Source organism: Variovorax sp. FG153 (genome assembly GCF_057809595.1).
The window spans coordinates 1-53,104 of record NZ_JBMDKG010000020.1 but is presented as its reverse complement, the minus strand read 5'-3'; the positions used below and the strand labels follow the sequence as shown (position 1 = coordinate 53,104).

63 protein-coding genes and 1 tRNA gene (1 of these 64 cut by a window edge) are annotated in these 53,104 nt (G+C 70.0%); 20 read left to right on the top strand and 44 right to left on the bottom strand.

The window, feature by feature from the left end; all coding sequences use genetic code 11:
* The 4 genes in view from ACODT0_RS21575 to ACODT0_RS21560 are tightly spaced (at most 4 nt apart) and all read left to right on the top strand, a layout consistent with a single transcriptional unit that may run on beyond the window.
* Positions 1–44: the 3' end of an enoyl-CoA hydratase family protein gene (locus tag ACODT0_RS21575; RefSeq protein ID WP_057593158.1), read on the top strand. 811 nt of this gene lie to the left of the window's left edge; only the last 44 of its 855 coding nucleotides appear in the window; its start codon lies beyond the left edge, outside the window; it ends in the stop codon at positions 42–44.
* A gap of 4 nt (positions 45–48) precedes the next feature.
* The gene (locus tag ACODT0_RS21570) at positions 49–1,239 is read left to right on the top strand and encodes an acyl-CoA dehydrogenase family protein (protein WP_489042230.1); all 1,191 of its coding nucleotides are present in this window, start codon (positions 49–51) and stop codon (positions 1,237–1,239) included.
* Positions 1,236–2,888 carry an AMP-binding protein gene (locus ACODT0_RS21565; protein WP_057593156.1) on the top strand — a complete coding sequence of 551 codons (1,653 nt, stop codon included), beginning with the start codon at positions 1,236–1,238 and terminating at the stop codon, positions 2,886–2,888. Before ACODT0_RS21570 ends, ACODT0_RS21565 begins: the two co-directional genes overlap by 4 nt.
* On the top strand, positions 2,882–3,280 hold the full coding sequence (locus ACODT0_RS21560; protein ID WP_057593191.1) for a RidA family protein: 399 nt from the start codon (positions 2,882–2,884) through the stop codon (positions 3,278–3,280). The genes ACODT0_RS21565 and ACODT0_RS21560 overlap by 7 nt, the downstream gene beginning before the upstream one ends.
* Before the next feature lie 145 nt (positions 3,281–3,425).
* Here the strand turns inward: ACODT0_RS21560 and ACODT0_RS21555 are convergent.
* The 18 genes from ACODT0_RS21555 to rplN all read right to left on the bottom strand — a co-directional run bounded on the left by ACODT0_RS21555 (position 3,426) and on the right by rplN (position 12,353).
* Positions 3,426–3,502, bottom strand: a tRNA-Met gene (locus tag ACODT0_RS21555).
* Positions 3,503–3,523: 21 nt separating this feature from the next.
* A complete protein-coding gene (gene rplQ, locus ACODT0_RS21550) occupies positions 3,524–3,925 on the bottom strand; it encodes a 50S ribosomal protein L17 (RefSeq protein ID WP_057593155.1) in 402 nt (133 codons plus the stop codon).
* 86 nt (positions 3,926–4,011) lie between these two features.
* Complete coding sequence (locus ACODT0_RS21545) at positions 4,012–5,001, bottom strand: DNA-directed RNA polymerase subunit alpha (RefSeq protein WP_057593154.1); 990 nt, start codon at positions 4,999–5,001, stop codon at positions 4,012–4,014.
* A 145-nt stretch (positions 5,002–5,146) separates the two neighbouring features.
* Complete coding sequence (gene rpsD / locus ACODT0_RS21540; protein ID WP_057593153.1) at positions 5,147–5,770, bottom strand: 30S ribosomal protein S4; 624 nt, start codon at positions 5,768–5,770, stop codon at positions 5,147–5,149.
* Positions 5,771–5,900: 130 nt separating this feature from the next.
* Positions 5,901–6,305, bottom strand: a complete 405-nt coding sequence (rpsK, locus tag ACODT0_RS21535; protein WP_009124825.1) for a 30S ribosomal protein S11 — start codon at positions 6,303–6,305, stop codon at positions 5,901–5,903.
* Between the two features lie 13 nt (positions 6,306–6,318).
* Complete coding sequence (rpsM, locus tag ACODT0_RS21530; RefSeq protein ID WP_013544105.1) at positions 6,319–6,684, bottom strand: 30S ribosomal protein S13; 366 nt, start codon at positions 6,682–6,684, stop codon at positions 6,319–6,321.
* Positions 6,685–6,707: 23 nt separating this feature from the next.
* Complete coding sequence (rpmJ, locus tag ACODT0_RS21525) at positions 6,708–6,821, bottom strand: 50S ribosomal protein L36 (protein ID WP_038201958.1); 114 nt, start codon at positions 6,819–6,821, stop codon at positions 6,708–6,710.
* Positions 6,822–6,872: 51 nt separating this feature from the next.
* The gene (gene secY / locus ACODT0_RS21520) at positions 6,873–8,186 is read right to left on the bottom strand and encodes a preprotein translocase subunit SecY (RefSeq protein ID WP_057593152.1); all 1,314 of its coding nucleotides are present in this window, start codon (positions 8,184–8,186) and stop codon (positions 6,873–6,875) included.
* Between the two features lie 32 nt (positions 8,187–8,218).
* The gene (gene rplO / locus ACODT0_RS21515) at positions 8,219–8,650 is read right to left on the bottom strand and encodes a 50S ribosomal protein L15 (protein ID WP_057593151.1); all 432 of its coding nucleotides are present in this window, start codon (positions 8,648–8,650) and stop codon (positions 8,219–8,221) included.
* Positions 8,651–8,661: 11 nt separating this feature from the next.
* Positions 8,662–8,847: a 50S ribosomal protein L30 gene (gene rpmD, locus ACODT0_RS21510; protein WP_057593150.1), complete on the bottom strand. Its 186-nt coding sequence runs from the start codon at positions 8,845–8,847 to the stop codon at positions 8,662–8,664.
* Positions 8,848–8,882: 35 nt separating this feature from the next.
* Positions 8,883–9,401: a 30S ribosomal protein S5 gene (rpsE, locus tag ACODT0_RS21505; RefSeq protein WP_057593149.1), complete on the bottom strand. Its 519-nt coding sequence runs from the start codon at positions 9,399–9,401 to the stop codon at positions 8,883–8,885.
* A gap of 18 nt (positions 9,402–9,419) precedes the next feature.
* A complete protein-coding gene (gene rplR, locus ACODT0_RS21500) occupies positions 9,420–9,785 on the bottom strand; it encodes a 50S ribosomal protein L18 (RefSeq protein WP_057593190.1) in 366 nt (121 codons plus the stop codon).
* A 14-nt stretch (positions 9,786–9,799) separates the two neighbouring features.
* Positions 9,800–10,333, bottom strand: coding sequence for a 50S ribosomal protein L6 (rplF, locus tag ACODT0_RS21495; RefSeq protein WP_057593148.1), 534 nt, complete (start codon positions 10,331–10,333; stop codon positions 9,800–9,802).
* A gap of 24 nt (positions 10,334–10,357) precedes the next feature.
* Positions 10,358–10,753, bottom strand: coding sequence for a 30S ribosomal protein S8 (gene rpsH, locus ACODT0_RS21490; RefSeq protein WP_057593147.1), 396 nt, complete (start codon positions 10,751–10,753; stop codon positions 10,358–10,360).
* 20 nt (positions 10,754–10,773) lie between these two features.
* Entirely contained in the window at positions 10,774–11,079 is a 306-nt protein-coding gene (rpsN, locus tag ACODT0_RS21485; protein ID WP_057593146.1) for a 30S ribosomal protein S14, read from the bottom strand.
* Positions 11,080–11,087: 8 nt separating this feature from the next.
* Positions 11,088–11,627 carry a 50S ribosomal protein L5 gene (rplE, locus tag ACODT0_RS21480; protein ID WP_057593145.1) on the bottom strand — a complete coding sequence of 180 codons (540 nt, stop codon included), beginning with the start codon at positions 11,625–11,627 and terminating at the stop codon, positions 11,088–11,090.
* 11 nt (positions 11,628–11,638) lie between these two features.
* The gene (rplX, locus tag ACODT0_RS21475; RefSeq protein WP_057593144.1) at positions 11,639–11,971 is read right to left on the bottom strand and encodes a 50S ribosomal protein L24; all 333 of its coding nucleotides are present in this window, start codon (positions 11,969–11,971) and stop codon (positions 11,639–11,641) included.
* A 13-nt stretch (positions 11,972–11,984) separates the two neighbouring features.
* Positions 11,985–12,353: a 50S ribosomal protein L14 gene (rplN, locus tag ACODT0_RS21470; protein WP_057593143.1), complete on the bottom strand. Its 369-nt coding sequence runs from the start codon at positions 12,351–12,353 to the stop codon at positions 11,985–11,987.
* A 225-nt stretch (positions 12,354–12,578) separates the two neighbouring features.
* Here rplN and ACODT0_RS21465 point away from each other — a divergent pair, with 225 nt between their 5' ends.
* Together ACODT0_RS21465 and proC are read left to right on the top strand one after the other, a co-directional pair.
* Positions 12,579–13,763 (top strand): esterase-like activity of phytase family protein, encoded by a 1,185-nt coding sequence (locus ACODT0_RS21465; protein WP_489042229.1) that lies wholly within the window; start codon positions 12,579–12,581, stop codon positions 13,761–13,763.
* Positions 13,760–14,617 (top strand): pyrroline-5-carboxylate reductase, encoded by an 858-nt coding sequence (gene proC / locus ACODT0_RS21460; protein WP_489042228.1) that lies wholly within the window; start codon positions 13,760–13,762, stop codon positions 14,615–14,617. Before ACODT0_RS21465 ends, proC begins: the two co-directional genes overlap by 4 nt.
* 6 nt (positions 14,618–14,623) lie before the next feature.
* Here proC and ACODT0_RS21455 read toward each other — a convergent pair whose 3' ends face one another.
* The 6 genes from ACODT0_RS21455 to ACODT0_RS21430 form a co-directional block, all read right to left on the bottom strand.
* Positions 14,624–15,139, bottom strand: a complete 516-nt coding sequence (locus tag ACODT0_RS21455) for a MaoC/PaaZ C-terminal domain-containing protein (protein WP_479671058.1) — start codon at positions 15,137–15,139, stop codon at positions 14,624–14,626.
* Positions 15,140–15,164: 25 nt separating this feature from the next.
* Positions 15,165–16,064 carry a 4-hydroxybenzoate octaprenyltransferase gene (gene ubiA / locus ACODT0_RS21450; protein WP_489042227.1) on the bottom strand — a complete coding sequence of 300 codons (900 nt, stop codon included), beginning with the start codon at positions 16,062–16,064 and terminating at the stop codon, positions 15,165–15,167.
* Entirely contained in the window at positions 16,061–16,642 is a 582-nt protein-coding gene (locus ACODT0_RS21445; protein WP_057593138.1) for a Dps family protein, read from the bottom strand. The genes ubiA and ACODT0_RS21445 overlap by 4 nt, the downstream gene beginning before the upstream one ends.
* Positions 16,643–16,800: 158 nt before the next feature.
* Positions 16,801–17,766 carry a LysR substrate-binding domain-containing protein gene (locus tag ACODT0_RS21440; RefSeq protein ID WP_057593137.1) on the bottom strand — a complete coding sequence of 322 codons (966 nt, stop codon included), beginning with the start codon at positions 17,764–17,766 and terminating at the stop codon, positions 16,801–16,803.
* A gap of 74 nt (positions 17,767–17,840) precedes the next feature.
* A complete protein-coding gene (locus ACODT0_RS21435) occupies positions 17,841–18,236 on the bottom strand; it encodes a tautomerase family protein (RefSeq protein ID WP_489042226.1) in 396 nt (131 codons plus the stop codon).
* A 30-nt stretch (positions 18,237–18,266) separates the two neighbouring features.
* Complete coding sequence (locus ACODT0_RS21430; protein WP_489042225.1) at positions 18,267–19,070, bottom strand: SDR family NAD(P)-dependent oxidoreductase; 804 nt, start codon at positions 19,068–19,070, stop codon at positions 18,267–18,269.
* Positions 19,071–19,260: 190 nt separating this feature from the next.
* Here ACODT0_RS21430 and ACODT0_RS21425 point away from each other — a divergent pair, with 190 nt between their 5' ends.
* Positions 19,261–20,205, top strand: coding sequence for a GlxA family transcriptional regulator (locus ACODT0_RS21425; RefSeq protein WP_489042224.1), 945 nt, complete (start codon positions 19,261–19,263; stop codon positions 20,203–20,205).
* 9 nt (positions 20,206–20,214) lie between these two features.
* On the opposite strand, the gene ACODT0_RS21420 is transcribed toward ACODT0_RS21425, so the two are convergent.
* A complete protein-coding gene (locus ACODT0_RS21420; protein ID WP_489042223.1) occupies positions 20,215–21,147 on the bottom strand; it encodes a LysR substrate-binding domain-containing protein in 933 nt (310 codons plus the stop codon).
* Between the two features lie 70 nt (positions 21,148–21,217).
* Here ACODT0_RS21420 and ACODT0_RS21415 point away from each other — a divergent pair, with 70 nt between their 5' ends.
* The 4 genes from ACODT0_RS21415 to ACODT0_RS21400 all read left to right on the top strand — a co-directional run bounded on the left by ACODT0_RS21415 (position 21,218) and on the right by ACODT0_RS21400 (position 24,114).
* The gene (locus ACODT0_RS21415) at positions 21,218–22,285 is read left to right on the top strand and encodes a GntG family PLP-dependent aldolase (protein WP_489042222.1); all 1,068 of its coding nucleotides are present in this window, start codon (positions 21,218–21,220) and stop codon (positions 22,283–22,285) included.
* A gap of 25 nt (positions 22,286–22,310) precedes the next feature.
* Entirely contained in the window at positions 22,311–23,291 is a 981-nt protein-coding gene (locus tag ACODT0_RS21410; protein WP_489042221.1) for a tripartite tricarboxylate transporter substrate binding protein, read from the top strand.
* Positions 23,292–23,426: 135 nt separating this feature from the next.
* Positions 23,427–23,984, top strand: coding sequence for a thioredoxin family protein (locus ACODT0_RS21405; protein WP_489042220.1), 558 nt, complete (start codon positions 23,427–23,429; stop codon positions 23,982–23,984).
* A 1-nt stretch (position 23,985) separates the two neighbouring features.
* Positions 23,986–24,114 (top strand): hypothetical protein, encoded by a 129-nt coding sequence (locus ACODT0_RS21400; protein WP_261212911.1) that lies wholly within the window; start codon positions 23,986–23,988, stop codon positions 24,112–24,114.
* Here ACODT0_RS21400 and ACODT0_RS21395 read toward each other — a convergent pair.
* Positions 24,111–24,851, bottom strand: coding sequence for a response regulator (locus ACODT0_RS21395; RefSeq protein WP_057597879.1), 741 nt, complete (start codon positions 24,849–24,851; stop codon positions 24,111–24,113). The genes ACODT0_RS21400 and ACODT0_RS21395 overlap by 4 nt on opposite strands.
* Before the next feature lie 266 nt (positions 24,852–25,117).
* Between ACODT0_RS21395 and ACODT0_RS21390 the strand changes: the two genes are divergently transcribed.
* The 3 genes from ACODT0_RS21390 to ACODT0_RS21380 all read left to right on the top strand — a co-directional run bounded on the left by ACODT0_RS21390 (position 25,118) and on the right by ACODT0_RS21380 (position 28,851).
* A complete protein-coding gene (locus ACODT0_RS21390) occupies positions 25,118–25,537 on the top strand; it encodes an organic hydroperoxide resistance protein (protein ID WP_413762066.1) in 420 nt (139 codons plus the stop codon).
* Between the two features lie 41 nt (positions 25,538–25,578).
* Complete coding sequence (locus ACODT0_RS21385) at positions 25,579–26,952, top strand: ATP-binding protein (RefSeq protein ID WP_489042219.1); 1,374 nt, start codon at positions 25,579–25,581, stop codon at positions 26,950–26,952.
* A gap of 114 nt (positions 26,953–27,066) precedes the next feature.
* Positions 27,067–28,851, top strand: a complete 1,785-nt coding sequence (locus tag ACODT0_RS21380) for a cytochrome c biogenesis protein DipZ (RefSeq protein WP_489042218.1) — start codon at positions 27,067–27,069, stop codon at positions 28,849–28,851.
* Positions 28,852–28,866: 15 nt separating this feature from the next.
* Here ACODT0_RS21380 and ACODT0_RS21375 read toward each other — a convergent pair whose 3' ends face one another.
* Genes ACODT0_RS21375 through ACODT0_RS21350 form a run of 6 tightly spaced genes read right to left on the bottom strand, consistent with a single transcriptional unit; the run spans position 28,867 to position 34,764 of the window.
* Positions 28,867–30,318, bottom strand: a complete 1,452-nt coding sequence (locus tag ACODT0_RS21375) for an aldehyde dehydrogenase (RefSeq protein WP_489042217.1) — start codon at positions 30,316–30,318, stop codon at positions 28,867–28,869.
* 30 nt (positions 30,319–30,348) lie between these two features.
* Positions 30,349–31,074, bottom strand: a complete 726-nt coding sequence (locus ACODT0_RS21370; RefSeq protein WP_489042216.1) for an ABC transporter ATP-binding protein — start codon at positions 31,072–31,074, stop codon at positions 30,349–30,351.
* Positions 31,071–31,829 (bottom strand): ABC transporter ATP-binding protein, encoded by a 759-nt coding sequence (locus ACODT0_RS21365; RefSeq protein WP_489042215.1) that lies wholly within the window; start codon positions 31,827–31,829, stop codon positions 31,071–31,073. The genes ACODT0_RS21370 and ACODT0_RS21365 overlap by 4 nt, the downstream gene beginning before the upstream one ends.
* On the bottom strand, positions 31,822–32,754 hold the full coding sequence (locus ACODT0_RS21360) for a branched-chain amino acid ABC transporter permease (RefSeq protein ID WP_398501664.1): 933 nt from the start codon (positions 32,752–32,754) through the stop codon (positions 31,822–31,824). Before ACODT0_RS21360 ends, ACODT0_RS21365 begins: the two co-directional genes overlap by 8 nt.
* Positions 32,751–33,626 (bottom strand): branched-chain amino acid ABC transporter permease, encoded by an 876-nt coding sequence (locus ACODT0_RS21355; RefSeq protein WP_261212896.1) that lies wholly within the window; start codon positions 33,624–33,626, stop codon positions 32,751–32,753. The genes ACODT0_RS21360 and ACODT0_RS21355 overlap by 4 nt, the downstream gene beginning before the upstream one ends.
* Positions 33,627–33,630: 4 nt before the next feature.
* The gene (locus ACODT0_RS21350; protein ID WP_261213089.1) at positions 33,631–34,764 is read right to left on the bottom strand and encodes an amino acid ABC transporter substrate-binding protein; all 1,134 of its coding nucleotides are present in this window, start codon (positions 34,762–34,764) and stop codon (positions 33,631–33,633) included.
* 270 nt (positions 34,765–35,034) lie between these two features.
* On the opposite strand from ACODT0_RS21350, the gene ACODT0_RS21345 reads away from it, so the two are divergent.
* Complete coding sequence (locus ACODT0_RS21345) at positions 35,035–35,991, top strand: AraC-like ligand-binding domain-containing protein (RefSeq protein ID WP_489042214.1); 957 nt, start codon at positions 35,035–35,037, stop codon at positions 35,989–35,991.
* A gap of 59 nt (positions 35,992–36,050) precedes the next feature.
* Positions 36,051–36,680: a LysE family translocator gene (locus ACODT0_RS21340; protein ID WP_208509744.1), complete on the top strand. Its 630-nt coding sequence runs from the start codon at positions 36,051–36,053 to the stop codon at positions 36,678–36,680.
* Positions 36,681–36,705: 25 nt separating this feature from the next.
* On the opposite strand, the gene recG is transcribed toward ACODT0_RS21340, so the two are convergent.
* The 3 genes from recG to ACODT0_RS21325 are packed head-to-tail and all read right to left on the bottom strand — an operon-like array spanning position 36,706 to position 41,032.
* Positions 36,706–38,862 (bottom strand): ATP-dependent DNA helicase RecG, encoded by a 2,157-nt coding sequence (gene recG, locus ACODT0_RS21335; protein WP_489042213.1) that lies wholly within the window; start codon positions 38,860–38,862, stop codon positions 36,706–36,708.
* A gap of 11 nt (positions 38,863–38,873) precedes the next feature.
* On the bottom strand, positions 38,874–40,364 hold the full coding sequence (locus ACODT0_RS21330) for a TIGR01777 family oxidoreductase (protein WP_489042212.1): 1,491 nt from the start codon (positions 40,362–40,364) through the stop codon (positions 38,874–38,876).
* On the bottom strand, positions 40,361–41,032 hold the full coding sequence (locus tag ACODT0_RS21325; RefSeq protein WP_489042211.1) for a DUF4166 domain-containing protein: 672 nt from the start codon (positions 41,030–41,032) through the stop codon (positions 40,361–40,363). Before ACODT0_RS21325 ends, ACODT0_RS21330 begins: the two co-directional genes overlap by 4 nt.
* A 141-nt stretch (positions 41,033–41,173) precedes the next feature.
* Between ACODT0_RS21325 and queA the strand changes: the two genes are divergently transcribed.
* From queA to ACODT0_RS21310, 3 genes are read left to right on the top strand one after another with little or no spacing between them, the layout of a single operon-like run.
* Positions 41,174–42,226 (top strand): tRNA preQ1(34) S-adenosylmethionine ribosyltransferase-isomerase QueA, encoded by a 1,053-nt coding sequence (queA, locus tag ACODT0_RS21320; RefSeq protein WP_057596193.1) that lies wholly within the window; start codon positions 41,174–41,176, stop codon positions 42,224–42,226.
* A gap of 5 nt (positions 42,227–42,231) precedes the next feature.
* A complete protein-coding gene (tgt, locus tag ACODT0_RS21315) occupies positions 42,232–43,404 on the top strand; it encodes a tRNA guanosine(34) transglycosylase Tgt (protein ID WP_489042210.1) in 1,173 nt (390 codons plus the stop codon).
* Positions 43,405–43,463: 59 nt separating this feature from the next.
* Complete coding sequence (locus ACODT0_RS21310) at positions 43,464–44,240, top strand: SDR family NAD(P)-dependent oxidoreductase (RefSeq protein WP_489042209.1); 777 nt, start codon at positions 43,464–43,466, stop codon at positions 44,238–44,240.
* A 75-nt stretch (positions 44,241–44,315) separates the two neighbouring features.
* Here ACODT0_RS21310 and ACODT0_RS21305 read toward each other — a convergent pair whose 3' ends face one another.
* The 7 genes from ACODT0_RS21305 to ACODT0_RS21275 form a co-directional block, all read right to left on the bottom strand.
* Complete coding sequence (locus ACODT0_RS21305; protein WP_057596196.1) at positions 44,316–44,708, bottom strand: DUF3597 domain-containing protein; 393 nt, start codon at positions 44,706–44,708, stop codon at positions 44,316–44,318.
* Positions 44,709–44,807: 99 nt separating this feature from the next.
* Positions 44,808–45,899: a zinc ribbon domain-containing protein gene (locus ACODT0_RS21300; RefSeq protein WP_057596197.1), complete on the bottom strand. Its 1,092-nt coding sequence runs from the start codon at positions 45,897–45,899 to the stop codon at positions 44,808–44,810.
* A 37-nt stretch (positions 45,900–45,936) separates the two neighbouring features.
* Positions 45,937–46,731 (bottom strand): DUF2145 domain-containing protein, encoded by a 795-nt coding sequence (locus ACODT0_RS21295; protein ID WP_057596198.1) that lies wholly within the window; start codon positions 46,729–46,731, stop codon positions 45,937–45,939.
* Positions 46,728–47,207: a hypothetical protein gene (locus ACODT0_RS21290; protein WP_172705682.1), complete on the bottom strand. Its 480-nt coding sequence runs from the start codon at positions 47,205–47,207 to the stop codon at positions 46,728–46,730. The genes ACODT0_RS21295 and ACODT0_RS21290 overlap by 4 nt, the downstream gene beginning before the upstream one ends.
* Before the next feature lie 32 nt (positions 47,208–47,239).
* Positions 47,240–47,737, bottom strand: a complete 498-nt coding sequence (locus ACODT0_RS21285; protein ID WP_479671072.1) for a YiaA/YiaB family inner membrane protein — start codon at positions 47,735–47,737, stop codon at positions 47,240–47,242.
* A 187-nt stretch (positions 47,738–47,924) separates the two neighbouring features.
* Positions 47,925–49,865: an MFS transporter gene (locus tag ACODT0_RS21280; RefSeq protein ID WP_489042208.1), complete on the bottom strand. Its 1,941-nt coding sequence runs from the start codon at positions 49,863–49,865 to the stop codon at positions 47,925–47,927.
* A gap of 71 nt (positions 49,866–49,936) precedes the next feature.
* Entirely contained in the window at positions 49,937–50,794 is an 858-nt protein-coding gene (locus ACODT0_RS21275; protein WP_057596202.1) for a hypothetical protein, read from the bottom strand.
* Positions 50,795–50,951: 157 nt separating this feature from the next.
* Between ACODT0_RS21275 and ACODT0_RS21270 the strand changes: the two genes are divergently transcribed.
* Positions 50,952–51,686, top strand: a complete 735-nt coding sequence (locus tag ACODT0_RS21270; protein WP_057596203.1) for a helix-turn-helix domain-containing protein — start codon at positions 50,952–50,954, stop codon at positions 51,684–51,686.
* A 16-nt stretch (positions 51,687–51,702) separates the two neighbouring features.
* On the opposite strand, the gene pyrF is transcribed toward ACODT0_RS21270, so the two are convergent.
* Both pyrF and ACODT0_RS21260 read right to left on the bottom strand, forming a co-directional pair.
* Positions 51,703–52,527: an orotidine-5'-phosphate decarboxylase gene (pyrF, locus tag ACODT0_RS21265; RefSeq protein ID WP_413762052.1), complete on the bottom strand. Its 825-nt coding sequence runs from the start codon at positions 52,525–52,527 to the stop codon at positions 51,703–51,705.
* Between the two features lie 33 nt (positions 52,528–52,560).
* Positions 52,561–53,104: uracil-DNA glycosylase family protein (locus ACODT0_RS21260; RefSeq protein WP_489042207.1), on the bottom strand; the 544-nt coding region annotated here is incomplete at its 5' end.

Here is a 53,104-nt window from a genome sequence, read left to right as displayed (position 1 = left end):
AGGCCTTCGCGGCCAAGCGCAAGCCGGTGTTCGGCGGGGACTGAGGTCATGGCGAAGATCCCGGCTCCTCCTTCCACCGCGCACCTGGCGCTGCCCTTCTTCGACGAGGCGCATCGCGCGCTCGCGAGCGACCTGCTGCCCTGGTGCGCCGCGCAGGAGGTCGACGAGCGCGACGACCGCGCGGCCTGCCGCGAATGGGTGCGCCGCCTCGGCGACGGCGGCTGGCTGCGCTACGCGGTGCCCGGCAGCGCCGGCGGCGCGCTCGAGCGCCTCGATTCGCGCGCACTGGTGCTGCTGCGCGAAACCCTCGGCTACCACTCGCCGCTGGCCGACTTCGCCTTCGCGATGCAGGGCCTGGGCAGCGGCGCGATCACGCTCGCCGGCACGCCCGGGCAGCAGTCGCGCTACCTCGGCGCGGTCGGCAAGGGCGAGAAGATCGCGGCCTTCGCGCTGAGCGAGCCCGAGGCCGGTTCCGACGTGGCCGCCATGGCCATGCGCGCCGAGCCCACGGCCGACGGCTGGCGCCTCCACGGCAGCAAGACCTGGATCAGCAACGGCGGCATCGCCGACTTCTACTGCGTGTTCGCCAAGACCGATCCCGCGGGCGGCACGCGCGGCATCACGGTGTTCATCGTCGATGCGACCACGCCCGGCCTCGACACCTCCGAGCACATCGACGTGATGGCGCCGCATCCGCTGGCCACCCTGCGCTTCGACGACTGCGTGGTGCCGCGCGACGCGCAGCTCGGCGAGCTCAACGGCGGCTTCAAGCTCGCGATGCGCACGCTCGACATCTTCCGCGCCTCCGTGGCCGGCGCCGCGCTCGGCATGGGCCGGCGCGCGCTGGCCGAGGCGATCTCGCACGCGAAGAACCGCCGCATGTTCGGCCAGACGCTGGCCGACTTCCAGCTCACTCAGGCCAGGCTCGGCGAGATGGCGGCGCTGATCGACGGCGCGGCGCTGCTGACCTACCGCGCGGCCTGGATGCGCGACGAGGCCGAGCAGCGCGGCGGCGCGCCGGTGGGCGACGTGTCGGCCGCGGCCGCGATGGCCAAGATGGCCGCGACCGAGAACGCCAGCCGCGTCATCGACATGGCGCTGCAGATGCATGGCGGCCTCGGCGTCAAGGTCGGCACCAAGATCGAGGCCCTCTACCGCGACATCCGTTCGCTACGCATCTACGAGGGCGCGACGGAAGTGCAGCAACTGATCATCGGCAAATCCGTACTGCGGGGATGAACACCGTGACCGCTCCATCCGCCCAAGTCGACCGCTTCGTGCACGACCGGCTGCCGCCGGCGGCGCAGTTGCCGGTCTTCCGCTACGACCGGCCCGAACTGCAACTGCCCGACCAGCTCAACCTGGTCGAGGAACTGCTCGACAAGGCCCCCGCCAAGGGCTTCGGCGACCGGCCGCTGCTGCGCTCGCCGCAAGGCACGCTCAGCTATTCGCAGGCCGCCATCCAGGTCAACCGCATCGCGCAGGTGCTGACCGAGGACCTGGGCCTGGTGCCCGGCAACCGCGTGCTGCTGCGCGGCGGCAACTCGGTGGCGATGGCGCTGGCCTGGCTCGCGGTGGTGAAGGCCGGACTGATCGCCGTCGCGACCATGCCGCTGCTGCGCGCCAAGGAGCTCGGCGACATCATCGAAAAGTCGCAGCCGGTGGCCGCGCTGTGCGACGGCCGGCTGCTCGACGAGCTGGTGGCCGCGCAGCAGGCGCACCCGGTGCTCGCCGACATCATCGCCTTCAACCGGCCCGACGCGCCCGATTCGCTGTCCGCGCGCGCGGCCGCCAAGAGCGGCATCTTCGAGGCCTGCCCCACGGCGGCCGACGACATCGCGCTCCTGGCCTTCACCTCGGGCACCACGGGCAAGCCGAAGGCGCCCGTGACCACGCACCGCGACGTGCTCGCCATGTGCGAGACCTGGCCGCGCCACGTGCTGCGGGCGCGCCCCGAGGACGTGGTGGTGGGCTCGCCGCCGCTGGCCTTCACCTTCGGGCTCGGCGGGCTGCTGGTGTTCCCGATGTACGCGGGTGCCTCGATCTACTTCCCCGACGCGCCCTTCACGCCCGAAGGCCTGGTGAAGCTGATCAACGAGGTCGGCGCGACCATCTGCTACACCGCCCCGACCTTCTACCGCCAGATGGCGCCGTTCGTGAAGCAGCACGGCGCGCCCACGCTGCGCATCAGCGTGAGCGCGGGCGAAGCCCTGCCCGATGCCACGCGCCAGCTCTGGAAGGAGGCCACCGGCCTCGAGATGCTCGACGGCATCGGCGGCACCGAGGTGTTCCACATCTACATCTCGGCCGCGGGCGACGAGGTGCGCCGCGGTGCCGTCGGCAAGGCCGTGCCGGGCTTCATCGCCAAGGTGGTCGATGCCGAGGGCAACGAGGTGCCGCGCGGCACGGTCGGCAAGCTGGCGCTGCAGGGACCGGTGGGCTGCCGCTACCTCGACGACGCGCGGCAGGCCGACTACGTGAAGAACGGCTGGAACTATCCGGGCGATTCCTTCGTCCAGGACGACGACGGCTATTTCTTCTACCAGGCGCGCGCCGACGACATGATCATCACCGCCGGCTACAACGTCGGCGGCCCCGAGGTCGAGGATGCGCTGCTCAAGCATCCGGCCGTGGCCGAGTGCGGCGTGATCGGCAAGCCCGATGCCGACCGCGGCATGATCGTCAAGGCCTTCTGCGTGCTGAAGCCCGGGCAGACCGGCGATGCCGGCCTCGTGAAGGCGCTGCAGGACCACGTGAAGGCCACGATCGCGCCGTTCAAGTACCCGCGCGAGATCGAGTTCGTGTCCGTGCTGCCACGCACCGAAACGGGCAAGCTGCAACGCTTCAAACTGAGACAAACCGAAGACAACAGGTCCACCACATCATGATCAAACTCTTGCAGCCTCCAGGCTGGTTGCCCCCCAAGGGCTATGCGAATGGCGTCGCGGCGCGCGGCACCATGGTGTTCGTCGGCGGACAGATCGGCTGGAATGCCCAGCAGCAGTTCGAGTCGGACGACTTCATCGACCAATGCGGCCTGGCGCTGCGCAACATCGTCGAGGTACTGCGCGAGGCCGGTGCCGGCCCCGAGCACATGGTGCGCATGACCTGGTACGTGGTCGACCGCGACGAGTACAGCAGTCGGCTCGCCGAGCTCGGCCCGGTGTACCGCGATGCGATGGGCCGCAACTTCCCGGCGATGACCTGCGTGCAGGTCGCGGCGCTGGTGGAGCCGCGCGCGAAGATCGAGATCGAGGTCACGGCGGTGGTGCCGGACTGACGAAGGCATTTCGCCCCATCAACGACAAAGCCCTCTCGCGAGGGCTTTTCTTTTGGGCGTGCGCTTTGCGTTGTTGCAACGCGATTGCGAATCCGCAGCGGGAAAAGAAAAAGGGTCTTTCGTTTCCGAAAGACCCTTCTCAATGTGGTTGCGCGAGCAAGATTTGAACTTGCGACCTTTGGGTTATGAGCCCAACGAGCTACCAGGCTGCTCCATCGCGCGGCAAGAGATAAATTATAGCACTTATTCCGCGGCGTTCTGCTCGGTGGCAGCAACTTCGCTCACTTCAGGGCGATCGACGAGTTCGACCAGCGCCATCGGCGCGTTGTCGCCCACGCGGAAACCCATCTTGAGGATGCGGGTGTAGCCACCGGGACGCGCGGCGAAGCGCGGGCCCAGTTCGCCGAACAGCTTCACGACGGAGTCGCGGCTGCGCAGGCGGTCGAAGGCCAGGCGCTTGTTGGCGACGGTGGGCTTCTTGGCGAGCGTGATCATCGGCTCGATGACGCGGCGCAGTTCCTTGGCCTTGGGGACCGTGGTCTTGATGACTTCGTGCTCGATGAGCGAGTTCATCATGTTCTGCAGCATCGCGAGGCGGTGCGAGCTGGTGCGGTTGAGTTTGCGGAGTCCGTGTCCGTGACGCATGGTGCTTTCCTTTGCTTTTTGAAGAACGGGCAGCCGTGTCAGGTACTGCCCGGTGCACTGGCCCTTTTCAGAGGGCCGTTAAAAAATCAACGCTTGTCGAGGCCGGCCGGCGGCCAGCTTTCGAGCTTCATACCCAGGGTCAGGCCGCGCGAGGCGAGCACTTCCTTGATTTCGTTGAGCGACTTGCGACCCAGGTTCGGGGTCTTGAGCAGCTCGTTCTCGGTACGCTGGATCAGGTCGCCGATGTAGTAGATGTTTTCGGCCTTCAGGCAGTTGGCCGAACGCACGGTGAGCTCGAGCTCGTCGACCGGGCGCAGCAGGATCGGGTCGAACTGCTGTGCGCTGCGCGGTGCCGGGGCATCGAACGCGGCCAGTTCGCCGCCTTCGAGCTGCGCGAACACGGCGAGCTGCTCGACCAGGATCTTGGCCGAGGCGCGCACGGCGTCTTCGGCGGTGATCGCGCCGTTGGTCTCGATTTCGACCAGCAGCTTGTCGAGGTCGGTGCGCTGTTCGACGCGGGCGCTTTCGACGGTGTAGCTCACGCGCTTCACGGGCGAGAACGAAGCATCGAGAACGATGCGGCCGATCGACTTGGTCGGCTCGTCCGCATAGCGGCGCATCGTGCCGGGCACGTAGCCGCGGCCCTTCTCGACCTTGATCTGCATGTCGAGCTTGCCGCCTTGCGACAGGTGGGCGATCACGTGGTCGGGATTGATGATCTCGACGTCGTGCGGGGTCTGGATGTCCGATGCCAGGACCGCGCCTTCGCCGTCCTTGCGCAGGCTCAGCGTGACTTCATCGCGGTTGTGGAGCTTGAACACCACGCCCTTGAGGTTCAGCAGGATGTTGACGACGTCTTCCTGCACGCCATCGATCGACGAGTACTCGTGCAGAACGCCGGCGATCGTGACTTCGGTGGCCGAATAACCGACCATGGACGACAGCAGCACGCGACGCAGCGCGTTGCCGAGCGTGTGGCCGTAGCCGCGCTCGAAAGGCTCGAGCGTCACCTTGGCCTTGTTGGCCGCGAGTTGCTCGACCTGGATGGTCTTGGGTTTCAGCAGGGTGGTTTGCATGCAGACTTCCTCTCAATACCCCCGGCTCGTTACACCGGTAAGGCTGGTGAAGCGCCTGGCCCGCAGCGCGCATGCGGCACGAACCAGGAACGGGAACAACAAAAACAGGACTCCCGCCGCCGCTTGCGCGGTGCGGGAGTGGAAATCAACGCGAATACAGTTCGACGATCAGCGATTCGTTGATGTCCGCGGCGAACTCGTCGCGATCCGGGACCTTCTTGAAGGTGCCTTCGGCCTTGTCGGCATTCACGTCGACCCAGCCAGGGATACCGACTTGCTGGGCGAGTTGCAGCGCTTCGACGACGCGGTTCTGCTTCTTCGACTTCTCGCGCACGGCGATCACGTCGCCGGTCTTCACCAGGTACGACGGGATGTTGACCGACTGGCCGTTCACCGTGATGGCCTTGTGCGACACGAGCTGGCGCGCTTCGGCGCGGGTCGAGCCGAAGCCCATGCGGTAGACGACGTTGTCCAGGCGCGACTCGAGCAGGAACAGCAGGTTGGCGCCGGTGTTGCCACGGCGGCGATCGGCTTCTTCGAAGTAGCGGCGGAACTGCTTCTCGAGCACGCCGTACATGCGCTTGACCTTCTGCTTCTCACGCAGCTGCAGACCGTAGTCCGAGGTGCGCTGACCCGAGGTGCGGCCATGCTGGCCGGGCTTGGAGTCGAACTTGGCCTTGTCCTGGATCGAGCGGCGGGCGCTCTTCAGGAACAGGTCGGTGCCTTCGCGGCGGGAGAGTTTGGCCTTGGGGCCGAGGTAGCGTGCCACGTCTTTTCCTTTGTTTGCTGCCGCAGTCGCCTGCGGGAGCCATCGACAACAGAGTGCCGATGGCGGTGGGCTTAGTTAAAAAACAAATGCGCAGCCGCTTTGAAACGGCTGCGCCTGAGGGGGCTGACGCTCAGATGCGACGACGCTTCTGGGGGCGGCAGCCGTTGTGCGGAACGGGCGTCACGTCGGCAATGGAATTGATCCGGATGCCGAGCGCAGCCAGTGCGCGCACCGACGATTCGCGACCGGGGCCGGGGCCCTTGATCTCGACGTCGAGGTTCTTGATGCCTTGTTCGACAGCAGCACGGCCGGCCACTTCCGAAGCGACCTGCGCGGCGAACGGGGTCGACTTGCGCGAGCCCTTGAAGCCCTGGCCACCCGACGAAGCCCACGACAGGGCGTTGCCCTGGCGATCGGTGATCGTGATGATGGTGTTGTTGAACGAGGCGTGCACGTGGGCGATGCCGTCCGCAACGTTCTTGCGAACCTTCTTGCGAACGCGCTGTGCGGCGTTGTTGGCAGGAGCTTTAGCCATGCTGTTTCAATCCTTACTTCTTCAGGGACTGCGCTGCCTTGCGCGGACCCTTGCGGGTGCGGGCATTGGTGCGCGTGCGCTGGCCGCGCATCGGCAGGCCGCGACGATGACGGAAGCCGCGGTAGCAGCCGATGTCCATCAAGCGCTTGATGTTCATCGTCGTCTCGCGGCGCAGGTCGCCTTCGATCGTGAACAAGGCGATCTGGTCGCGGATCTTCTCGAGATCGGCGTCGGTCAGATCCTTGATCTTCTTCGAATATTCGATGCCGCTCGCTTCGCAGATCTGACGGGCGCGGGTGCGACCGATACCGAAGATGGCGGTCAGGCCGATCTCAGCGTGCTTGTGCGGCGGAATGTTGATGCCAGCAATACGTGCCATGTGCGTCCTCTAATACTCTTTGATCAACCCTGGCGCTGCTTGTGGCGCGGGTCGGTACAGATCACGCGCACCACACCCTTGCGGCGGATGATCTTGCAATTACGGCAGATGGTTTTGACCGAAGCCGAAACTCTCATTTCACTCTCCTAAATCTCTGTTCAACCGGCGGGGGGACGGTGCCCTGTGCCTTACGAAGTCTTGAAATTGGCCTTCTTCAGCAGCGACTCGTACTGCTGGGACATCATGTAGTTCTGCACCTGGGCCATGAAGTCCATCGTGACGACCACGATGATCAACAGGGAGGTACCGCCGAAGTAGAACGGAACGTTGTACTTCAGGATCAGGAACTCGGGCAGCAGGCAGACGAAGGTGATGTACACCGCGCCGGCCAACGTCAGGCGAACCAGGATCTTGTCGATGTAGCGCGCCGTCTGATCACCCGGGCGGATGCCCGGAATGAACGCACCGCTCTTCTTCAGGTTGTCGGCGGTCTCGCGGCTGTTGAACACGAGGGCCGTATAGAAGAAGCAGAAGAACACGATCGCGGCGGCGTACAGCAGCACGTAGATCGGCTCGCCCGGGCGCAATGCGCTCGCCACGTCCTTGATCCAGCGGAACCCGCCTTCGCCGGTGCTGAACCAGCCCACCACCGTCGCCGGCAGCAGAATGATCGAGGACGCGAAGATCGGCGGAATCACGCCGGCCATGTTCAGCTTCAGCGGCAGGTGCGACGACTGACCGCCATACACCTTGTTGCCGACCTGGCGCCGCGCATAGTTCACGAGGATCTTGCGCTGGCCGCGTTCGACGAACACCACGAAGTAGGTGACCAGCACCACCACCGCGACGATGAACAGCGCGATGATCACGTTCATGGCGCCGGTACGCACCAGCTCCAGCAGACCGCCGATGGCGTTCGGCAGGCCGGCCGCGATACCCGCGAAGATCAGGATCGAGATGCCGTTGCCCAGGCCGCGTTCGGTGATCTGCTCGCCGAGCCACATCAGGAACATCGAACCGGCCGTCAGGCTCACCATGGCGGTGATGCGGAAGCCGAAGCCGGGCGAGATCACCAGGCCGGCCGACGACTCAAGCGCCACCGCGATGCTGAACGACTGGAACAGCGCCAGACCCAGTGCACCGTAGCGGGTGTACTGCGTGATCTTGCGACGGCCCGCCTCGCCTTCCTTCTTCAATTGCTCGAAGCTCGGAAGCACGTAGGTCATCAGCTGCATGATGATCGACGCCGAGATGTACGGCATGATCCCCAGCGCAAACACCGTGAAACGCGACAGCGCGCCACCCGAGAACATGTTGAACAGGCTCAGGATGCCGCCCTGCTGCCCCTGGAACAACGCCGCGAGCTGGTCGGGGTTGATGCCGGGCACGGGAATGTGCGCGCCGATCCGGTAGACCACGAGCGCGAGCAGCAAGAAGACCAGCCGGCGACGCAGGTCGCCGAACTTGCCCGTCTTTGCGATCGTTGCCGCGTTAGTTGCCACGAGGAGCTTCTTTCAGTCCGAAGGTCTGTCGATCAGGCGACGCTGCCGCCGGCCGCTTCGATCGCGGCCTTGGCACCAGCGGTGGCACCGACGCCCGTCAGCTTGACGGCCTTGGTGAGTTCACCGGTCTTGATGACCTTCACCACCTTGGCGAGCTGGCCCACGAGGCCGGCTTGCTTCAGGGCGAGCACGTCCACTTCGGCCAGGCCGAGCTGCTCGAGAGCGGCCAGCGTGACTTCGGCGTTGAACTTGAGCGATTGCGACTTGAAGCCACGCTTCGGCAGGCGGCGCTGCAGCGGCATTTGACCGCCTTCGAAGCCGACCTTGTGGAAACCGCCTGCGCGCGACTTCTGACCCTTGTGGCCGCGACCCGAGGTCTTGCCCAGGCCGGAACCGATACCGCGGCCGACACGGCGCTTGGCGTGCTTGGCGCCATCCGCCGGCTTGATGCCATTGAGTTCCATGTCAGTCTCTCTTACAGAACTTTGACCAGATAACTGATCTTGTTGATCATGCCGCGCACCGCGGGGGTGTCCTGCAGCTCGCTCACGCTGTTGAGCTTGCGCAGACCCAGGCCACGAACGGTGTCCCGGTGCGATTGCTTGGTGCCGATCGGGCTCTTGACCAGTTGCACCTTCAGGGTTTGTTGTTGCGTCGTCATTTGAATGCTTCCTTCAGCCTTGCAAGAGCTCGCGCTCAGGCGAAGAGTTCTTCGACGGTGAGGCCGCGCTTGGCAGCCACTTCGGACGCGGTCGTCGAGTTCTTCAACCCGTCGAGCGTGGCACGAACCATGTTGTAGGGATTCGACGAACCATGGCTCTTGGCCACGATGTCGGTGATGCCCATGACTTCGAACACGGCGCGCATCGGGCCGCCGGCGATGATGCCGGTACCCTTGGGAGCCGGGTACATCACGACCGTCGAGGCACCGTGGTGGCCCTGCACCTGGTGATGCAGCGTGCCGTTCTTGATCGGCGCCTTGAACAGGTTGCGACGGGCTTCTTCCATCGCCTTCTGCACGGCGGCGGGCACTTCCTTCGACTTGCCCTTGCCCATGCCGACGCGGCCATCGCCGTCACCGACCACGGTCAGCGCCGCGAAACCGAGGATACGACCACCCTTCACCACCTTGGTGACGCGGTTGATCGCGATCATCTTCTCGCGCAGACCGTCCTCGGGGCCTTCGTTCTGCGTTCTTGCCTGAATCTTTGCCATTTTGAATCTCGTGTCCGGTTAGAACTGCAGGCCGGCTTCGCGGGCCGCATCGGCCAGCGCCTTGACGCGGCCGTGGTACGCGAAACCTGCGCGGTCGAAGGCAACCTTCTCGACGCCGGCAGCCTTCGCCTTTTCGGCGATGCGCTTGCCGATGGCCGTGGCCGCAGCGGTGTTGCCGCCCTTGCCCGAGCCGCCGAGCGCGGTGCGCACTTCGGCTTCGGCGGTGGAGGCCGTGGCCAGCACCTTCGAGCCGTCGCCGGAGATGACGGTCGCGTAGATGTGCAGGTTGGTGCGGTTCACCGTCAGGCGAGCCACGCCCTGCGTCGCGATGCGGATGCGGGTCTGGCGCGAACGGCGGAGACGCTGTGCTTTTTTGGTCAACATCATTTTGCTGCCCCTTACTTCTTCTTGGTCTCTTTGATCACGATCTTCTCGTCCGCATAACGGATACCCTTGCCCTTGTAGGGCTCGGGCGGACGAACGGCACGGATCTCAGCGGCCACTTGGCCGACGCGCTGGCGGTCGGCACCCTTGATCACGATTTCGGTCGGGGTCGCGGTGGCCACCGTGATGCCTTGCGGCATATCGATGTTGACCGGGTGCGAGTAACCGACTTGCAGATTCAGCTTGGAACCCTGGGCGGCGGCCTTGTAGCCCACGCCGATCAGGTTGAGCTTCTTCTCGAAGCCCTTGGTCACACCGACCACCATGTTGTTCACCAGCTGGCGGATCGTGCCGCTCATCGCATTCGCTTCGCGCGAATCGTTGGCGGGCTCGAAGTTCAGCTTGCCGTCCTTGCTGACGACGTTGACCAGCGCGTTGCGCGCGAGGCTGAGCGAACCGCCCGTGCCCTTGACGCTGATCTGGTCTTCCTTGATCTGCACATCCACGCCTTGGGGGATGGCGACCGGCGATTTTCCTACTCGGGACATTTCAGTTTCTCCTCGATGTCTCGGTCAGGCGACGTAGCACAGCACTTCGCCACCGACACCGGAGGCGCGCGCCTTGCGGTCGGTCATCACGCCCTGGGGGGTCGTGACGATCGCAACGCCGAGGCCGTTCTGGACTTGCGGAATGGCCGAGCTGGCCTTGTAGACGCGCAGGCCGGGGCGGCTCACGCGTTCGATGCGCTCGATCACCGGACGACCGGCGTAGTACTTCAGCGAAATCTCGAGCTCGCTCTTGCCGGCTTCGGTCTTGACCTGGAAGCCGTCGATGTAGCCCTCGTCCTTCAGGACTTGTGCGATCGCGATCTTCACCTTGGAAGACGGGACCGACACGGTGGGCTTCGCCACCATCTGCGCGTTGCGGATACGCGTCAGCAGGTCGGCAATGGGATCACTCATGCTCATGTTGTTTGCTCCTGCCTGGCTTACCAGCTGGCCTTGATGACACCGGGGATGTCACCGTTGAATGCCAGTTCGCGGATCTTGGCGCGGGCCAGACCGAATTGACGGAAGGTGCCGCGCGGACGACCGGTGATTTCGCAACGGTTGCGTTGACGCGTGGGGTTCGCGTTGCGCGGGAGCTTTTGCAGTGCCAGGCGGGCGGCTGCGCGCTCTTCTTCGGTCTTCTTGAGGTCGTTCGAGGCGGCCTTCAGTTCGGCGTGCTTGGCGGCGAACTTGGCAACCAGCTTGTCGCGCTTGAGTTCGCGCTGGATCAAAGATGCTTTAGCCACGGATCACCTCAGTTCTTGAACGGGAAACGGAAGCCGGCGAGCAGCGCCTTGGCTTCTTCATCGGTCTTGGCCGTCGTCGTGATGCTGATGTTCAGACCACGCAGGGCGTCGACCTTGTCGTACTCGATCTCGGGGAAGATGATCTGCTCTTTCACGCCGATGTTGTAGTTGCCACGACCGTCGAATGCACGACCCGAGATACCGCGGAAGTCGCGCACGCGGGGCAGGGCCACGGTGACGAAGCGGTCCAGGAATTCGTACATGTGCACGCCGCGCAGCGTGACCATGCAGCCGATGGGCTGGTTCTCGCGGATCTTGAAACCGGCGATGGCCTTCTTCGACTTGGTGACCACGGGCTTCTGGCCGGCGATCTTGGTCAGGTCGGCGACGGCGTTGTCGAGGACCTTCTTGTCGGCGACGGCTTCACCCACGCCCATGTTGAGCGTGATCTTGGTGAGGCGGGGGACCTGCATCGGCGAGGTGTAGCCGAACTTCTCGGTCAGGTCTTTCGCGATCTTTTCGCGATAGTGTTGTTGGAGACGTGCCATCTGAGTACCTCTTAGGCGATCTTGATTTCTTCGCCGCTGGACTTGAAGACACGCACTGCGACGCGCTTGCCTTCGGCATCCTGGCTCACCTTGATGCCCACGCGATCGGCCTTGCCGGTCGCGGCATTGAAGATCGCCACGTTGGATTGGTGAATCGGCATGGCCTTCTCGACGATGCCACCGGTCGTGCCCTTGAGCGGGTTCGGCTTGGTGTGCTTCTTGACGAGGTTGATGCCTTCGACGAGCACGTGCGAGTCGTCCTTGCGCAGCGTGACGACGCCACGCTTGCCCTTGTCGCGGCCGGCCAACACGATGACCTGGTCGCCTTTGCGAATCTTGTTCATGGCGTTGTTGTCCTCAGAGAACTTCGGGGGCCAGCGACACGATCTTCATGAACTTCTCGGTGCGCAGTTCGCGCGTCACCGGTCCGAAGATGCGGGTGCCGATCGGCTCCAGCTTGGCGTTGAGCAGCACGGCGGCATTGCCGTCGAACTTGACGAGCGAGCCGTCGCCGCGGCGGATGCCCTTGGCGGTGCGCACGACCACGGCGCTGTAGATCTCGCCCTTCTTGACGCGACCACGCGGAGCGGCTTCCTTGACGCTGACCTTGATGACGTCGCCCACGCTGGCATAACGCCGCTTGGAGCCACCGAGCACCTTGATACACAGGACGGACTTCGCGCCTGTGTTGTCGGCCACTTCGAGCCGGGATTCAGTTTGGATCATTTCTTGATATTCCCAACTTGTACCAATGCGCGGCCCGGAGGGATTCGCGTGTCTCGCATCGGTCAGTCTTGGGCCCGCCGTCCGCGCCTCGAACCACTCGAAGCGCTTCCCGTTTGGGCTGAAATCTTCGCCTTTTTGAAGCGAAGCCCGCGATTGTGGCACCCGGCTGCGTCGATGTCAACTGCCTTCTTCGGGCCACCCGCCAAGACACTAGACTCGGGCCCCGTGCGCCCTCCAGCCTCCACCCCCTCCTTCTCGACCACCCGCCGCCTCGTGCTGGGCGGCCTCGCGGGGGCGGCCGGCGCCCTGGCGCTGGGCACGGCCGGCTGCGGCAGCCCGGCAGCCATGCCCGCCTCCGGCCGGCTGCGCCGCCTCGCGGAAGCGCGCTGGCCGCACCGGCTCTCCATCGGCGGCACGCCGGCGGGCGGACTCTCGGGCATCGACTTCGACGCCCGCACAGGTGAGTACCTGCTGCTGAGCGACGACCGGTCGGATCTGGCACCCGTGCGCTTCTATATGGCGCGCTGGCCCGCGCCCTGGAGCGCCGCGCCCGAAGCCACCGGTGTCGTCGAACTGCAACGCCCGGGCGGAGGCCCCTGGCCTTCGCGCCGCCAGGCCATCGCCGGCCTGCCGGTGCCCGACCCCGAATCGCTGCGCCTGCGGCCCGACACCGGCACCGTGCTGTGGAGCAGCGAGGGCGACCTCGCGCGCGGCTTCGGGCCCGCGCTCTACGAATCGGCGCGCGATGGCCGCTTCCTGCGCGAGTTCGAACTACCCGCCATGTTCCGCCCCGACCCGACCCAGCGCCGCGGCCCGCGCGACAACCTCGCCTTCGAGGGCCTCGCGCTCACGCCCGACGGCCGCACGGCCTGGCTGGCGATGGAGAACGCGCTGATCCAGGACGGCCCCGTGCCCACGATCGACGCCACCGGCGGCCCCTGCCGCTTCACGCGCATCGACCTGGCCAGCGGCCGGGCGACCGGCCAGATCGCCTACGTGCCCGACGCGATCCCCCTGCGTCCGCTGCTGCCGGGCACCTATGCCGACAACGGCGTGAGCGAGGTGCTGATGATCGACGCGCACCGCATGCTGGTGCTCGAGCGCGCCTACGCGGCCGGCACCGGGAACTCGCTGCGCCTCTATGAAATAGACACCCGCGGCAGCGGCGACGTGCTGGGCCTGGAGGCGCTGACGCCGGGCAACCACCGCCCGGTCGCCAAGACCCTGGTCGCCGATTTCTCCCGGCTCGGGGCCGACAACGGCCTCTCGCGCCTCGACAACAGCGAGGGCATGTGCTGGGGCCCGCCGCTGCCCGGTGGCGGGCGGACGCTGATGATCGTCAGCGACGACAATTTCAACCCGCTGCAGATCACGCAGTTCGCCGCCTTCGAATTCATCGACCGACCATGACCATCGCCGCCACCGTCCTGCCCCGCAACGCCCCCGCGCCGCTGCCGCCCGTCGCCTTCATCGGCGGCGGCAACATGGCCAGCGCCATCATCGGCGGGCTGATCCAGCAAGGCACGCCGGCCGCCTCGTTCGAGGTGGTCGAACCCTTCGAGGAGGCGCGCGCCCGGCTGTCCAACACCTTCGGCATCGCGGCCCAGCCGGCCGCCAGCGAGGCGCTCGCGCGCTGCGCGGTGGTGGTCTGGGCGGTCAAGCCTCAGACCTTCGCCGAGGCCACGCGCCCGGTGCGCGCCTTCGCCGGGAACGCGCTGCACCTGAGCGTGGCCGCGGGCATCCCGTCCGACAGCATCGCCCGCTGGCTGGGCACCGAGCGCGTGGTGCGCGCCATGCCGAACACGCCGGCGCTGGTCGGCCAGGGCATGACCGGGCTGTTCGCGCGCCCCGGTGCCGACGGCGCCGACCGCGCGCTGGTCGGCCAGCTGCTGGCGCCCACCGGCGAGCTGATCTGGGTCGACCAGGAGCCCGCGCTCGACGCCGTGACCGCGATGTCGGGCTCGGGCCCGGCCTACGTGTTCTATTTCATCGAGGCCATGACCGAGGCCGGCATCGAGATGGGCCTCGCGCCCGAGCAGGCGCAGCGGCTGGCGATCGGCACCTTCACCGGCGCCTCGGCGCTGGCCGACAGCGCGCACGAGCCGCCCGCGGTGCTGCGCGAGCGCGTGACTTCCAAGGGCGGCACCACCTACGCGGCGATCAGCGCGCTGCAGCAGGCCGACGTCAAGGGCCAGTTCAAGACCGCGATTCGCGCGGCGCAGAAGCGCGCGGCCGAGCTCGGCGAGGAATTCGGCCGCGGCTGAGAGCCGTCAGGCCGGCGGCGCGTCGAAGGTGCCCGCCAGCGCGCGCGGGCCGAGGAAGAACAGCCAGTCGGCCGCCAGCGTGACGGTGCCGTCCTCCAGCTCGAGCTGCAGCGCTTCCTTCAGCAGGAAGCTGTCGCCGGGCTTGGGCGTGACCTCCGCGATGCGCACGCGCGCCCGGAAGCGCGCGCCCACCGGCATCGGCCGCACGAAGCGCAGGCGGTCGAAGCCGTAGTTCAGCGCATGGTTGGTGTCGAAGGGCAGCAGGCTGCGCATCGCCTCGCCGCTGAGCTTGATCAGGTGCGAGACCTGGAAGAAGCCCTGCACGATGGCGCCGCCGTAGCCGGCCTCGCGCGCGGCGCGCTCCGGATCGAGATGGATCCACTCGCCCTCGCCGTCGCCCGAGAGTTCGGCATAGCGCGCCACCATGTCCTGCGTGATGCGGTGCCACTCCGAATGGGCCTCCCGGCCGATCCGGGCGCGCAGCTGCGCCAGCGTGGCCTGGGTGTCGGGCGCGGGCTGCATGCGGTCTCGTTTCCGGGGCCGCGGATCAGCGCAGGCCGTAGCCGGCCACCACGCCGGCGAAGACCGCGAAGCCCAGCCAGTGGTTGAGCCGGAAGGCCTGGAAGCAGCCTTCGCGCGTGCGATCGCGGATCAGCCGCCAGTGCCAGGCCGCCTGCCCCGCCGCGATCGCGATCGCGAGGTAGAACGCGACGCCGAGCCCGCGGCTCGCGCCGGCCCAGGTCCACACGGCGAGAAAGACCGCATAGCTCGCCATCACCGCAGCCACGTCGAAGCGGCCGAAGGTGATGGCCGAGGTCTTCATGCCGATCTTGAGATCGTCGTCGCGGTCGACCATCGCGTACTCGGTGTCGTAGGCCAGCACCCAGAACAGGTTGCCCGCCAGCAGCCACCACGCGAAGGACGGCACCGTGGCCTGCACGGCCGCGAAGGCCATCGGAATGCCGAAGCTGAACGCGATGCCGAGCACCGCCTGCGGGATCGACACGAAGCGCTTCGCATAGGGATAGACCAGCGTGACCGCGAGCGCGGCGAACGACCAGTACACCGTGACCCGGTTGGTCGTGAGCACCAGGCCGAAGGCCACCAGCGCGAGCACCGCGCCGAGCAGCAGCGCCTCGCGCACCGAGATCTCGCCGCTGGTCACGGGCCGCTGCGCGGTGCGCTTCACGTGGCGGTCGAAGTCGCGGTCGGCCACGTCGTTGACGCAGCAGCCCGCGCTGCGCATGAGGATCGTGCCGAGCACGAACACCGCGACCAGGTGCCAGCCCGGCCAGCCGTCGGCCGCGAACCAGAGCGCGCCGAGGCTGGGCCACAGCAGCAGCAGCCAGCCCGCGGGACGGTTCCAGCGGATCAGGTCGAGGTACACGGCAAAACGCCCGCGGCGTGGCGCGGGCGTGAGGCCGTGGGGAGCGGTGCCGGGGTTCAATCCTCGAGCAGCGAACGCAGCATCCAGGCGGTCTGGTCGTGCACCGTGCAGCGCGCGGTCAGCATGTCGGCCGTCGGATCGTCGCCGGCTTCCTCGGCCACGGGGATGAATTCGCGCGCGATGCGCGACACGGTCTCGTGGCCCTTCACGAGGATGCGCACCATCTCCATCGCCTTGGGCGGGTCCTGCGGCACGTCGGGCACGGTGGCGATCTTGCTGAACTCGGCATACGAGCCCGGCGCGTAGTGGCCCAGCGCGCGGATGCGCTCGGCGATCACGTCGGTCGAGTTCCACAGCTCGGTGTACTGCGCCATGAACATCGCGTGCAGCGAGTTGAAGTGCGGACCCGTCACGTTCCAGTGGAAGTTGTGGGTGGTGAGGTAGAGCGTGTAGGTGTCGGCGAGCACGCGGCTCAGGCCTTCGGCGATGGCCGCGCGGTCCTGGCGCTCGATGCCGATGTTGATGATCGGCGCATTGCGGCTGCCGGACTCCTGCGCGACCACCGCGCCGCCCTTCTTGGGCACCTTGCCGGCGGAGGAAGCGGGAGAGGGCTTGGTTTTCTTGGGAGCTTTGGCCATGGCAAAAGATCTTTCTTCAAGTTGGGAGTGACACCGGAATTCTCGAAGCCGGCGCGCGGCTTCGCAACAGCGTCACTCTATCGCAGCGTTCGAGATTCCAAGCTTGCGGCGGCGTAGGCCGAGGTCGCGAATTCGCCTGCTCCCGCGCCACATCCAGCTCAGGAGAGCCGCTTCACGCCCGGCAGCTCGCAGGCATAGATCGCGTTGCGCAGCGCCGCGATCGCCTCGTAGCGCGTGAAGGTGCGCCGCCATGCGAGCACCACGCGGCGCGTGGGCGGATCGCGGTCCTGCGCATCGCGCACCGGCAGGTAGCGCACCATCTGCTCCGATTCCTTGCGGCCCTTGCCCCTGGGCTTGAGCGCCTCGGCCGGCACCGACAGCCGCGGCACCAGCGTCACGCCCATGCCCGAGGCCACCATGTGCTTGATGGTCTCGAGCGACGAGCCCTCGAAGCTCTTGCGGATGCCCTCGGCATTGCTCGAGAAGCGCGCGAACTCGGGGCAGACCTCGAGCACGTGGTCGCGAAAGCAGTGGCCCGTGCCCAGCAGCAGCATGGTCTCGCTCTGCAGTTCTTCGGAGGTGATCGACTCGCGGTCGGCGAACTTGTGCTTGACCGGCAGCGCCGCCACGAAGGGCTCGTCGTACAGCGGCGCCATCGCGAGGCCGGTGTCGGGAAAGGGCTCGGCCATGATCGCGCAGTCGATCTCGCCGGCGCGCAGCATCTCGAGCAGCTTGACGGTGAAGTTCTCCTGCAGCACCAACGGCATCTGCGGCGTGCGCGAGATCACCTGGCGCACGAGGTCGGGCAGCAGGTAGGGCCCGATGGTGTAGATCACGCCGAGGTTCAGCGGCCCGGCCAGCGGGTCCTTGCCGCGCTTGGCGATCTCCTTGATGCTGGCCGCCTGGTCGAGCACGCTCTGGGCCTGCTGCACGATCTGCTCGCCGAGCGGCGTGACCGTGACTTCGCCGGCGCTGCGCTCGAAGAGCTTGACTTCGAGTTCGTCCTCGAGCTTCTTGATGGCCACCGAGAGCGTGGGCTGGGACACGTAGCAGGCTTCGGCCGCCTTGCCGAAATGGCGCTCCCTGGCCACGGCAACGATGTATTTGAGTTCGGTGAGGGTCATAGCTTGCGTCAATTATGCGCAAGGCACCGTGACCGCTCGCCGTCAGGGGTCGGGCGCCGCCAAAGCGGCGCGCGTCAGGCCTCCCCGGGCGTCCAGTCCGGGCTGTAGCCGCCGAGCGTGGGGTGGTACATCTCGTCGCCCGTGTGCTGCGTGAACTCGACGTTGAGCCGGTCCTCGCGCAGGCCCAGCAGCTCGATGCAGTGGGCGCACAGCGCCTTGGCGAGCGCCATGCGCAGCTCGGGCGGGCGGCCCTGGCGGATGTCCAGCATCATCAGCGAGACCGGCACCGGCGGGCCTTCCGGGTCGGGAATGCGCCAGAGCCCGCCCTCGCCGAGCTCGCGCACCGCGACGCTGATGCGGCGGATGTCCACCGACATCATCTCGGCGTAGGTGCGGCTCATGCGCTCGGCCAGGCGCTGCTTGAGCTCGCTCGGGTAGTGGTCGTTGACGTCCAGCTGGAGGTACGGCATGCGGGGCTCCTGGAAAGAACAAAAGAGGACTCAGCGCGCCAGACCATAGCGCGCCGCCGGGACGGCGTTGGCGAACTTCGGCGCCAGCGCGCGGCGATCGGCCTCCCACTGCGTCCACCGCTCGCCCTCGTGCAGGCCCGGGATGGTCACGCGCTCGCCCGCGTCGAGGCCCGCCAGCGCGGCGTCCACCAGGTCCGCGGCCGACATGGTGCTGGCCGATTCCTTCTGCGGCGCATAGCCCGCGACGTCCCAGAACTCGGTGGCCGTGGCGCCCGGCATCACGGTCTGGATGCGCACGCCCTTGTCGCCCAGGTCGCGCTGCAGCGTGTGGCCGAAGCCGATCACATAGGACTTCGACGCGCTGTAGACCCCATTGAGCATCTCGACCGCGACGCCGACCACCGAGGCGATGTTGACGATCGTGCCGGCCTTGCGCCGCACGAACGCGGGCGCCACGGCGTAGCTCAGGCGCGTGAGCGCCGTGACGTTGAGCGCGATCATGTGCTCCATGGTGTCGGCATCGTCCGCGAGGATGGACGCGACCGAGCCGATGCCGGCGTTGTTGACCAGCATCGTGAGGGACTCGTCGGTGCGCAGCACTTCCTCGACGCGCGAGCGCGCCGCCGGGTCGGTCAGGTCGGCGACGAGGGTCGTGATTTGGCGGCCGGTGGCGGCGCGCAGTTCGTCCGCCAGCGCGCGCAGCCGCTCGCCGTTGCGGGCCACCAGGATCAGGTCGTGGCCGCGCCGGGCCAGGCGGTCGGCGTAGACGGCACCGATGCCGGTGGAAGCGCCCGTGATCAGCGCGGTGCCTGGGGAGGTCGTGGAAGAGGTCATGGAATTCACCTTGGAAGAGAGCGGGCCGGCGGGCTGCCGGCGCCTGGAAGTCATCGTAGAAATCGCACCGGATTTCCTCAATGTCATAGATGCAAGGTTTTAGGACACGGCCCGGCAGCACCGCGCGAAGCGCCGCAGAATGGCGCGCTTGCACGACATGCAAGTTTTCAGGTCACTCGAGGAGCGCGAAATGCACAGCGTCGGATTGCTCGTCTACCCCGGCTTCCAGTCCCTGGCCCTGGCGGTGGCCACGGCCTTCGAATACGCCAACCTGATGCACGGCGCGGCCGCCTACGACTTCGCGGTGGTGTCCGAACCCGGCGGCGCGGTGGCCTCGTCGCAGGGCTTCGCGGTGCAGACCGAGCCCTGGGGCGAGCGCGTGTTCGACACCCTGATCGTGGCGGGCGACAACGAATGCCGCCTGCCGCCGCGCAGCCTGATCGAGCGCGTCCGGGCCTCGGCCGCGCGCTCGCGCCGCATGGCCTCGATCTGCACCGGCGCCTTCGTGCTGGCCGAGGCCGGGCTGCTCGACGGCCGGAGGGCGACCACCCACTGGCTGCATGCGCGCGCCTTCAGGGAGCGCTTTCCGCGCGTGCGGATGGAGGAGGACCGGATCTTCGTCATCGACGGGCCGGTCTGGACCTCGGCCGGCATGAGCGCGGGCCTCGACCTCGCGCTCGCGGTGATCGAGAAGGACCTCGGCCGCAAGCTGGCGCTGACGATCGCGCGCAAGCTGGTCATCTACCAGCGCCGGGGCGGCGGCCAGTCGCAGTTCTCGACCCTGCTCGAGCTCGATGCCAAGTCCGACCGCGTGCAGACGGCCCTGGCCTATGCCAGGGAGAACCTCGCCGCCGACCTCTCGGTGGAGGTGCTGGCCAACGCGGCGCACCTGAGCCCGCGCCAGTTCAGCCGCGTGTTCCGCGAGGAGACCGGCCAGCCGCCGGCCAAGGCGATCGAGCGGCTGCGCGTGGAGGCCGCGCGCCTGATGATGGAAACCAGCCGCCACCCGATCGAGGTGATCGCGCGCGAGACCGGGTTCGGCGACCGCGAGCGCATGCGGCAGGCGTTCCTGCGCGCCTTCGGGCAACCGCCGCAGGCGATCCAGCGCATCTCGGCCAACGCCGAGCTGGTGTAGCCGGCGGCTTCAGCGCCGGTACGGCCGGATCACCTCGAGGTCCGACGCGATCACCGCGCGCACCTGCTCCGCGAAGGCGCTCACCAGCCGCGAATCCGGCGCATCGGGCGGCAGCAGCAGCGCGAGCCGCACCGGGATCGCGGGCACGAAGGCGCGCACCGCGAGTTCGAGGTTGCGCCGCTCCTCGAGCGCCGCCAGCGGATTGAGCACGCTGACGCCCAGGCCCGCGGCGACCAGCGCGCAGACCGAGGCACCGAGGTCCGACTCCAGCACCGTGCGCGTGCGGGCGCCGGCGGCCGCCAGCACGCGGTCGATGCGTTCGCGCGGCGCGCTGCCGAGCGGGAACGAGACGAAGGCCTCGCCCTCGAGGTCGACCGCCGCGACCTGCTTGCGCTTCGCGAGCCGGTGCCCGATCGGCAGCACGGCCACGCAGTCCATGGTCAGCAGGGTCTGGACCTGCATGCCCGGCACGTCGTCGCCGTAGAGGATGGCCAGGCCGAGCTCGCACAGGCCCGAGCTGACCCAGGTGTTGACGGTGGCGGCCGCGCCCGAGTGGATGGTGAGCAGGGTCTCGGGATGCTCGGCCTTGAACTGCGCGACGGCCTTGCTCAGCAGCCCGCCCGCGATCCGCGGCATGGCGGCCACCGCGAGCCGGTCGCCGCCGAAGGAGCGGATGTTCGAGGCCGCGCCCTCCAGGCCCTCGAGCCCGACGAAGGCCTTCTCCACGTCCTGGAAGAAGCGCTTGCCGTCGAGCGAGGGCAGGAGGCGCGTGCCGCGGCGCTCGAACAGCAGGAAGCCGACGATGCCCTCGAGCTGCGACACCAGCCGGCTGACCTGGGGCTGCGAGGTGTGGAGCCGGCGCGCGGCCTCGGTCATCGAGCCCGTCTGCATGACGATGCGGAAGGCCTCGATGTGCTTGAGCGTCATGCGGCGGGTCGTCATATCAAAATTGTATGACGCACCCTCTACAAGGAATTTTGCGTATCCGGGCGGCGCGCGAATACTCGCCGCCATGACTGGCACCGACGCGACCGCACCCTCCGATCCTCCCGGCGTGGACCTGCGCAGCGACACCGTGACGCGGCCCACGCCCGCGATGTACGAGCGCATGCGCAGCGCGCCGCTGGGCGACGACGGCCTCGACGGCGACCCGACCGCGCGCGAACTCGAGGCGCTGGTGGCGCGCACGCTCGACAAGGAGGCCGGCCTCTACGTGCCCACGGCCACCATGGGCAACCTGCTGGCCGTGCTCGCGCAGACCGAGCGCCAGGGCCAGGTGCTGCTCGAGGCCACGGCCCACATGTTCCTGACCGAGCGCGGCGGCGCCACGCTCGCGGGCCTGGCCTACCTCGGCATCGCGGGCACGGCCGGCGCGATGGACCTCGACGAACTCGAGCGCACGCTGCGCCGCCCCGGCGGCCTGCGCACCGAACTCGTCGGCATGGAGACCTCGCACGCGAACGCGGGCGGCGCCGTGCCGCCGCTCGAGCACATGCGCGCGGTGCTGGAGGCCGCGCGGGGCGCGGGCGCGCGCGTGCACCTCGACGGCGCGCGGCTGTTCAACGCGGCGGTCGCGCTCGAGGTGGCGCCCGCCGCCATCGCGCGCTTCGCCGACAGCGTGTCCGTCTGCCTCTCGAAGGGCCTGAGCGCGCCGGCCGGCGCGGTGCTGGTCGGCACCGCGGCGACGATCGAACGCGCGCGGCGGCTGCGCAAGATGCTCGGCGGCACGCAGCGCCAGGTCGGCGTGGTCGCGGCGGCCGGGCTCGAGGCCATCGAGACCATGGCCGACCGGCTCGCCGACGACCACCGCCAGGCGCGGCGGCTGGCCGAGGGCCTGGGCGGCCTCCGGCCCGGCGCGCTGCGCACCAACACGCCCGCCACCAACATCGTGCTCGCCGACCTGCCCGCGAGCGGCCCCGACAGCGCGGCCTGGACCCGCGCGCTGCGCGAACACGGCGTGCTGGTGCGCGCCTGGGGCAGCCACCGGCTGCGCCTCGTGACGCATCGCCACATCGACACCGCCGCCGTCGACGCCGCCATCGCCGGCTTCCGCCGCGCCGCCGACGCCCTGCTCGGCTGAGCCGCCCCCTTCCAGGAGATCCACCATGCCCACCCTGTCCCGCCGCGACTTCGTCGCCACCTCCCTCTCGGCCGCGGCCCTGTCGCTCGGCCGCCCCGCCTTCGCCAATGACTACCCGAGCCGCCCGATCCGCTTGGTCGTGCCCTATGCGCCCGGTGGCGGCTCCGACGTGGTCGGGCGCCTGGTGGCGCAGAAGCTGACCGAGTCCAGCGGCTGGAACGTCATCGTCGACAACAAGGCCGGCGCCTCCGCCATGATCGGCACCGATGCCGTGGCCAAGAGCGCGGCCGACGGCTACACGCTGCTGATCGCCGATGCCGCGCACGCCACCAACGCGGCGGTGCAGCCGCGGCTGCCCTTCGATTCGATCCGGGACTTCGCGCCGCTCACGCTGATCGGCTCCTCGCCGCAACTGCTGGTGGCACATCCGTCGTTCCCCGCCAACTCGCTCAAGGAGCTGCTGGCGCTGCCGCGCGAGCAGGTGCGCCAGTACGGCGTCGGCACGCCGGGCCAGGGCTCGGCGCCGCACCTGCTCTACGAGCTGCTCAAGCTCAAGACCGGGATGGAGCTGGTGCACGTGCCCTACAAGGGCGGCGCGCTCGCGCTGACCGATGCCATCGGCGGCCAGGTGCCGATGGTGATCAACTCGGTGCCGGCCTGCATGCCGCACATCGAGGCGAAGCGGCTCAAGGTGCTCGCCATCGCGAGCACGGCGCGCGATCCCAAGCTGCCGCAGGTGCAGACCTTCTCCGAGAGCGCGCCCGGCATCGTCGGCAGCGTCTGGTACGGCCTCATGGTGCCCGCGAAGACGCCCGCCGACGTGCAGCAGCGCCTGAACGCCGCGCTCGCCAAGGTGCTCGACCTGCCCGAGGTCAAGGCCCGGCTGGCCGATGCCTTCATCGACCCGATGCCGCGCGGCAGCCAGGCCTTCGCGAGGCACCTGAACGACGAGATCGCGCGCTGGCAGGCGGTGGTGAAGCAGACGGGGTTCACGCTCAACAGCTAGCAGCGTGCAACGTACTGTGCGGCTTGCGCCCCACGGATACACAGGCATACGCAGCGCGCGCGGCAGCGGCGGCGGGCATCGAAGAATCGCCGCATCGATTCTTCCACCGCCTCTTTCTCACCCGAAGGAACCGCCATGCGCATCCCCGCCGCACCGCTCGCCATCGCCGCCGCCATCGCCGCCTCGGTGGCTTTCGTCACCCTCGCCGCGCCGCCCGGCGGCGGCGACATCCCCTCCTCGCAGGCCGCGCCCGCGCCGGCCTTCACCCACATCGACACCTGGCTCAACTCGCCGCCGCTGGACATGGCCGCGCTGCGCGGCAAGGTGGTGCTGGTCGACTTCTGGACCTACACCTGCATCAACTGCCTGAACCACCTGCCCTACGTCAAGGACTGGGACGCGAAGTACAAGGACCAGGGGCTGGTCGTGGTCGGCGTGCACACGCCCGAGTTCGCCTACGAGAAGTCGACGCAGAACGTGAAGGACGCGATCCAGCGCCTGCAGATCCGCCACGCGGTGGCGCAGGACAACAGCTATGGCACCTGGAAGGCCTTCCGCAACCAGTACTGGCCGGCCGTCTACCTGATCGACAAGCAGGGCCGCATCGTCTATTCGCACTTCGGCGAGGGCAGCTACGGCACGACCGAAAAGAAGATCCAGGCGCTGCTGGCCGAACCCGCGCCGGCGTCCTGAGATGAAGAAGCTCTGGTTCGCCCTGCTGTTCCTCGCGGGCGGCTTCGCGCACGAAGTCCGCCAGCCGACGAACTGCCAATGCATCTCGACCCGCTCGGCGACGGGTCCTTCGAAACGAAAAGGCGCCTAGTCGCGCGCCTCGACCGCCGCGGCCAGCACGTAGCCCTCGCTGCGCACCGTCTTCAGGTAGCGCGGCTCGCGCGCATCGTCGCGCAGGCGCTGGCGCAGCCGGCTCACCAGCAGGTCGATCGAGCGCTCGAACAGCTCGGCCTCGCGGCCCTGGGTCAGGCTCAGCAGTTGGTCGCGGCTCAGCACCTTCTGCGGATGGTCGAGGAACACGCGCAGCAGCCGGTACTCGGCGCCGCTGAGCGCGACCATGGTGCCGCTCTCGTCGAGCAGGTGGCGCTCCACCGTATCGACCTGCCATTCGCCGAACACCAGCTTGCGCGCGGCCTCGGCCGAGCCCATGTTGGGCGGCAGCATGCGGGTGCGGCGCATCACCGAGCGGATGCGCGCGAGCAGCTCGCGCGCCGAGAAGGGCTTGGCCAGGTAGTCGTCGGCGCCCATCTCCAGGCCCAGGATGCGGTCGGCCTCCTCGCTGCGCGCGGTCAGCATCAGGATCGGCGTGGCCTTGTACTTGCCGGTGCGCAGGTCGCGGCACAGCGTCAGGCCGTCCTCGCCCGGCAGCATCAGGTCGAGGATGATCAGGTCGAAGGGCCCCGAGTCCTCGAGCGCCGCGCGCATGTGGCGCCCGGTCGGCACCGCCACCACGCGCAGGCCGTTCTTCACCAGGTAGGTGCTCAGCAGTTCGCGGATCTCCCGGTCGTCGTCGACGATGAGGATGTGGTCGGAGGGCCTGGTGTTCATGGCGCGGTCTCTGGGTTGTCGTGCAGCGCAATGTAGCCGCCGGCCGGCGCGCGCCAGCGGCTTTTGTATGTCCAAGTATCCGGCGCGGCGCGGCGCCACATGCCGTTGCATTCGGGGCTGGCTGCGCCCGGGGACGTGAAACGTACTGTGTGCGTTTTTCGCGCGGATACACAGGCATACGCAAGGCGCGCCGCGGGGATGGTCGCGGCCCAAGAATCCGTTCCGTTCGACGAACAGACCCTTCTTCATCCATCCAAGGAACCACCATGAGCCAGATCGACAAGGTCCTCTACACCGGCAAGACCCACACCACCTCCGGCGGCCGCGACGGCAGCGCGCGCAGCAGCGACGGCCGGCTCGACATCCAGCTGTCCTCGCCCGGCTCCGCCGGCCAGGGCACCAACCCCGAGCAGCTGTTCGCGGCCGGCTGGTCGGCCTGCTTCATCGGCGCGATGGGCCTGGCCGCCGCGAAGCAGAAGATCGCGCTGCCGGCCGACCTCAGCGTGAACGCCGAGGTCGACCTCGGCAGCGGCACGGGCGGCTACTTCCTGCAGGCCCGGCTCGAGGTGAGCATCCCGGGCCTGGACCGCGAGGTGGCCCAGGGCCTGGTCGACGCGGCGCACCAGACCTGCCCGTACTCGAAGGCCACGCGCGGCAACATCGACGTGACGCTGCGCCTGGTCTGAGCCGCGCCGGTGCCCTCCTCCGTCCGTCTATAAAGGCGTCCATGTCCACCCCCGCCAGCCCCGCCGCCAGCCAGGCCGCCCCCGTCCGCCGCGGGCTGCGCCGGCTGGTCCCGCGCTCGCTGTTCGCGCGCGTCACGCTGATCATCGTGGTCGGCCTCGCGATCGCGCAGGCCCTGACCTTCGGCGCGATCGACTACGAGCGCGGCCTCGCGATGCGCGAGCTGATGATGATCGGCATCGAGCGCGACATCGCGAGCTCGGTGGCACTGCTCGACCGCCTGCCGGCCGGCGAGCGCGCGGACTGGCTGGCGCGGCTGGAGCGGCGCAACTACCACTTCACGCTCGGCGGCGAGGCCGGCGGCGGCACACCGGCCTCGGCCTCGCTGCGCCAGTTCGGCGAGGCCATCATGGAAGCCATGCGCCCGTTCGAGATCGTGAAGATCGGCGAGGTCGGCAACCCCGCCGGCGGCCTGGAGATCCAGGTGCGGCTGCACGACGGCTCGGCGCTGATCGTGCATGCGCGCCGCGTCGACATGCCGATGTCGCCCTGGCTGATGTGGGGCATGGCGGTCCAGCTGCTGGTGCTCGCGTTGTGCGCCTGGGCCGCGGTGCGGCTGGTCACGCGGCCGCTGGCGCAGCTCGCGAGCGCGGCCGACGAGCTCGGGCCCGACCTCAAGGGCCGGCCGCTCGACGAGCACGGCCCGAGCGAGGTGGCCCATGCCGCGCGCGCCTTCAACGCGATGCAGCAGCGCATCTCGGGCTACATGTCGGAGCGCGTCGAGATCCTGGCCGCGATCTCGCACGACCTGCAGACGCCGATCACGCGCATGCGGCTGCGCACCGAGCTGATGGACGCCACGCCCGAGCGCGACAAGTTCCGCCAGGACCTCGATGCGATGAAGTCGCTGGTGCGCGAGGGCGTGACCTATGCGCGCACGCTGCACGGCGCGACCGAGCCGCCGCTGCGCGTGGATGCCGATGCGCTCGTGCAGAGCATGCTCGCTGACTACGAGGACGCGGGCCAGCCGGTGGGGCTCGAGGGCCGTGCCGGCACGCCGATCGTGACCCGGCCCAACGCACTGCGCCGCATCCTCGCCAACCTGATCGACAACGCGCTCAAGTTCGGCACCGAGGTCAGCGTGCGCGTGCAGCCCGAGGCCGCGGGCGGCCAGCTGCGCATCGCGGTGGTCGACAACGGCCCGGGCATCCCGGCCGACGAGCTCGACGCGGTGCTCAAGCCCTTCTACCGCGTCGAGAGCTCGCGCAACCGCGACACCGGCGGCACCGGCCTGGGCCTGGCGATCGCCCAGCAGCTCGCGACCGCGATGGGCGCGCAGCTGCGGCTGGCCAACCGGCCCGAGGGGGGGCTCGAGGCCAGCCTGCTGCTGGGCACGCGGCCCGCGCCGGGCGACTGAGCGCACACGAACCACCACGGCGACATCCGACGGCGGCCCCGCGACGCGAGGCCGCGGGGGATGCGCACGCCCCTTTTCCATCGATCCATCCACGACCCAACCAGGAGCGCCACCATGCTCGTTCTCATCGTTGCCTACCTCGGCGGGGTGCTCACCATCCTGAGCCCCTGCATCCTGCCGGTGCTGCCCTTCGTGTTCGCGCGCGCCGACCGCCCGTTCCGCTCGCACGGCCTGCCGATGCTCGCGGGCATGGCGCTGGCCTTCGCGGCCGTCGCCACCCTCGCGGCCGTGGGCGGCGGCTGGGTGGTGGCGCTCAACGAGTGGGGGCGCTACGCGGCGATCGCGCTGCTCGCGCTGTTCGGCCTCACGCTGCTGCTGCCCGCGCTGGCCGACCGGCTGAGCCGGCCGCTGGTGGCACTCGGTTTGCGGCTGGCCGACGCGCCCACCGGCGGCTCGGTGTTCTCGCCGCTGCTGCTGGGCGTGGGCACGGGCCTGCTGTGGGCGCCCTGCGCGGGGCCGATCCTGGGCCTGATCCTGACCGGCGCCGCGCTCAACGGCGCCAGCGCCGGCACCTCGCTGCTGCTCCTGGCCTACGCGGCCGGCGCCTGCACCTCGCTGGCGGGTGCGCTGCTGTTCGGCCACCGGATGTTCGCGCGCATGAAGGCCTCGCTGCGCACCGGCGAATGGCTGCGCCGCGCGGCCGGCGCCGCGGTGCTCGCGGGCGTGGGCGCGATCGCGCTCGGGCTGGACACCGGCCTGCTGAGCCGGCTCTCGGGCGGCGGCACCACGGCGCTCGAACAGGCGCTGCTCGACCGCCTCGGCCCGCCGAAGCCCGCCGTGCCGCAGTCCGCGCGCCAGGACCGCGGCGGCCTGATGCTGACCAGCGCCGAAGCCCCCGCGCCCGCCCCCGCCTTCACGCCGCGCCCCCTGCGCGACCAGGGCCCGTTCCCCGCGCTGGCCGGCGCCGCCGAATGGATCAACTCGCCGCCGCTCACGCCCGAGGCGCTGCGCGGCAAGGTGGTGCTGGTCGACTTCTGGACCTACTCCTGCATCAACTGCCTGCGCACCCTGCCCTACCTGCGCGCCTGGGCCGAGAAGTACAAGGACGCCGGCCTCGTGGTGGTGGGCGTGCACACGCCCGAGTTCGCGTTCGAGAAGCGCCCGGCCAACGTGCGCCGCGCGGTGAAGGACCTCGAGATCGGCTTCCCGGTCGCGGTCGACAGCGACTATGCGATCTGGCGCGCCTTCGGCAACCAGGCCTGGCCGGCCTTCTACTTCGTCGACGCGCAGGGGCGCATCCGCCACCAGCTGTCCGGCGAGGGCCAGTACGCGAAGTCGGAGCAGGTGATCCAGCAGCTGCTGGCCGAGGCCGGGCAAACGCGCGTGGCGGCCGCGGGGCTGGTCGCGCCACAGGGCCTGGGCACGCAGGCCGCGCCCGGCACCAAGCCCGTGCGCTCGGGCGAGACCTACATCGGCCAGGAACGCGCCGAGGGCTTCGCCTCGCCGGGCGGGCTGGTCGCGGGCCGCACCCACACCTACCAGGCGCCGGCCGCGCTGCGCCTCAACCAGTGGGCACTGGCGGGCGACTGGGCGGTCGATGCCGAGCGCGCGGTGCTCGCGCGCCCGGGCGGGCGCATCGCCTACCGCTTCCAGGCGCGCGACCTGCACCTGGTGCTCGGTCCCGCGGCCGACGGCAAGCCGGTGCGCTTCCGCGTGCGCATCGACGGCCAGCCGCCCCTGGCCGACCACGGCTTCGACACCGACGCGCAAGGGCAGGGCACGGTCGACGCGCAGCGGCTCTACCAGCTGGTGCGCCAGCAGCAGGGCGCGCGCGAGCGGCTGTTCGAGATCGAGTTCCTCGACCCCGGCGCGCAGGCCTATGTCTTCACTTTCGGCTGAAGCCGGGGCGATGCCTCAGAACGGGTAGTGCCGCGGCGTGGTCTGCACCGTGAGCCAGCGCAGCTCGGTGAAGGCCTCCACGCCGGCCTTGCCGCCGAAGCGGCCGTAGCCCGAGGCCTTCACGCCGCCGAAGGGCATCTGCGCCTCGTCGTGCACCGTGGGCCCGTTGACGTGGCAGATGCCGGCCTCGATGCGGCGCGCCACGTTCCAGGCGCGCGCGATGTCGCGGCCGAACACGGCCGACGAGAGGCCGAAGGCGTTGTCGTTGGCGGTGGCGATCGCTGCCTCGGTATCGGCCACGCGCACGATGGCCTTGAGCGGACCGAAGGTCTCCTCGCCGTAGACGCGCATCGCGGGCGTCACGCGGTCGAGCACGGTGGCCGGCATCAGCGTGTTTTCGGCGCGACCGCCGCAGACCAGCACCGCGCCCTGGGCCAGCGCGTCGTCGATCAGCGCGTTGCAGCGCTCCACGGTCGCCATGTCGACCACCGAGCCCAGCACCACCGGGCCCTCGCGCGGGTCGCCGAGCGGCAGGCTCTTCGCGCGCGCCGCGAACTTCGCAACGAACTCGTCGGCGATGCGCGCGTCGAGCACGATGCGCTCGGTCGACATGCAGATCTGGCCCGAGTTGGCGAAGGCGCCGAACACGGCGGCATCGACCGCGGCGTCGATGTCGGCATCGTCGAGCACCACGAAGGGCGCCTTGCCGCCGAGTTCGAGCACGGCGGGCTTGAGGTGGCGCGCGCAGGTCTGCGCGATCAGCCGGCCCACGCGCGTGGAACCCGTGAAGTTGACGCGCCGCACCGCCGGGTGCGCGACGATCGCGTCGACCACCTCGGCCGCGTCGGCCGGCGCGTTGGTCACGAAGTTCACCGTGCCCGGCGGCAGGCCGGCGTCGTGCAGCGCATCGACGATCAGCGCATGGGTCTGCGGGCACAGCTCCGAGCCCTTGAACACCACCGTGTTGCCGCAGGCCAGCGGCGTGGCGAGCGCGCGCACGCCGAGGATGACGGGCGCGTTCCACGGCGCGATGCCGAGCACCACGCCGGCCGCCTGGCGCACGCCCATCGCGAGGCTGCCGGGCACGTCGGAGGGAATCACCTCGCCGCCGATCTGGGTGGTGAGCGCGGCCGCCTCGGTCAGCAGCCCGGCCGCGAGGTGCACATTGAAACCGGCCCACAGCGCCGAGGCGCCGGTCTCGCGCGCCATCGCCTGCACGAAGTCGTCGTGGCGCGCCTCGATCGCCTGCGCGGCCTTCAGCAGCAGCGCGCGGCGCTCGCCGGGGCCGGTCTGCGACCAGGCGCCGAACGCTCGTTGCGCGGCCTCGACCGCGGCGACGGCATCGCGCGCGGTGGCGGCGGGGGCGCGCGTGGCGACGGCGCCATCGAGCGGGTTGCGGCGCTCGAAGACGGCGCCGCCTTCGGCCGGACGGCGTTCGCCGCCGATGCACATGAGGATGTCGGTCATGGGAAAGTCCTTGGCTGGAAGAAAGAAGGTTCAGGCGACGCCGAGGTAGGCCTGGCGCACCGCGTCGGAATCGAGCAGCGCGCGGGCCTCGCCCGCGGCCACGATGCGGCCGCGCTCGAGCACGTAGCCGCGATCGGCGGCCTGCAGCGCCTTGCGCACGTTCTGCTCGACCATCAGCACGGTCACGCCCTGGTCCGCGATGCGGCGCACGATGGCCAGCAGCTCGTCGACCATGCGCGGCGCGAGGCCCAGCGAGGGCTCGTCGAGCATCAGGAGGCGCGGCCCGCTCATCATGGCGCGCGCCACCGCCACCATCTGCTGCTCGCCACCGCTCATGGTGCCGGCCAGCTGCTTCGCACGCTCGCGCAGCCGCGGGAAGTCGTCGAAGGCGCGCGCCAGCCGCTCGGCGCGCAGCGCGGCCGGCACCAGCCAGCCGCCGAGCTCGAGGTTCTCGGTCACCGTCATCTGCGCGAACAGCTGGCGGCCCTCGGCCACCAGCGCCATGCCGCGGCGCACGCAGGCGGTGGCGTCGCCCGAGAGCAGCGCCACGCCGTCGAGCAGCGCCTCGCCGCGGCGCGGCAGCAGGCCGGCCAGCGCCTTCAGCAGCGTGGTCTTGCCGGCGCCGTTGGGGCCCAGCACCACGGTCACGCCGGGCACGGCCTCGAGGTCGAGCCCCTGCACCACCTCGAAGCCGTGGTAGCCGGCGCGCAGGCCGCGCACGGCGAGGCGGCTGCCTTCGTTCGATGCAACGCTCATGCCGTGGCCTCCATCTCGTCGCCCAGGTAGGCCTCGATCACCTCCGCGTTGCGCACCACCTCGGTGGGCGTGCCGTCGGCGATCTTGCGGCCCTGGTGCAGCACCAGCACGCGCTCGACGTACTTGAGCAGGGTGGTCACCGCATGCTCGATCCACACCACGGTGAGCCCGTGCGCGTCGCGCAGCCGGCGGATGCGCCGCGCCATGGCCTCGACCTCGGCCTCGGTGAGCCCGGCCGCGACCTCGTCGAGCAGCAGCACGCGCGGCCGCGTGCCGAGCGCCATGCCGATCTCGAGCAGCCGCTGCTGCGAGGGCGTGACCTCGGCCGCGAAACGCCCGCCGAGCGCGCCCAGGCCCAGCATGTCGAGGATCTCCCCCACGCTCGCGAGGCCCGGCAGCGGCGCGCGGTGCCGGCCCGCGAACTGCATGCCGAAACGCACGTTGTCTTCGAGGCTCATGCCGGCCATCACGCGCGGCGTCTGGAAGGTGCGCGCGATGCCGTGCGCGGCGAAGCGGTGCGGGCCGCGGCGCGTGAGGTCGATGCCTCCCTCCACCAGCAGTTGCCCGCCGGTGGGCATCACCACGCCCGAGATGGCGTTGAAGAAGGTGGTCTTGCCCGCGCCGTTGGGACCGATGATGCCGACCAGTTCGCCGGCATGCAGCGCGACGCTGACCGCGTCGACGGCGGTGAGGCCGCCGAAGCGCACGCTGACCTCGCGCGCCTCGAGCAGCAGGGGTCGCGCGGCCTCAGACATGGCGCGCTCCCTTCGCCTTGCGCCGCCACAGCGACGCCAGCCCCTCGGGCAGGTACATCACGCACAGGATCAGCAGCAGCCCGAGCACCATCATGTAGCCGTAGGGCAGCTGCAGCCGCAGGGTCTCGGACAGCACGCTGAACACCACGGCGGCGAGCACCGGCCCGCCGATGCTGGCGGCGCCGCCGATCATCGCGATCAGCACGGTCTGGAAGCCGATGAAGGGGCTGAAGACGGCGGCCGGCTCGATGTAGGTCCAGCGTACCGCCATCGCCGCGCCGACCGCGCCCGCGAAGGCCGCGGTGAGCGCGAAGCCCGCGATCTTCACGCGCCGCGTGTCCACGCCCAGGGTCTGGGCGCGCTGCTCGTCGGCGCCGATGCCCGCGAGCGCGAGGCCGAAGCGGCTGCGCTTCACGGCCATCGCGGTGGCGATCGCCAGCACGGCGATCGCGAGCACCGTGAGGTAGACCGTCTCGTTGGACGGCACCTCGGTCAGCACCCGGCCCACGGTGCCCGAGACCTGCTTCTCGACGAAGGTCAGCGCATGCCGGATCAGCTCGGTCATGCCGAAGGTCAGCACCGCGAAATAGGTGCCGCGCAGGTGCAGCACGGCCGCGCCCATCAGCAGCGCGACCGCGCTCGCGATGGCGGCGCCGCCGAGGATCACCAGCGGCCAGGGCAGCAGGTCGAGCAGCACGGCGCTGGCATAGGCGCCGAGGCCGAAGAAGGCCGAGGTGGCGAGCGACAGGTAGCGCGTGGCGCCGCAGAACAGCGACCAGCTCGTGGCCAGCGCGATGTACATCAGGCAGCCCAGCGCCACCGAGCTCAGGAACTCGCTGGCGACCCAGGGCACGCAGGCGGCGAGCGCGGCGGCGGCGCCGAGCAGCAGCCACGGCCGCGCGGAAGAAGAGGACAGGGAACTCATCGCGAGAACAATCCGTTGGGCCGCCAGATCAGCACGCCGATGAACACGGCGTACGACAGCAGCATCTTGAGCGAGGGGCTGGTGAAGTACATGCCCAGCGCCTCGACCACGCCGAGCAGCAGGCCGCCGACCAGGCTGCCGGCGATGCTGCCGAAGCCGCCGAGCGTGATGACGATCAGCGCGGTCACTGTGTAGGGCTCGCCCATCGAGGGCGAGATCTCGTAGGTCATCGACAGCAGCGCGCCGGCCACGCCCGAGAGGCCCAGGCCGATGCCGAACATCAGCGGATGCAGCCGCCGGGTGTTGATGCCGACCAGTTGCGCGCCGGTGGGCGACTGCATCAGCGCGCGCACCGCCTTGCCCAGCAGGGTGCGCTTGAGCAGCGCCACCAGCACCAGGCTCAGCGCGAGCGCCACGCCGAACAGCACCAGCTTGTTGGCCGTGAAGCGCATCGCGCCGAGCTGCACCGGCTCGGCCAGATAGTCGTAGCCGCGCAGGTCGCCGCCCCACACCAGCAGCGCGGTGTTCTGCACCAGGAACATCAGGCCGAAGCCGACCATCAGGCTGCGCGCCTCGAACACCTCGACGTTGGGCGCGCGTGCCGCCACCTGCCGAAAGCACAGCCAGTGCACCGCCATGCCCAGCGCCATCAGCAGCGCGAAGGCCACCGGCACGAACAGCAGCGGCGAGATGCCCAGCGCGGTGTGGGCCCACCAGGTCAGGAAGGCGCCGAGCATCAGGAACTCGCCGTGCGAGATGTTCATGATGCGCATCAGCCCGTACTGCAGGTTCAGGCCGATGGCCACCAGCGCGTAGATGCCGCCCGAGATCAATCCGCCGGCCAGCAGCTCGGCCCATCCTCCGAAGGACATGCGGCTACTTCCAGGCCGGCTTGGGCGCGAGCTGCGCGGTGGCGCGGTCCTTCGGCCACACGACCTCGAACTCGCCGCCCTGCCATTGCGCGACGGTGCCGGGCACCGAGGCGTTCTCGCTGCCCTCGAAGCGGATCGGCCCGAGGATGGTCCCGAACTCGGTCTTCGCGATGTGCTCGCGCAGCGCCTTGCGGTCCAGCCCCACGCTGGCCACGGCCTGCTGCAGGATCTCGAGGCCGGCCCAGGCATGGCCGCTGGCCCAGCGGTCGGGCTCCTTGCCGAACTTCTTCGTGTGGGCGTCGAAATAGGCCTTGGCGCCAGGGCTGGTCTTGCCGTTCCACGAGCCCATGCCGATCACGCCCTCGGTGTTGGCGGCCATCACGTTCTTGTACAACTGGAAGGCGGTGCCGACCGAGGCATAGAAGAACTTCGGGTTGAAGCCCACCTCGCGCGCCTGGCGGCTCGCGAGGATGGTGTCGGGCGGATAGGTGATGCCGATGAAGGCATCGGGGTTCAGGTCCTTGATGCCGCGCAGCACCGGCGCCAGGTCCTTCACGCCGAGCGGATAGCTCTTGCGCTCCACCACCTGGATCTGCGTCTTCTTGAGCGCGTTGTTGAGCGCCGCGAAGTTCTCGAGGCCGAACAGGTCGTCCATGTAGACGATGGCCACGGTCTTCGCGCCCTGGGCCACCAGCAGGTCGACCAGCGCGCCCATCATCTTGTCGGGCTGCTGCAGCAGCGAGAAGAAGTAGGGCAGCCGCATGTCGATGAGCTTGCGCGACAGCGCGGTGGGCGCGAGCAGCGGGTAGCCGAAGCGGTTGGCCAGCGGCGCGACCGCGAAGTTGGCGCCCGAGCCCCAGGGCGGCAGCACCAGGTCGACCTTGTCGCTGCCCATGAGCTTCTCGAAGGTGCGCACGCAGGTCTCGGTCTCGCTGCGGTCGTCGTAGCCGATCAGCTCGATCGGACGCCTGGCGCCGCCCTTCACCGCGAGGCCGCCGGCCGCGTTGACCTGCTCGGCCCACAGCAGGTAGTTGGGCTCCTGGCTCACCTGCGCGCCCGCGGCCCAGGGACCGGTGCGGGCGATGGCATAGCCGATGCGCACCGGCGCGCCCTGCTGGGCGAACAGGCGCGGCGCCATGGCGGCGGCGCCGAGCGCGGCGGCGCCCTGGATCCAGCGGCGGCGAGGGGTGTGGAACACGGCGGTCTCCTTCGATGTTCGGGGGGTCATGCGGCGCCCGGTGCGAGCGCCCCGGCATCGTAGGAACGGCACCGCGCGAACGCTGTGCCGGCGGTGCACAAAGCGCTTGTCCCAGCGTGCAGCCGGCTAGTGGTTAACCCGCAAGGCGAGGCGGCGCCCGCGCGGCCCACAATGGGCGCCCCATCCACCCCCAATGCCTCCCGCCGCGCCATGACCGCATCGCAGTTGCTGTCGACCGACGAAGTGCCGCCGCGCGAGCGCGGCCCGGCGTGGTGCGAGTGGGTGTACCGCCACTTCGGCGGCCTGGGCTCCGACCTCTACGGCGACGAGGTGCCGTTCGACGGCCACCTGGCGGCCTCGCGCGCGGGCGACGTGATCCTCACGCGGCTGGAGGCCAACCGCCACCGGGTGCTGCGCACCGCGCGGATGGCGCGCCTGAGCGACGCGGCCTACCTGAAGATCGTGGCGCCCTGGCAGGGCTCGGCCGAGGTGGTGCAGAAGGGCCGCGCGGCGGCGGTGCGCTCGGGCGGCTGGACGCTCTACGACACCACGCTCGACTACACGGTGGCCAACCCCGAGCGCAGCGACCACCTGATCGTGATGCTGCCCAAGGAACAGCTGGCCCTGCCCTCGCTGCCGCTCGCGCAGCTGGTGGCGCGGCGCATCGGCGGCACCAGCGGCATCTCGCGCGTGGCGCTCGAGACCATGCGCAGCACCTACCAGGAGCTGCCCTCGATGAGCGAGGCGGCCGCGCGCGGCGCGGGCGAGCTGCTGATCCAGCTGGTGCGGCTGTCGCTGATGGAGCTGGCCGGCCAGCACACGCAGCAGACCCAGCGCGAGGCGCTGGCCGACCGCATCCGCCACCACGTGGCGCAGAACCTGCACGACCCGGCCCTGTCGGTCGAGGGCATCGCGCAGGCGCTGCGCTGCAGCAAGCGGCTGCTGCACGGCGCCTTCGCCGATGGCGAGGACACGCTCGCGGGCTACATCCAGCAGCAGCGGCTGGCCGCCAGCATCCGCGCGCTGCGCGACCCGGCACGCGTGGCCGAGCCCGTGACCGCCATCGCGCTCGCGGCCGGCTTCGTGAACCTCTCGCACTTCAGCCGTGTGTTCCGCGCCCACACGGGCCTGAGCCCGAGCGATTTCCGGCGCCAGGCACTCGGCTGAAGGCGGCGGTCCGCGGCGCTGCGGATAATGGTCGCCTCCCCCGCCCCACCGCAGACGCCATGACCCTGTCCGCCTACCTGCTGTTCCTGCCGGCCTGCTTCGCCATCAACATGGCGTTCGGCCCCAACAACCTGCTCTCGGTGAGCAACGGCGCGCGCTACGGCATCGCGCAGGCCGTGACCGCAGCGGCCGGCCGCCTGGTCGCCTTCGCGCTGATGATCGCGATCGCCGGCCTGGGCATGGGCGCGGTGCTGGTCGCCTCCGAGCTGGCCTTCGACATCGTCAAGTGGATCGGCGCCGCCTACCTCGTGTGGATCGGCATCCGGCTGCTGCGCGCGCCCGCGCCCGAACTGGCGCAGCAGGCGCGCGAGCTCGCGGGCCCGCCGCCGATGCGCGTGCTGGTGCGGCAGGAGTTCACCGTCGCCGCGGGCAACCCGAAGGCGATCCTGGTGTTCACCGCCTTCTTCCCGCAGTTCGTGGTGCCGGGCGCCTATGCCTCGAGCTACCTGCTGCTGGGCCTGACCTTCCTGGTCTTCGAGGTGGTGGCGATCGCGCTCTATGCGCTGCTCGGCGCGCGCATGCGCCGGCTGGCCGGCGGCAGCCGCGCGATGCGCTGGTTCAACCGCGTGAGCGGCAGCATGATGATCGGCTTCGGCTGCCTGCTGGCGTTGACGCGGCGGCCGAGCTGATCGACGCCCGCCCTCTCTTCCGGCTTCAAGCCTTCAGGTACTCGGCCTTGGTGCCGAGCCAGCGGTCGATGTGCCGCCGCGCCAGCTCGGGATGCTGCTCGAGCATGCGCGGCGCGAGCTCGCGCGCCCAGTCGAGCAGCAGCGTGTCGGTCGTGAGGTCGGCGAAGCGCAGCAGCGGCGCGCCCGACTGGCGCGCGCCGAGAAACTCCCCGGGCCCGCGGATCTCGAGGTCGCGGCGCGCGATCTCGAAGCCGTCGCTGGTCTCGGCCATCGCGCGCAGCCGCGCGCGCGCCGCCTCGCCGACGCGGCCGCTGTCGCCGGGCGCATAGAGCAGCACGCAGGCCGAGGCCGCCGCGCCGCGGCCCACGCGCCCGCGCAGCTGGTGCAGCTGCGACAGGCCGAAGCGCTCGGCATGCTCGATCACCATCAGCGAGGCATTGGGCACGTCCACGCCGACCTCGATCACCGTGGTGCTCACCAGCACGTGCATCTGGTTGGCGGTGAAGGCCGCCATCACCGCCTGCTTCTCGGCCGTGGGCATGCGCGAATGCAGCAGGCCGACGTTGACCTGCGGCCCGAGCAGGTCGGCCAGCTCGTCGCGCGTGGCGGTGGCGTTGCGCAGGTCGACCGCCTCGCTCTCCTCGATCAGCGGGCAGACCCAGTAGACCTGCCGGCCCTGCTCGATCTGCGACTGGATGCGCGCGATCACCTCGTCGCGCCGGTGCTCGGCCACCAGCCGGGTGACGATCGGCGTGCGGCCCGGCGGCAGCTCGTCGAGCGTGGAGACGTCGAGGTCGGCGTAGTAGCTCATCGCGAGCGTGCGCGGGATCGGCGTGGCGCTCATCATCAGCAGGTGCGGCTCGAGCTCGTCGCGCGCCTTGCCGCGCAGCGCCAGCCGCTGCGCCACGCCGAAGCGGTGCTGCTCGTCGATGATGGCCAGCGCGAGGTTGTGGAAGCGCACCTTCTCGGAGATCACGGCATGGGTGCCGATCACCAGCGCGGCCTCGCCGCTCTCGACCGCCGCGCCCATGGCGTCGCGCTCCTTCTTCTTCTGGCTGCCGGTGAGCCAGGCCACGCGCAGGCCGCGCTCGGCCAGCAGCGGATCGAGCCAGCCGACCAGCTTGCCGAAATGCTGGGCCGCGAGGATCTCGGTCGGCGCCATCAGCGCGCACTGGAAGCCCGCGTCGATGCAGCGCGCCGCCGCGAGCGCGGCCACCACCGTCTTGCCCGAGCCCACATCGCCCTGCAGCAGCCGGTGCATCGGCAGCTCGCGCCCGAGGTCGCGCGCGATCTCCTCGCCCACGCGCGCCTGCGCGCCGGTCAGGCCGAAGGGCAGCACGGCCAGCAGCGCGTCGTGCAGCGAGCCCTTGCCGCCGACCGGCGCGGCCGCCATGTCGAGCATCGGCGCGCGCTGCGCCGCGCGCTCCATGCGCGCCTGCATCTGCGACAGCTGCTGCGCCAGCAGCTCCTCGGCCTTGATGCGCTGCCAGGCCGGGTGGCTGTGGTCCTCGAGCGTGGCCATCGCCACGTCGGGCGTCGGGTAGTGCAGGAAGCTCAGCGCGGCGCGCAGGTCCCAGGCGCCGCGCAGGCCGATCTGCACCGGGATGGTCTCGTCGAGCACCGCGCGCGCGAGGCCCGAGCGCACCTCGCGCCGCAGCACCGGCTGCGCGAGGCCGGCCACGGTCGGATAGACCGGCGTGAGCGCCTCGGGCAGCGCGGTGCCCGCGGCCTTGACCGTGGGATGCATCATCTGCCGCCCGACGAAGCCGCCGCGCACCTCGCCGCGCACGCGCACCCGCGCGCCCACCGCGAGCTGCTTCTGCTGCGAGGGATAGAAGTTGAAGAAGCGCAGCTGGCAGGTCTCGCCGCCGTCGTCGATGGTCACGATGAGCTGGCGCCGCGGCCGGTAGGCCACCTCGGCTTCGGTCACCACGCCCTCGATCTGCGCGGTGTCGCCGTCGCGCGTGTCGGCCAGCCGCACCACCCGGGTCTCGTCCTCGTAGCGCATCGGCAGGTAGAGCGCGAAGTCGATGTCGCGCACCAGGCCGAGTTTGCGCAGCGCGCGCTGCACGACGCTGAGGCCGCTGCCCGGTGGGCCGGCCGGAGCGGCGGGTGCAGGCGTGGCGGCGCCCGGTGCGCCCGGTGCGGCGGCGGGTGTGGAGGCTTTCTTCTTGGCGGGCACGGACAGGTCTTCTAGCGTGGACGGCAAAGGTCCGTCAAGGCGCCGCGCGCATCGGGAAACATGAACTGGAAGCCGCCGTGCAGCAGCCGCGCGGGCACCACGCGCTGGCCTTCGAGCAGCAGGTCGGCCTGCTCGCCGAGCAGCAGCTTCACGGGCGCCGCGGGCGTGGGCATCCAGCAGGGGCGATGCAGCACCTCGGCCGCGACGCGCGTGAAGTCGTGCTGGCTCAGCGCCCGCGGCGCGGTCACGTTGAAGGCCTGCGCGGCCGGCGTGCCAGCTTCGCGTTCGATCTGGGTCCAGGCATGCGCGAGCGCGCGCACCAGGTCGTGCACATGCACCCACGACAGCCACTGCCGCCCGCTGCCCAGCCGCCCGCCGACACCGAGCCGCACCGGCAGCAGCAGCTGCGGCAGCGAGCCCTGGTGGCCCAGCACGAAGCCGAAGCGCATGCAGGCCACCTGCACGCCCAGCGCGACCGCGGCCTGCGCCGCCTGTTCCCAGCGCTGGCACAGGCGCGACATGAAGATGTCCTGCGGCGGCGCCTCCTCGTCGAGCGCGGTGGCATCGCCCTGCGGCTGCACGCCGTAGTAGCCGATGGCCGAGCCCGACAGCAGCAGCCAGGGCTTGCGCGGGCGCGCGGCCATCCATTCGACCAGCTGCCGCGTCAGGCCCTCGCGGCTGGCCAGCAGCTGGCGCTGGCGCCGCTCGCTCCAGCGCGCGCCGAGGATGCGCGCGCCCGCGAGGTTGACCACCACCTCGATCTCCTCGGCCGCGGGCAGCTCGGCCAGCGACTGCACGCAGCGGACCGCGCCGCCGAAGTTCCAGGCCGCCGCGCGCGCATCGCGCGTCCACACCGTGACCGCATGGCCGTCGGCCAGCAGGTGGCGCACGAGGATCTGGCCGATGAAGCCGGTGCCGCCCGTGACCAGCACGCGCCGCGGCCGCGCGCCGAAGCGCACCGGCGCCTCGGTCTCGCGCACCCGCGCCTGGCGCCGGCGCCGCAGCAGCGCGCGCGCCGCGAAGGCATCGCGCAGCCCCGACACGCCCACCCCCACGCCGCACAGCGCGAGGAAGGCGCCGAGCCAGCCCTGCGGCTGCCAGGCGAGCGCGGTCGGCTCGGCAGCCCAGCCGACGGCCGCCAGCGCGAGCAGCGCGATGAAGGCGCCCGCGTTGATCGCCAGCACCGTGTGCGTGACGCGCTCGGTGGCCGGCAGCAGGCGGCTGCGGTCCTCGACCACGAAGTCCCACAGCGTGAGCACGATCTCGACGCCGAACACCGCGAGCAGCACCCAGGCCCAGGCGCCATGCCAGGCCCAGGACGAGAGGCCGATGAACAGCAGGCAGTAGATCGACGAGCGCGTGGCATGGATCGCGAGCTCGCGCCCGGCCGAGGCGCGCCGCGGCAGCGCCTCGGTGCCCTCGTGGTGGTAGAGCGTGTCGAAGGCGCCGAGCGCGCCCTGGGCCGCCATCAGCTGCAGCGCCAGCAGGTGCGTGTCGATCATGCGGGGGCGGACACTTCCTCGAACACGCCGACCTGGGTGAAGGTGGTGCCCATCAGCGGGTGGCGGATCTCGATGCGGATGTTGAAGCGCTCGGGCGTCTCGTTGTGGTGCCAGAGGAAGGTCTTGCCGGGCGTGAGCAGGACCGGCAGCGGGATGCGCCAGCCGAGCAGCTGCCAGAAATAGCCGTCGCTCTGGAAATGCAGGCTGCCCTTCTCCACGCTGAGCACCAGCTTCATGCCCAGCCCCATGCCGACGTACTCGAGCACCTCGCCGCGCTCGCTCTCGCGCATGAAACTGGTGAACTGGATCGGCCGACGCCCGTGCAGCCGGTAGATGCGCTGCTTGTAGATCGCGGGGTCGCCGGGCTTCGCGTAGACCTGGATCTCGACCGGGAAGTCGGCGTCGCTGTAGGGGATCAGCGCGCCCTGGATCAACGGCTGCGTGAGATGGCCCAGCAGCCGGCCGAAGCGCGAGCAGCACAGCTCGCTGAGCCGGCCGCGGTAGTGCAGCGCCTTGCCGGGCGAGGGGTTCTTGTCGAAGCGGCGGCGGATGTCGGCATGCAGGCCCTGCCAGGCGGCGCCGAGGATCTTCTTGAAGAGCTCGCCCTCGGAGGGCCCGGGCGTGGACCCGGCCTCCTGCGTGACGCGCGCTGCATGTGTATCGACCATGCGGCGATTCTGCCTCGCCGGCCCTCGCCCGACCCCGCGGCGGCGCCCGGTTTTCGCGCCATGGGACAATCGCCGCCTCGCTCTCCGAACGGCCCCTCGCGGCCACCTTCTTGGAACGGGCCCGTCCGGCCCTCAAGCATCATGCGCGCCTTCACGCTCTCCGATTTCGATTTCGCCCTGCCGCCCGAGCTGGTGGCGCAACACCCGGCCACCGAACGCACCGCCTCCCGCCTGCTCGACGGCACCGGCCCCGCCCCGGCCGACCGCATCTTCCGCGACCTGCCCTCGCTGCTGCGCGAGGGCGACCTGCTGGTCTTCAACGACACCCGCGTCGTCAAGGCGCGCCTGTTCGGCGAGAAGCCGACCGGCGGCAAGCTCGAGCTGCTGGTCGAGCGCGTGCTGCAGGGGCAGGAGGTGGTGGCCCACATGAAGGTCAGCAAGAAGCCGCCCGTGGGCACCACGCTGCAAATGGTCGGCGGCTTCCGCGCCACCCTGCTCGGCCGCTGGCCCGAGGAGGACGGCGCCCTGTTCCGCTTCGCCTTCGAGAGCGACAGCGGCGAGAACCCCTACCTGCTGATGGAGCGCTGCGGCCACGTGCCGCTGCCCCCCTACATCACGCACGACGACTCGGCCGAGGACGAGCGCCGCTACCAGACCGTGTTCGCGCGCGTGCCCGGCGCCGTGGCCGCGCCCACCGCCGCGCTGCACTTCGACGAGGGCCTGCTGGCCGCGCTCGAGGCACGCGGCGTGCGGCGCGCCAACGTCACGCTGCACGTGGGCGCCGGCACCTTCCAGCCCGTGAAGACCGAGAACATCGCCGAGCACACCATGCACGCCGAACGCTACGAGGTGCCCGAGGCCACGCAGCGCGCCATCGCCGAATGCAAGGCGCGCGGCGGCCGCATCGTGGCCGTGGGCACGACCACCGTGCGCACGCTCGAGTCGTGGGCGAAGAGCGGCGAGGCCGCGGGCGACACCCGCATCTTCATCACGCCGGGCTTCGCCTTCGCGCACGTCGACCTGCTGATCACCAACTTCCACCTGCCCAAGAGCACGCTGATGATGCTGGTCTCGGCCCTCGCGGGCTACGAGCGCGTGATGGCGCTGTATGCGCACGCCATCGCGCAGCGCTACCGCTTCTTCAGCTATGGCGATGCGATGCTGCTCGCGCGCCAACCGAGAACAGAGGACTGACCCCCATGCTGAACTTCGAACTCCTCAAGACCGACCCCGACAGCCACGCGCGCCGCGCCACGCTCACGCTCAACCACGGCGTGGTGCAGACGCCGATCTTCATGCCCGTGGGCACCTACGGCACCGTCAAGGGCGTGATGCCTCGCAGCCTCGAGGAGATGGGCGCGCAGATCATCCTGGGCAACACCTTCCACCTGTGGATGCGCCCGGGCCTGGACGTGATGCAGAGCTTCGGCGGGCTGCACCAATTCGAGAAGTGGAACAAGCCGATCCTCACCGACTCGGGCGGCTTCCAGGTCTGGTCGCTGGGCGCGATGCGCAAGATCAGCGAGGAAGGCGTGAAGTTCGCGTCGCCGGTCAACGGCGACAAGCTGTTCCTCACGCCCGAGGTCTCGATGCAGATCCAGACCATCCTCAACAGCGACATCGTGATGCAGTTCGACGAGTGCACGCCCTACGACACCAAGGGCCACATCACGACCGAGGCCGAGGCACGCATCTCGATGGAACTGAGCCTGCGCTGGGCCAGGCGCTGCCAGGCCGAGTTCGAGCGGTTGCAGAACCCGAACGCGCTGTTCGGCATCGTGCAGGGCGGCATGTACGAGAACCTGCGCGAGGAATCGCTGGCGGCGCTGGTCGACATGGACTTCCCCGGCTACGCCATCGGCGGCGTGAGCGTGGGCGAGCCCAAGGAGGAGATGCTGCACATCATGGGCCACACGCCGCACCGGCTGCCCGCGAACAAGCCGCGCTACCTGATGGGCGTGGGCACGCCCGAGGACCTGGTGCAGGGCGTGGCCGACGGCGTCGACATGTTCGACTGCGTGATGCCCACGCGCAATGCGCGCAACGGCACGCTGTTCACGCGCTTCGGCGACCTCAAGATGCGCAACGCGCGCCACAAGAGCGACCCGCAGCCGATCGATCCGAGCTGCACCTGCCACGCCTGCGCGGGCACATCGGGCGTGAGCTGGAACGACGGCGGGCGCGAGGGCTTCAGCCGCGCCTACCTGCATCATCTCGACCGCTGCGGCGAGATGCTCGGGCCGATGCTCACGACCATCCACAACCTGCACTACTACCTGAACCTGATGCGCGAGATCCGCGAGGCGCTCGACGCGGGAACGTTCACGGAATTCCGCGCGCGCTTCAAGTCGGAGCGCGCGCTGGGCGTCTGAGACGCGACGGGCGTTCCGCGCTAACCTCGCGGGCTTCCAGGCTGTCGTCTTCCACGCCCATGAGCACCGCACCCTCGCCCTATACCGCGCGCTATCCCTCGCTCGCCGAGCGCACCGTCTTCATCTCGGGCGGCGCGAGCGGCATCGGCGAGTCGCTGGTGCGGGCCTTCCATGCGCAGGGCGCGAAGGTCGGCTTCTGCGACATCGACAGCACCGCGGGCCAGGCGCTCGCGGGCCAGCTGCGCGGCGAGCATCCCGCGCTGTTCCTGCCCTGCGACGTGACCGACACGGCCGCGCTGGGCGCCACCATCGACGCGGTGCGCTCGCACTTCGGACCGGTGGGCGTGCTGCTCAACAACGCGGCCAACGACCGCCGCCACGAGATGGCCGACGTCACCGACGAGGACTTCGACCGGCTGGTGGCCGTGAACCTCAAGCACCAGTTCTTCGCCGCGCAGGCGGTGGCGCCCGACATGCGCGCGCTGGGCGGCGGCTCGATCGTCAACTTCGGCTCGGTCAGCTGGATGATGAAGGGCCGCGGCTACCCGGTCTACCAGGCCTGCAAGGCCGCGGTGCGCGGCCTCACGCGCTCGCTGGCGCGCGACCTGGGCAAAGAGAACATCCGCGTCAACACGATCGTGCCGGGCTGGGTGATGACCGAGCGGCAGCTGCGGCTGTGGGTCAAGCCCGAGTCGGGCGCGGAGATCGACGCGGCCCAGTGCCTGCCGGGCCGCGTGATGGGCGAGGACATCGCGGCGATGGCGCTGTTCCTGGGTGCCGACGATTCGCGCATGTGCACGGCGCAGGACTACGTGGTGGACGCGGGCTGGACCTGAGCGCCATCTCGCACCGCCAAAAGAAAAAGCCCGGCACTGCCGGGCTTTTTTTGCTGGACGCGGGCCGCGCGCGGATCAGTCGCGCAGTTCGGCCGGCACCTTGCCGCCGTTGGCCGCCAGCTTGGTCATGACCTGGCGGTGCAGCCAGATGTTCATCTTGGCGCTGTCGCTGGTGTCGGCGCCGTAGCTCAGTTCGGCCGCGAGCTGCTTGCGCGCGTCGAGGCTGCTGTCCAGGCCCAGCAGCTTCATCAGGTCGACGATGGAGGTGCGCCAGTTGAGCTGCTTCGCGCCCGGCATGCCGTCGAGCAGGGCCTCGACGTCGACCACCGTGATGGCCGGCGGCGGTGCGGCGGCGGCCGGGGCACCCGCGGGTGCCGGTGCGGCGGGGGCAGCGGGTGCCGTGGCCGGCGGTTGCGCGGCCTGCGCGGACGGGAAGATCTTGGAAAGGATGCTGCCGAAGATGCTCATTGCGCGTACTCCTTCGAGATGAGACGGGGGACGGACCGGGGCTGCGGCCGCGAATGCGGCGCAGCGGGCGGTTGTAGCACGAGCGCGTGACCGCCCTCCTCAGGCCGCGGGTTGCGGCGGGGTCCGGGGCGTGAAGGATTTCGCGTCCGGCTCCGACGATGCGGCCGAGGCACCGCAGGCATGGCAGAAGCGCGAGAAGGCACTCTTGCGCGTCTCGCAGACCTCGCAGTGGTCGTGCAGGCCGATGCCGCAGTGCGGGCAGAAGTCGATGGCGGTGTTCTTCAGGTCCACCGGCCGCTCGCAGCCGGGGCACACGCCCTTGTCGAGCCGCGCCAGCGCGGTGTCGTAGCTCAGTTCCTCGCGCCGCACCTGGTCGGGCTGCTGCTCGGCCAGCTTCTGGCGCGCGAGGTAGTTGTTGAGCGCGACGATCGCGTAGCGCCCCACCAGCACCGTGATCACGATGCCCACCGCGTAGCGCACGTAGCCGCCGTAGCTCGGCAGGTAGGGCACGAGTTCGACGAAGAAGGCGAACAGCGCGAACAGGATGAAGCCCCAGACGAAGGGCCACCAGGTGCTCTTGCGCTTCTTCACGAACAGCCAGCCCGCGATCACCAACAGCGGCAGCGTGAGCGCGAGCCGGTAGGCGAACACGCGCAGCTCGATGCGGCGGTACTCGGCGTCGAGCTTGAGCTGCGCGTCGCGCTCCAGCTCGGCCAGCGCGGTGCGCGCGCGCTGCTCGGCCTGGCGCGCGTCGAGCATGCGCTGCTGCTGCGCGTTGACCTGGCGCTGCACCGCCTCCTCCTTCTGCTTGATGGCGTCGAGCGCCTTGGTGCGCGCGATCAGCTCGGGATCCTGGTCGGGCTGCGCGGTGGCGCGGCGCGTGGCGATCCAGTTGCCGAAGGTCTCGCGTGCATTGGCGCCGGCCTGCTGCGCGGCCTGCAGCTGCAGCCGGATCTGGTCGAGGTCGCGCGAGGCCTGCAGCTCGGCCGCCTCCGAGGCCTTGACGGTGGCGCGCAGCGGATCGGCCGCGCGGTGGTCGATGAAGTCCTCGATGGTGCGCACGCGCTCGACCTGCGGCAGGTCGCCCACGATGGTGCTGCCCAGCCCGATCAGGAAGCCCGCGAACACCAGCGCCACCAGCCAGAGGCCGCGGCGGAACCATTTCTCGGAGAGGCGCAGGGATTTGCTCATGTCGTCGTTCCTTCCATTCTTCTCGTGCGGGCCGTGCTCACAGCTTGAACGCCACCGGCGCCGCGCCCAGGCCCGCGCGCTGCAGCCATTCGAACACCGAATCGACGGTCACGGTCTCGATGCGGTCCGAGAAGCGCTTGTCGTTGGGATGGTCGTCGAAGGCGATGTTGGCCGAGCCGATGCGCCCGCCCAGGCGGGTCAGCGGGCCAAGCTTCAAGGTGGTGGGCTCGTAGCCCTTGAACTGCAGCCAGGCCTGCGCCTGCGAGCGATTGGCGATGGTGGCGGGCTCCATCGCGGCGGCCAGCGTCTCGAGCGCCCACTGGTTCGACTGCTGGTACTTGCGGCCCCAGGCGTAGCTGACGACGCTGTAGGGCGCGACATGCAGCCGCACCAGGCGCGGCGTCGGCTCCTGCAGCGCGGCCAGCAACTGCGCCTGCACCTGCGGCGTGGGCACGACCCAGGCGGTCTCGTAGCGCCAGAGGTCGTCGAGGAAGAACTCGCCGAGCCCCTGCCGATAGACCGCCGCCACCGCGGTGCCGCACTGGTTGAGCTTGTGCACCACGCGCCACGGGCCGGCCTCGGTCTTGTAGGCCAGGCCGAGGTGCGAGTAGCGCAGGCCGTACTTGCTCAGGTCCTGGCCGGCGCGCGCCAGCACGACGACGCGCGCGCCGCTGGCATCGAGCTGCTGCGAGGTGCGTTCGGCCAGCTCCATGCCCTTGGCGATCAGCGCGGCGCCGGGCTTGACCTGCTCGCACGAGCGGCCGGCCTGCGCCTGCGTCGCCGCGGCGGCCACGGCGAACGCGGCCAGCGCCAGGAAAGCGGCGCGCTTCACGACAGCCTCTCGTTGGCCAGCAGCGCACGGCCGATGGCGTTGGGCACGAAGGCCAGCACCTCGCCCGCGGCCGAGAGCACGACGCCGGTGCCGATCACGCTGACGACGATGGCGGTGCCGACCGCGGTCGAGGCGCCCTGCGCCACGCGGCCCGCCACCTTGACGCTGGCGCGCGCGCCGTCGGCGGCGCGTTCGAGCACGTAGACCGTGCCGTCGGCCGAGGCCTCGACGGCGACCACGGTCAGGATCGAGCCGCCGACCGAGAGCGCGGCCGGCACTTCGCTGGCCTTGGCGGCCGAGGCGCCGGCGGCACCGACCGCGGAGGCGCCGACCAGCACCGAGGCCACGGGCAGCATCGACAGCGCGATGGAGGCATCGCTCTGGGCGCGGGCCACGGGCGCCGCGAGCGCGGCGAAGGCGGTGCAGGCGGCCACGAGGACGGTGGCCAGGGACTTGCGGGCGAAAGCGGTGTTCATGATCGGACTCCTTGCGTGCCGGGTGCGGGCGGTCATTCGGCGGCCGGGGCCTGGGCGGCTTCGACGCGGGCGGCGTGGCGGCCTTGCAGGCGGGCTTCGGCGAGGTCGGCCTCGTGGCGGTCGCGCAGGGTCTTGGCCAGCGTGAAGGCCGAGCTGATCAGGAACAGCCAGCTCACGCCCAGGAAGGCCTTGTAGGTGTCGTTGATCTCCATGCGCAGCAGGCCCCAGCCGGTCAGCAGCATCGCGACGAAGAAGCTGCCCCAGACGACCAGCTTCCACATCGGCAGGTCGCGGCCGGCGGCATGCTGGTTGTCGCGCACGAACTTCGACAGCACGAAGGCCGTGCTCAGGCAGAACACATAGCCCATCACCATGAAGGCCCGGTCCAGTGCCTCGCCCGGCAGCCAGCTCAGGCCGGTCGCGCAGAGGAAGACGGCGATCGCGAAGGACGCCCAGACCTGGAACTGCCAGGCCCGCGTGTCGCGCTGGACCGGAGCGGTGGTGATGGTGTTGGCTATATGGGTTTGCATGAGTGCCTCGCGGCGTAGTGAAGGTGGGCGGATGATGGTCCGCCCCCGCGCCGCGGGACTCGAATGATTCGACCGGTTCAGCGTTTCGGCTCCGGCGGTATCTCCAACGGATACTTTTCGGGGTATCTCGCCCCCAAAGAGAAAGGCCGCCCGAAGGCGGCCCGTGTCCGTGCGCGCGGTCCCGGATTCAGGGCTGCAGCAGCCCGCCCACGCGCTGCTGCAGCAGCTCGGGCCGCACCTCGGCCGGCGCCACCGGTGCGCCGACGTTGAGGCCCACGCGGCTGAAGAAGCCGCGGCGGAAGGGCTTGACCATCGCCACCGGCTCGCCGCCGCGCAGCTCGATGCGGCTGAAGAACGAGCCCCAGAGGTTGGTCAGCGCCATCGGGATCACGGGCGGCTCGATGCCCTCGGCGCGCGCGCCGTCCACGATCTTCATCACGCCGCCCTTGAAGGGCTGCAGCGCGCCGTCGCGCGTGATCGCGCCCTCGGGGAAGATCGCCAGCAGGTCGCCCTCGCGCAGCACGCCGAGCGCCTTGGCGAAGGCCGCCTCGTAGGCCGCCGGGTCTTCCTTCTGCGGCGCGATCGGGATCGCCTTGGCGAGCTTGAACAGCCAGCCGAGCACCGGCACCTTGAAGATGCGGTGGTCCATGATGAAGCGGATCGGCCGCGGGCTCGCGGCCATCAGCAGCACCGCGTCGATGAAGCTCACGTGGTTGCACACCAGCACGGCCGGGCCCTCGACGGGGATGTGTTCGTCGCCCTTGATGTCGAAGCGGTAGACGAAGCGCGACAGCACCCAGGCCACGAAGCGCAGCAGGTACTCGGGCACCAGCATGAAGATGTAGAAGGCCACCACCGCGTTGGCGATGCCGGTGAACAGGAAGATCTGCGGGATGGTGAAGCCCGCGCCCAGCAGCGCGCCCGCGATCACCGAGCTGCCGATCATGAACAGGGCATTGAGGATGTTGTTGGCCGCGATGATGCGCGCGCGGTGCGTGGGCTGGCTGCGCAGCTGGATCAGCGCGTACATCGGCACGCTGTAGAGGCCCGCGAACAGCGACAGCAGCGCCAGGTCGGCCATCACCCGCCAGTGCGCGCTCTGGTGCAGGAAGGCGCCGAGCCCCATCTCGGGCACCGCGGGCAGGCCGCGCGCGGCGAAGTACAGGTCGATCGCGAACACGCTCATGCCGATGGCGCCCAGCGGCACCAGCCCGATCTCGACCTGGCGCCGGCTCAGCGTCTCGCACAGCAGCGAGCCGACGCCGATGCCGATCGAGAACACCACCAGCAGCAGCGAGGCGACCTGCTCGTTGCCGTGCAGCACCTCCTTGGCGAAGCTCGGGAACTGGCTCAGGAACACGGCGCCGAAGAACCACATCCACGAGATGCCCAGCAGCGAGCGGAACACTACGATGTTCTCGTGCGCGAGCTTGAGGTTGCGCCAGGTCTCGCTGACCGGGTTCCAGTTGACGACCAGTTTCGGATCGGTGGCGGGCACCGGCGGGATCGCCTGCGCCACGGCGCGCCCGGCCAGCGCCAGGGCCACGCAGGCGACGGCCACGCTCAGGTGGCCGATCTGCGGCACCGCCACCAGCAGGCCGCCGGCCACCTGGCCCAGCAGGATCGCGATGAAGGTGCCCATCTCGACCATGCCGTTGCCGCCCGTGAGCTCGCGCGCGTCGAGCACCTGCGGCAGGTAGGCGAACTTGACCGGGCCGAACAGGGTGGAGTGCAGGCCCATGAGGAAGACGCAGCCCAGCAGGATCACCGCGTCGGCGCGCACGAAGCCCCAGGCCGCGATCAGCATGATCGCGATCTCGAGGTTCTTGACGAAGCGGATCATCTTCGTCTTGTCGAACTTGTCGGTGAGCTGGCCCGCGGTGGCCGAGAACAGCAGGAACGGCAGGATGAACAGCGCGCCGATCACCAGCCCCGCCATCGAGGGCTGCATCCAGCTGAGCTGCAGCTGGTAGGTCACCATCACGGTGAAGGCGAACTTGAACAGGTTGTCGTTCGCCGCGCCCGCGAACTGGGTCCAGAAGAAGGGCGCGAAACGCCGCTGGCCGAGCAGCGCGAACTGGTTGGCGTGGGCATTCGCCTCGGGCGGGGCAGCGGCGGGCGTGGTCATTCGGAAGCTTCTCCTCTTGGCGGCTCCGCGCGGCCCCCGGCGGGGAACGCTCGCGGGGCCGGGGGCTGTCGTCAGGCCGTCAGGGCGGCCGCGCCGGGATTGTGCCGCAGGGCCACGGCGCGCCAGCCGCTGTCGAGCCGCTTGAGCGCGGCCAGCACCGGCAGCGCGGCCAGGGCGGCGCACAGGTGCTTGAGCGTGTGGCCCGAGATCACGCCGTGCGTGGCCTCGTAGATCGGCTGGTCGGCCAGCTCGAAGGCCTTGGCCAGCACGTAGGCCGCGATCACCCAGCCCAGGCGCAGGCCGACGGCGCCGGGCATCGGCCGCGACAGCGCCAGCGTGAGCACCAGCGCCATGCCGCCGAACTGCACCAGCGCCCAGGGCAGCACGTTGCCGGTCTCCTGCGCGATCTCGGCCGACAGCAGGCCGGTGGTGAGCACGAACCAGGCGGCCGGCCAGCCGGCGCGCTGGCTCACGCGCTCGCAGACCGCCACCCCGATCAGGCCGGCGAAGGCGACCGCCATGCCGGCGCGGTCGGCCGCCAGCCGCGGCGCGTCGGGCGCCAGGTGATAGAAGGCCGAGCCGGCGGCGGTGGCGATCAGGCCGGCGAAGAAAAGCCAGGCGCAGTCGAGCGTGTTGTCGGGCGGATCGCTGGCCGGCGGCGCGAGCGGGAAGCCGGCCAGCGCCTCGTGGTGCGCGCGGTCGATGCGGTTGAGCCAGTACAGGCCCCAGCAGCCCATGAGGACGAAGGGCAGGTTGCTCAGCACGTCCATGGCGTTGGGCAGGCCGTGCCAGGAACGGGTGTCGGCGAAGACCAGGGCGATCGCGACCTCGGCGGCCGGCAGCGCCGGGCCGACGATGCCGATCAGGAGCAGCAGGCCCAGGAAGAAGGCCAGGCCACGTTCGCGGCGTGTCAGGGAGTGGAGGAGCATGTCTGTTCTCGAAGTTGGGTGATGGCGGGATGGCCGATCGGTTGGCGGGCGGAATTTAGTTGCCAGCCTCTCCCCAGGCATCGAGAATCGATACGAGGCACTATTTCACACCCATCGGTATCTCCAACCGATACCCAACCGGAACCCCGTCACCTTCATGAGTACCACCGTCGACCTCGTCCAGGCCCTGAAGAACGAACTCAAGAGCGCCCGCATGACCTACGCCGACCTGGCGCGCTCGCTCGACATGGCCGAGTCCAGCGTCAAGCGGATGCTGGCCAAGAGCGACATGCCGCTGTCGCGCGTGGACGCCATCTGCCGCGCGCTGAAGATCGATTTCGCCGAGCTGGCGCGGCGCGTGGCCGACGCCCAGCCGCTGCTCAAGGAACTGACGCACGAGCAGGAGAAGGCCGTGGTCAAGGACAAGAAGCTGCTGCTGGTGGCGATCAGCGTGCTGAGCCAGTGGACGCTGGAGCAGATCGTGACGGCCTACCGGATCAGCGAGGCCGAGTGCATCGGCTTCCTGGCCCAGCTCGACCGCATCGGGATCATCGAGCTGCGGCCGCTGAACCGGTATCGCCTGAAGCTCGCCAAGACCTTCCGCTGGCGCCCGCACGGGCCGGTGATGGAGTTCTTCCGCGAGAACGTGGTGCTCGACTACTACCGCGGCGGCTTCGACGGCCCGGCCGAGGGCCTGCTGCTGGTGCACGGCTCGATCAGCCGTTCGCTGGCGCCGGCCTTCCTGGAGCGGCTGCAGCGCGTGGCGCAGGACTTCGCGCAGCAGCACCAGACCGACCAGAAGCTGTCGCCCAAGGACCGCGAGGGCTACACGCTGCTCTTGGGGATGCGCAACTGGGAGTTCGAGCTGTTCACGCGGCTGCGGCGGGCCTGAGCCCGGGCCGCCGGGGTCAGGCCTTGGCGGCTTCGAGCGTGTCGCGCGTGGTCCGCGCCGCGGCGCGCGCGGCCTCGGCGAAATCGTCGCCCGACGAGGCGTAGATGATCGCGCGCGAGGAGTTCACGACGATCGGCGCGTCGGCGCGCCAGCCGGCGCGCACGGTGGCGGCCGCGTCGCCGCCCTGGGCGCCGACGCCCGGGATCAGCAGCGGCACCGTTGGCGCCAGCGCGCGCACGCGCTCGATCTCGGCCGGGTAGGTGGCGCCGACCACGAGGCCGAGCTGGCCGTTGAGGTTCCACGGCCCCTGCGCCAGCCGCGCCACGTGCTCGTAGAGGAAGGGCTGGCCCTCGACGCTCGCCAGCCGCTGGCCCTGCAGGTCGGAACCGCCGGGGTTGCTGGTGCGGCACAGCAGGAAGGCGCCCTTGCCGTGATGGCGCAGGTAGGGCTCGACCGAGTCGAAGCCCATGAAGGGCGAGAGCGTGACCGCGTCGGCGCCGTAGCGCTCGAAGGCCTCGATGGCGTACTGCTCGGCGGTGGAGCCGATGTCGCCGCGCTTGGCGTCGAGGATGGTCGGCACCTGGGGCGCGTTGCGGCGCATGTGCTCCATGAGCCGTTCGAGCTGGTCCTCGGCGCGGTGGGCCGCGAAGTAGGCGATCTGCGGCTTGAAGGCGATGGCGAGGTCGGCCGTGGCGTCGACGATGCGGGCGCAGAAGTCGTAGATGCGGCGCGCGTCGCCCTTGAGCTGCCCCGGGAACTTCGCCGGCTCCGGATCGAGCCCCACGCAGAGCAACGAACCGTTTGTTTGCTGCGCGGCGGCAAGCTTGTCGAGGAAAGTCATGGGGGCGATTTTAAAGGGCCCCCCCGGCCCGGCTCAGCCCGCCTCGGGCTGCTGCTGCGCGGCCGCCAGGCACAGGTCGGCCCAGGCGCGGCCCTTGTCGACCGGATTGCGCAGCAGGTAGGCCGGGTGGTAGGTGGCGACCACCGGCACGCCCGCCAGCTGCGCCGCCTGGCCGACCCGGCCGCGCAGCTTGCCCAGCGGCTCGCCGCTTTGCATCAGCCCCTGCGCGGCCAGCGGACCCATGGCCAGCACCAGCCGGGGCGCGAGCGCCGCGGTGTGTTCGGCGAAGGCCTCGTCGAGCGGGCGCGGGCCGCCGGGCTGGCCCGAGGCCACGCCGCGGTGCAGGCGCATCAGGTGCACCGGCGTGCCGCCCTCGTGCAGCTTGAGCGCGCGCAGCATGTTGTCGAGCAGCCGGCCGGCATCGCCCGCGAAGGGTTCGCCATGGCGGCCGTCGGCCTCGGGCGGCATGTCGGCCAGCACCAGCCAGCCGCCCTGCGGCGCAACGCCCTCGGCGGCGTCGGCATAGAGGCGGCGCGGCGCCTCGACCAGCACGGCCGCGCCGTGGCCGGCGGGAACC

Bases quoted from the DNA above. Each gene is read 5' to 3' on its own strand.
- ACODT0_RS21570 (WP_489042230.1), top strand. From the start codon at position 49: ATGGCGAAGATCCCGGCTCCTCCTTCCACCGCGCACCTGGCGCTGCCC.
- rplO (WP_057593151.1), bottom strand. From the start codon at position 8,650: ATGGAACTCAATGGCATCAAGCCGGCGGATGGCGCCAAGCACGCCAAG.
- rpsK (WP_009124825.1), bottom strand. From the start codon at position 6,305: ATGGCTAAAGCTCCTGCCAACAACGCCGCACAGCGCGTTCGCAAGAAG.
- ACODT0_RS21290 (WP_172705682.1), bottom strand. From the start codon at position 47,207: ATGAACACCGCTTTCGCCCGCAAGTCCCTGGCCACCGTCCTCGTGGCC.
- ACODT0_RS21330 (WP_489042212.1), bottom strand. From the start codon at position 40,364: ATGATCGACACGCACCTGCTGGCGCTGCAGCTGATGGCGGCCCAGGGC.
- ACODT0_RS21300 (WP_057596197.1), bottom strand. From the start codon at position 45,899: ATGAGCAAATCCCTGCGCCTCTCCGAGAAATGGTTCCGCCGCGGCCTC.
- ACODT0_RS21435 (WP_489042226.1), bottom strand. From the start codon at position 18,236: ATGCCGTACCTCCAGCTGGACGTCAACGACCACTACCCGAGCGAGCTC.
- ACODT0_RS21340 (WP_208509744.1), top strand. From the start codon at position 36,051: ATGACCCTGTCCGCCTACCTGCTGTTCCTGCCGGCCTGCTTCGCCATC.
- ACODT0_RS21385 (WP_489042219.1), top strand. From the start codon at position 25,579: ATGTCCACCCCCGCCAGCCCCGCCGCCAGCCAGGCCGCCCCCGTCCGC.
- ACODT0_RS21425 (WP_489042224.1), top strand. From the start codon at position 19,261: ATGCACAGCGTCGGATTGCTCGTCTACCCCGGCTTCCAGTCCCTGGCC.
- ACODT0_RS21390 (WP_413762066.1), top strand. From the start codon at position 25,118: ATGAGCCAGATCGACAAGGTCCTCTACACCGGCAAGACCCACACCACC.
- ACODT0_RS21355 (WP_261212896.1), bottom strand. From the start codon at position 33,626: ATGTCCTTCGGAGGATGGGCCGAGCTGCTGGCCGGCGGATTGATCTCG.
- ACODT0_RS21565 (WP_057593156.1), top strand. From the start codon at position 1,236: ATGAACACCGTGACCGCTCCATCCGCCCAAGTCGACCGCTTCGTGCAC.
- rpsH (WP_057593147.1), bottom strand. From the start codon at position 10,753: ATGAGCATGAGTGATCCCATTGCCGACCTGCTGACGCGTATCCGCAAC.
- ACODT0_RS21405 (WP_489042220.1), top strand. From the start codon at position 23,427: ATGCGCATCCCCGCCGCACCGCTCGCCATCGCCGCCGCCATCGCCGCC.
- ACODT0_RS21415 (WP_489042222.1), top strand. From the start codon at position 21,218: ATGACTGGCACCGACGCGACCGCACCCTCCGATCCTCCCGGCGTGGAC.
- ACODT0_RS21350 (WP_261213089.1), bottom strand. From the start codon at position 34,764: ATGGCGCCGCGCCTGTTCGCCCAGCAGGGCGCGCCGGTGCGCATCGGC.
- ACODT0_RS21420 (WP_489042223.1), bottom strand. From the start codon at position 21,147: ATGACGACCCGCCGCATGACGCTCAAGCACATCGAGGCCTTCCGCATC.
- ACODT0_RS21310 (WP_489042209.1), top strand. From the start codon at position 43,464: ATGAGCACCGCACCCTCGCCCTATACCGCGCGCTATCCCTCGCTCGCC.
- rplX (WP_057593144.1), bottom strand. From the start codon at position 11,971: ATGAACAAGATTCGCAAAGGCGACCAGGTCATCGTGTTGGCCGGCCGC.
- rplN (WP_057593143.1), bottom strand. From the start codon at position 12,353: ATGATCCAAACTGAATCCCGGCTCGAAGTGGCCGACAACACAGGCGCG.
- ACODT0_RS21395 (WP_057597879.1), bottom strand. From the start codon at position 24,851: ATGAACACCAGGCCCTCCGACCACATCCTCATCGTCGACGACGACCGG.
- ACODT0_RS21370 (WP_489042216.1), bottom strand. From the start codon at position 31,074: ATGAGCGTTGCATCGAACGAAGGCAGCCGCCTCGCCGTGCGCGGCCTG.
- ACODT0_RS21325 (WP_489042211.1), bottom strand. From the start codon at position 41,032: ATGGTCGATACACATGCAGCGCGCGTCACGCAGGAGGCCGGGTCCACG.
- tgt (WP_489042210.1), top strand. From the start codon at position 42,232: ATGCTGAACTTCGAACTCCTCAAGACCGACCCCGACAGCCACGCGCGC.
- pyrF (WP_413762052.1), bottom strand. From the start codon at position 52,527: ATGACTTTCCTCGACAAGCTTGCCGCCGCGCAGCAAACAAACGGTTCG.
- ACODT0_RS21270 (WP_057596203.1), top strand. From the start codon at position 50,952: ATGAGTACCACCGTCGACCTCGTCCAGGCCCTGAAGAACGAACTCAAG.
- rpmJ (WP_038201958.1), bottom strand. From the start codon at position 6,821: ATGAGAGTTTCGGCTTCGGTCAAAACCATCTGCCGTAATTGCAAGATC.
- rplF (WP_057593148.1), bottom strand. From the start codon at position 10,333: ATGTCCCGAGTAGGAAAATCGCCGGTCGCCATCCCCCAAGGCGTGGAT.
- rpmD (WP_057593150.1), bottom strand. From the start codon at position 8,847: ATGACGACGCAACAACAAACCCTGAAGGTGCAACTGGTCAAGAGCCCG.
- proC (WP_489042228.1), top strand. From the start codon at position 13,760: ATGACCATCGCCGCCACCGTCCTGCCCCGCAACGCCCCCGCGCCGCTG.
- queA (WP_057596193.1), top strand. From the start codon at position 41,174: ATGCGCGCCTTCACGCTCTCCGATTTCGATTTCGCCCTGCCGCCCGAG.
- rpsE (WP_057593149.1), bottom strand. From the start codon at position 9,401: ATGGCAAAGATTCAGGCAAGAACGCAGAACGAAGGCCCCGAGGACGGT.
- ACODT0_RS21360 (WP_398501664.1), bottom strand. From the start codon at position 32,754: ATGAGTTCCCTGTCCTCTTCTTCCGCGCGGCCGTGGCTGCTGCTCGGC.
- ACODT0_RS21365 (WP_489042215.1), bottom strand. From the start codon at position 31,829: ATGTCTGAGGCCGCGCGACCCCTGCTGCTCGAGGCGCGCGAGGTCAGC.
- ACODT0_RS21545 (WP_057593154.1), bottom strand. From the start codon at position 5,001: ATGCAAACCACCCTGCTGAAACCCAAGACCATCCAGGTCGAGCAACTC.
- ACODT0_RS21345 (WP_489042214.1), top strand. From the start codon at position 35,035: ATGACCGCATCGCAGTTGCTGTCGACCGACGAAGTGCCGCCGCGCGAG.
- ACODT0_RS21375 (WP_489042217.1), bottom strand. From the start codon at position 30,318: ATGACCGACATCCTCATGTGCATCGGCGGCGAACGCCGTCCGGCCGAA.
- ACODT0_RS21440 (WP_057593137.1), bottom strand. From the start codon at position 17,766: ATGACCCTCACCGAACTCAAATACATCGTTGCCGTGGCCAGGGAGCGC.
- ACODT0_RS21275 (WP_057596202.1), bottom strand. From the start codon at position 50,794: ATGCTCCTCCACTCCCTGACACGCCGCGAACGTGGCCTGGCCTTCTTC.
- ACODT0_RS21455 (WP_479671058.1), bottom strand. From the start codon at position 15,139: ATGCAGCCCGCGCCCGACACCCAGGCCACGCTGGCGCAGCTGCGCGCC.
- rplE (WP_057593145.1), bottom strand. From the start codon at position 11,627: ATGGCACGTCTCCAACAACACTATCGCGAAAAGATCGCGAAAGACCTG.
- ACODT0_RS21430 (WP_489042225.1), bottom strand. From the start codon at position 19,070: ATGACCTCTTCCACGACCTCCCCAGGCACCGCGCTGATCACGGGCGCT.
- rpsM (WP_013544105.1), bottom strand. From the start codon at position 6,684: ATGGCACGTATTGCTGGCATCAACATTCCGCCGCACAAGCACGCTGAG.
- ACODT0_RS21410 (WP_489042221.1), top strand. From the start codon at position 22,311: ATGCCCACCCTGTCCCGCCGCGACTTCGTCGCCACCTCCCTCTCGGCC.
- ACODT0_RS21400 (WP_261212911.1), top strand. From the start codon at position 23,986: ATGAAGAAGCTCTGGTTCGCCCTGCTGTTCCTCGCGGGCGGCTTCGCG.
- rplQ (WP_057593155.1), bottom strand. From the start codon at position 3,925: ATGCGTCACGGACACGGACTCCGCAAACTCAACCGCACCAGCTCGCAC.
- ACODT0_RS21285 (WP_479671072.1), bottom strand. From the start codon at position 47,737: ATGCAAACCCATATAGCCAACACCATCACCACCGCTCCGGTCCAGCGC.
- ACODT0_RS21280 (WP_489042208.1), bottom strand. From the start codon at position 49,865: ATGACCACGCCCGCCGCTGCCCCGCCCGAGGCGAATGCCCACGCCAAC.
- ACODT0_RS21305 (WP_057596196.1), bottom strand. From the start codon at position 44,708: ATGAGCATCTTCGGCAGCATCCTTTCCAAGATCTTCCCGTCCGCGCAG.
- ACODT0_RS21380 (WP_489042218.1), top strand. From the start codon at position 27,067: ATGCTCGTTCTCATCGTTGCCTACCTCGGCGGGGTGCTCACCATCCTG.
- ACODT0_RS21445 (WP_057593138.1), bottom strand. From the start codon at position 16,642: ATGGCCAAAGCTCCCAAGAAAACCAAGCCCTCTCCCGCTTCCTCCGCC.
- rplR (WP_057593190.1), bottom strand. From the start codon at position 9,785: ATGTTGACCAAAAAAGCACAGCGTCTCCGCCGTTCGCGCCAGACCCGC.